We start from the raw sequence: 54,378 nt of genomic DNA, 5'->3' as shown, positions 1-54,378 counted from the left end.
CACGTCGGTGCTGGTCGCGGCGGCATCGTGCATGAACACGACCAGCGGGTAGGCCGTGCCGGCGTCGTAGTCCCGGGGGACGAACAGGTTGTACTGGAGCGTGTCCCCGGTCGTGGTGTCCTTGTACGCGAACTGGTTGAAGTCATCGACGATCGGGTTGATCACCTTGCTGGTGGCGACAGCCGTACCGGTCGGCGAATAGGTGGTGTCGTCCGTCGTCGTCACGGTCTCGGTCTGGGTCACCGACGCCTTCGCCGTCTTCACGCCGCCGGAGAGCCCCGAGGAATAGTGGAGCGAGGTGCCGGAGTCGTCGGGCGAGAGCGTGACGATCACGTATTTCCCGTTCCTGCCCTTCTGGGCCGTGGCCGCCGAGGTGTTGGCGCGCACCTCGACGACGGTCCGCCCCCTCACCGTGAAGGCCGATCTGGCCAGCTTCGTGTCGTCGATGTCCTTGTCGTACTCCACGGCCACGGCGACGATCCTCATGCCGTTCCCGAACACCTCGGTGATCGCGGTGGCGCTCTTGATGGGCCCGGCGCCGGTCGCCCCGCCGTACGTCGTGGTACCCCTGGGTATCGGGAAGCTGACCCAGCGGGAGCCGGTCGCTCCCGACCCGCAGGCCGCAGCGCCCAGCGCCAGCGCGGTCGCTCCGAAAGCCCTGGTCAAGAAGACGCGCCGAGAATGCATCCCACGCCCCCGTCCAACTCGCGGAACGCCTTTCCCCCTGAGATCATGATCACGCCTTCGACCTGGGCCATGACGGACTTTTTGCCGGATGCTTACCTGCGGAAAGGCCGGCCGCGGGCATTGCCCGCCCAAGGCGCCGAACCCTCTCGCGCACCCCTGCGTACCTTCCGGTGACCTGCCCGGGCGAAGAGCCGGAAGGAGAGCGGTGGCACGTGCGTGTTCGACAGCGTCCGATCGTCGTCATCACGGCTCTGAGTGGTTCCGTGCTTCTCGGCGGCTGCGTCGCCGCGGCGGGCGGCGAGACCGGCCCCGGCCCGCGCGCCCAGGCGGTCGCCGCCTCCACCGCGCCGACGCCGGCCGACCCGGGCCTCGTCGAGGCCAGGGGCGGTCCGCTCAGCGCGGCCGATCGTGACCTTCTGGTCAAGGTACGGCTGGCCGGACTGTGGGAGCTCCCGGTCGGGCGCCAGGCGGCCCAGCGCGCCGCCCGCGCCAGGACCCGGGAGAACCTCGGCCAGATCGCCCGCATGCACGTCGACCTGGATGCCGACGTCCGATCCGTCGCCGCCAAGCTCCGCGTGCCCCTGCCCGACGAGCCCAACGCCGACCAACAGGCCTGGATCGCCGAGATCTCCGGCAAACAGGGACTCGCCTACGACCGCACCGCCGTCATGCGCCTGCGCATGGCCCACGGCAAGGTCTTCCCCCTCATCGCCCAAGTCCGCGCCAGCACCCAGAACACCCTCATCCGCGACTTCGCCGAACGCTCCGCCAAATTCGTCAACACCCACATGGACATGCTGGAGGCCACCGGCTTCGCCGACGCCGCCGCGCTGCCGCCGCCCCCGGAGGTCACCGGTCCCGTCCCCGTGCCGCCCGACGAGGACCTTCCCCGGGAACCCGCCGCCGCGTCGCTGCCCACCCCGGACGGGCTGGCCGTCGAGGACGTCCCCGAGTCGAGCGAGGAACCGGCCCCCACCGAGTGGGGCCCGCTCAGCGGCGCCGACCGTGACCTCCTGGTGAAGGTACGGCAGGCGGGGCTGTGGGAGATCCCCGTCGGACGGCAAGCCGCCCAGCGCGCCAGCCGCGCGAAGACCCGGGAGAACCTGGGCGAGATCGCCCGCATGCACGTCGACCTGGACGCCGACGTCCGATCCGTCGCCGCCAAGCTGCGCGTGCCGCTTCCCGACCTGCCGAGCGATGTCCAGCAGGGCTGGATGGCGGAGATCTCCGGCCAGGACGGCCTGGCCTACGACCGCACCGCGGTGGCGCGGCTGCGCATGGCCCACGGCAAGGTCTTCCCCGCCATCGCCCAAGTGCGGGCCAGCACCCAGAACACCCTCATCCGGGACTTCGCCGAACGCTCCGCCAAATTCGTCAACGCCCACATGGACATGCTGGAGGCCACCGGCCTCGTCGACGCCGCCGCGCTGCCGCCGCCCCCGGAGGTCGCCGCCGCCAAGCCGGCCGGTTCCGGGCAGACCTCCCCGGACGGGGTGGTCCCGACCGAGTGGGGTCCGCTCAGCCCGGCCGATCGTGACCTTCTGGTCAAGGTACGGCTGGCCGGACTGTGGGAGATCCCGGTCGGGCGCCAGGCGGCCCAGCGCGCCGCCCGCGCCAGGACCCGGGAGAACCTCGGCCAGATCGCCCGCATGCACGTCGAGCTGGACGCCGACGTCCGATCCGTCGCCGCCAAGCTCCGCGTGCCCCTGCCCGATGAGCCCAACGCCGACCAGCGGGCCTGGATCGCCGAGATCTCCGGCAAACAGGGACTCGCCTACGACCGCACCGCCGTCATGCGCCTGCGCATGGCCCACGGCAAGGTCTTCCCCCTCATCGCCCAAGTCCGCGCCAGCACCCAGAACACGCTGATCCGGGACTTCGCCGAACGCTCCGCCAAGTTCGTCAACGCCCACATGGACATGCTGGAGGCCACCGGCCTGGTCGGCCCGAACGCGCTGCCGCCTCCGCCCGACGCCGACGACGCTCCCGACCCGGTGCCCTTCGGCGAACCCGCACCCACCGAGCCGCCCGCCACGGCCCTGCCCCGGCCCACCGGCCCGTGACCGGCGCTCCTCTCACGGGCTACCTCAAGGCCGCGGCCCCGAACGAGACGCTGAACCGCTTGCACCAGATCGTCACGCTCGTCAGCGTGTCGAGATCGGCGTTGGCCGGAATGGGGTAGTTGGCGTTGCCCTTGTTGCCCTTCAGATGCCCGAGCTCCAGGTAGCGCCCGTCGTCGAAGTTGAACCAGCTCTTGGTGACCGGCTGGTCGCTCAGCCAGACCCGCAGGTCGGGGCCGTCGGAGGTCTTCAGGTTCTCCAGGCGCAGCACGCGCGACCCGTCGGGCAGCCTCAGCACTCTCGCGGTGCCGGTGGTCGTGTGCTCGTGCGTGACGAGCCTGCCCGAGGCGATCTCCTCGATCTTCCTCGGGGACTCGCTCGCCGGCTGCTGCGCCGGGGTGTCTGAGGCCGCGGCAGCCGTACGGTCGCCCGCAGCGGACGGGACCGTGGGCAACGCCTCGTTCACCTCGACGGTCGTGAACAGGCGCCACGGCTGGAACAGGTACATCGCGACGGCGAACGCCACGGCGCCCACGCCGAGGAGCGCCAAGGTCACCGGATGCCTGATGAACTTCATGGGTCAAGGCCACCACGAAAAGCGCTGGTCAGCCCTTACATGTCGGTTACGGCGCGCTACCCGACCGCGGGGCAGTACGTCATGGTTTTCTGGCTTGACAGGGTTCACGTCGCGGGACGGGCCCACACCGACGCGCCCTGCCAGTCGATGGCGACGACCGGCTCGTCGCCCACCACCCAGGCGTCGTGCCCCGGCGGCAGGGAGGTGATCTCGCCGGGCCCCGCCTCCGTCTCGGTGCCGTCCTCCATCACCACATGGATGCGCCCGGAGATGTGGTACTGCTGATGCGGCGCCATGCACAGGTCGGTCCCGGCCACCGGCTTGACGTGCTCCGTCCACCGCCAGCCGGGCTGCACGGTGATCCTGCCGACCTGGGCGCCGCCCGCGAGATTGACCAGCTCCAGCCGCCAGTTCTCCCCCTCGCGGACCTCGTCAGGGTTGTCGAATGACACGTGCTCGAACGGCTGCGTCGTCATGGTGATCCCCCCGAACCATTGAGACGTCATTCACGCTATGCCCGGCGACTCAGGCGTCAAGCGTGCGCGCATCGCCGAGCGGCATCAGCACGGCAGCCCGCCATCCGTCGGCCTTGACCGCCGCCTCGTAGAAGGCGATGTAGTCCTTCCGGGCGCCGGGGAATTCATAGAACCTCCCCGCGTAGGGGAACGGATCATCCTGGAAGCATCCGCTGTAGTCGTCCCGGGCGAGGGCGCCGCGCGGGTGGACGGCGAGGATCTTCTGCGCTTTCAGCACTGGGATCAGGTCTTCCTCCGCAGCGGTGCATTCCGAACCGGTGACGCTCGTCAGGGCCGCGTACGCGAGCCCGCTCGACAGGAGAGCCGTTACCGCCAATCCAATGAAGATCTTCACAGGCCCGGAGCGGACTGTCATGGTCGGAGCGTACCGGACCAGGTCAACCGGCCCAAGGAAGCCCCCGTTTTGAAGGTTCTACCCGGTAAATCCTGGCAATATCGCGGAAAAGTTTCACCAGGAGGTTCAACGATACGGTTAAAGGCATGGATACCGACATCAAGGACACCGTCCATGCCGTCGAGGCCGCCACCGTCATGCGCCTGCTCCCGGCCCGCCCGCGGGTGCTTGCCCTGGGCGAGCCCACCCACGGCGAGGACACGCTGCTCGACCTGCGCAACGAGCTCTTCCGGCAGCTCGTGGAGCGGGAGGGCTACCGGACGATCGCCATCGAGAGCGACTGCCTGAGGGGCCTGGTCGTGGACGACTACGTCACCTCGGGCACGGGCACCCTCGACGAGGTCATGGAGCGCGGCTTCAGCCACGGGTGGGGCGAGTCCGCGGCCAACCGCGAGCTCGTGCGCTGGATGCGCGCCTACAACGAGGGCCGTCCCGCGTCCGAGCACCTGCGCTTCGCCGGCTTCGACGGCCCGCTGGAGATCAGCGAGGCCGCGAGCCCCCGGCAGGCCCTCACCGCGCTGCACGGCTACCTCGCGAACCTGGTGGACGCGGACCTGCTCCCCTGCGACGCGGAAACGCTCGACCGCCTGCTCGGCGCCGACGACCGGTGGGCCAATCCCGCCGCGATGCTGGACCCCTCCCAGTCGGTGGGGCGGTCGGCCGAGGCCGGGCAGCTGCGGCTGCTCGCCGACGATCTGGTGGCGCTGCTCGACGCGCAGACGCCGCACCTGATCGCGGCGTCCTCGCGGGAGGACTGGGACCGGGCGCGCCTGTACGGGCGCACCGCCACCGGCCTGCTGCGCTACCACTACTGGATGGCCGAGGCCGCATCGAGCCGCCTGGCGCGGCTGTGCGCGCTGCGGGATTCGATGATGGCCGCCAACCTGCTCGCCCTGGCCGAGCGGGGCCCGACGCTGGTCCACGCCCACAACAGCCATCTCCAGCGGGACAAGAGCTCGATGCGCATGGGCGGCCAGCCGCTGGAGTGGTGGAGTGCCGGCGCGATCGTGAACGCCCACCTGGACGAGGAGTACGCCTTCCTGGCCACGGCCCTCGGCACGATCCGGCACCAGGGCGTGGACGCCCCGCCCCCGGACACCGTCGAAGGGCTCCTGTACGCGCTCCCGGAGGAGCGCTGCCTCGTCAACGCCCGCCGGCTGGCCGCCATCCTCGCCGACGCGACGCCCGCTCCCCGCGTGTCCCCCTGGTTCGGCTATGCCCCGCTGGACCCGGCCCACCTGGCCGAGTACGACGGGCTCGTGTTCGTCAAGGACGTCTCACGCACCCAGGCTCCCCCGGCCTTCAGCGCGGCGACATGAGCCGGGGCGGCCGGCTGGGCTTGCGCGCGGCGAGCCGTTCCACGATGCCCAGCTTGAACCGGTCGTGGCGTTCGACGGTGAGGCCGTGCTCGCCGAGATGCTCGATCGGGCGCCGCAGGAAGTGCTCCCCGCCCATGGGTACGGTCACCAGCTCCAGCAGGCGTTGCACGAGGCGCGCCGGCCACGCCGAGGCCGCGACGTGGTCGGCGAGCAGCAGCAGCCCGCCCGGGCGCAGCACTCGCACCATCTCGCCGACGGCGCGCCGCTCGTCGGGGATGGCGCACAGCGAGAACGTGCAGACGACCGTGTCGAACGCGCCGTCGGGGAAGTCGAGCGCCTGGGCGTCCCCCTCCCGCAGGTCGGCCTCCCTGCCGAGCTCGGCCGCCCGCCGCCGGGCGATCTTGAGCATCTCGGGGCTCCACTCGATCCCGGTCAGCCGTACGCCGTCGGGATAGTGGACCAGGTTGAGCCCGGTGCCGACCGCCACCTCCAGCACGTCGCCGGCGGCCTCTGAGCAGATCCACGCGCGGGTGTCGCCGAACAGGCGCCGGTCGAAGAAGCCCATCTGCCTGTCGTAGGAGCCCGCGTTCCTGTCCCAGTACCGGCGCAGGCGCTCGGCGCGAGTCTCGGGAGCCATGCCCCACCATCCTTCCGGCTTCCGGCGGCGTCACCGCGACAGCCGACTCCCAGTCTGCGCGGTCGCGCGTCAGGGTGCGGGGAGCGGCTACTGCTTGGTGACGTGCTCGGGGCGCACCACGATGACCACCCGGCGCTCGGCGTCCCCGACCGGCGGCTGGTACGGCAGGCCGTACCGCCTGGCCAGGACGTCGAAGAACTCGCCGGACGGATCCGGATCGACGCGCTCCACCCGGCCGCGGATCTCCAGATAGCGGTACGGCTGGCCGGGGTCCATGATCGACAGCGCGACATGCGGCCTGGCGGCGGCGTTCCTGCCCTTCTGCCGGTCGCTGGTGGTGGTGAAGCGGAGGAGCTCGCCGTCCCAGATCGTCCACACCGGGGTCACCTGGGGGGTGCCGTCGGGCATGAGAGTGGCGAGGTGCGCGAACAACGGGCGGGTCAGCAGGTCGGCGTGGCTGTCCGGAATGAGGGTCATGTCCGGCAAGCTATCAAAGCTTTGATGGTAATCAAAACCTGTATAGTGCTTCCTGTGACACTGCCCGCCGAGGAGCGTCTCGGGCTCGACCTGAAGCGCACGGAGCAAGTGCTGATGGCCGCCAAGCACGCGGCGGTCAGGACCGCCGGCCTGACCGTGCCGCAGTACGCCGCGCTCTTCGTGCTCGCCGAACATCCGGGGATCTCCAACGCCGCGCTGGCGCGGGCCTGCCTGGTGACGCCGCAGGCCTCCAACGTCGTGCTGAAGAACCTGCTGGAGCGAGGGCTCGTGGAGCGCACCCCGCACCCCTGGCACGGCTCCGTCCTGGAGACGCGCCTGACCGACGCCGGCCATGCGGCCCTTCGCGCCGCCGACGAGGCGGCCGTGGTGATCGAGCAGCGGATCAACGCGGCGTTCACCCCGGAGGAGCGGGCGACCCTCAAGGACCTGCTCCACCGCTTCCGCGAGGCCGTCGGCGAGGAATGACTCCTCCTGAAACGCCTCCAGCTCAGCGAGACCCCTGACTCGGTACGGACGGCGTCCATGCCGGCGGCTTGCCCTCCACGGGAGTAGAACAGCCGGTCGTTGGAGAGGAGTGCCCCATGGGATACATCACCGTCGGTAACGAAAACAGCACCACCATCGAGCTGTACTACGAGGACCAGGGATCCGGTCAGCCGGTCGTCCTCATCCACGGCTACCCCTTGAACGGGCACAGCTGGGAGCTCCAGACCCGCGAGCTGCTCGCCGCCGGCTACCGGGTCGTCACCTACGACCGCCGCGGCTTCGGCCAGTCCAGCAAGGTCGGCAGCGGCTACGACTACGACACCTTCGCCGCCGACCTCAACACCCTCCTGGAGACGCTGGACCTGCGCGACGTCATCCTCGTCGGGTTCTCCATGGGCACCGGCGAACTCGCCCGCTACGTGAGAACCTACGGCCACGAGCGAGTCGCCAAGCTGGCGTTCCTGGCGTCGCTGGAGCCGTTCCTGGTGGCGGCCGACGACAACCCCTCCGGAGTGCCGCGGTCGGTGTTCGACGGCATCGCCGAGGCCGCCCGGACCGACCGTTATGCCTGGTTCACCCAGTTCTACAAGGACTTCTACAACCTGGACGAGAACCTGGGCAGCAGGATCAGCCAGGAGGTCGTCACCGCCAGCTGGAACACCGCCACCACCTCCGCCCCGGTCGCCGCCTACGCGGTGGTGCCCGCCTGGATCGAGGACTTCCGGGAGGACGTGGCCGCGGTCCGCGCCGCCGGCAAGCCGTCACTGATCCTGCACGGCACCAAGGACAACATCCTCCCGATCGACTCCACCGGACGCCCGTTCCATGAAGCGTTCCCGGAGGCGGACTACGTCGAGATCGAGGGCGCGCCGCACGGCCTGCTGTGGACGCACGCCGCCGAGGTCAACCAGGCATTGCTGGCCTTCGTCGGCAAGTGACCCGGCGGTGCCCCGTCACCCCTGCCCCGGCGTGTAGCGCCACAGCCGGATACCGCTGCGCGTGGCGGTGCCGGCTTCCGAGTATTCAGCACAGGCGAACGCACCGGCCACAGGCGCGGTTCTGAAGCGAAAGGCGGCGGGCCGGCGGGACCTCCGGGCACCACCAGGCGGTGAGGTCGTCGTCACCGCACAGCGGTGACGCTACTTGTCCTCGGCGGTCTCCTTGGCCTCAGGGTGATCCAGCACAAGGTCGTACGTCGTGGGGAACAGCTGCCGGAACGCGGTGTCCTGTCCCTTACTGGGGAAGGCCTCGATCACGATCTTTCCCTCGCGGGTTACGTCTCTGACGTGGTCCACGGTGTACTGATGCACCTCGTCCGCGCCGCGAGGCGTCGGCTGTCCACTGTCCGGCTGCTCCGACACCCGTACCTCCGAGATCAAAGGGCTTCACCACTGATTCTGCCCGACGACCCGGCACCGCACGCGCTCGCGTCCGACCACGTCGTCCAGTGCGGCGGATGGGAGTCGGCGACGAACCAGCCGGGCGGCGGCGGGCCGACGTCCGGCGGGACGACGAGCGTGCAGACGCCGGGGGGCGGATGGCCGCTCGCCGCGTCGAACAGCTCCACCTCCGTCCACCAGACCCGGTGGACGAGCTGCACCCGGATCCCCCAGTGCACGCGCCTGTCCACGGCCACCCGGCCATGGGAGATCGCGGGCAGCCAGTCGCGGCCGGCGCGCGGCGCGGACTTGGGGGCGATGTCGGCGAGGAAGGCGATGTTCGCCGCGGCCAGGACGGCCGCCAGCGCGTGCAGGCGATGGCGGCGCACGAGGGACGCGGCCGCCGTGATCGCCGCGAGCAGCGCCAGAGCCGCGAGCGAGGCCGGGAGCATGCGCAACGAGTCACGCGAGCCGCTGAGGAAGGCGACCTCCGGGAAGTCGAAGAGGATGAACGAGTAGCGGCTCAGCCGGTCGCCGGCGTAGAACGCCGCGACGCCGCCCGAGACCGCGAGCAGCACGACCGCCCAGAACGCCGGCCGTACCGGAACCCGCCGCCCGGCGCGGACCAGCACCACCAGCCCGGCCAGCGTCCAGGCCACGGCGACGCAGGCGAGGTAGCGGCCGTAGGCGTAGTTGCCGACCCGGTGCTCGTCGGGCAGCGCGGCCGAGGAGGCGTAGGCGATGCCCAGCGTGACGACCAGCAGCGCGGACGCGGTCAGCCGGTGGGGGCTGCCGCGCCGTACCGCCGCGGAGACGCCGGCGGCGAGGCCCAGCCCGGCCAGTCCCCACGTGGCGACGATGAGGTACCACAGCTGGCCGAGCGCGCCCGACACCGCCCACGCCTGGCCGTCGAGGCTGGTGATGCGGCTGAGCAGCAGGCCGGCGAGGTCGCGGACGCCGCCGGGGTAGAGCGCGGCGGACAGGGCCCGGTTCAGCAGCCAGCCCGCGGCCGCCACCGCGCCCGCCACGGCGAGCGGCACGAACCTGCGGGCGCGCACCGTCACCAGGACGAACACCGCGAGGACGACGGTGCCGCGCATGTGCGCGGTCATCGCGAAGCCGGACAGGACCCCGCCGACGACGCCCGCCCTGGTCGATCCGGTGCGAAGGAGGTCGTGTACGGCGAGCAGCCAGCCCAGCAGCACCGTGGGCAGGACCGCGTCGACCAGCGCCAGGCCGGAGAAGACCAGCAGGGAGGGGCCCAGGCTCGCGACGAAGGCCAGGACGAGGGCGGGCTTGCCGGAGACGTCCAGCCTGCGCAGGACGTGGTAGCTCAGCGGGAACGCGCCGGCCGCGGCCGCCGAGCCGACGAGGACGACGATGCGGTAGACCGTCTCGGGATCGCTGGTCAGCCAATAGGCCGGGACGAGGAGCAGGGCGTAGCCGGCCTGGTAGAAGGTGCTGCCCGAGTAGTCGGCGTCGGCGCCGCCCGCCAGCCAGCGCGCGGCCACCAGATAGCCGACCTCGTCGGGGTTGGCCACGGGCCCGGTGTGATGGCGGTACAGCCACAGCCGCACCAGCAGGTGGATGATCCATCCCCCGATCAGCGCCCACCGCAACCGGGCCTGCACGGCGGCGGGTGCCTCTTGAATGATCACCCGGCAAAGTCCAGCGAACGCCCGCTAACCACCGCGTAACCGACAGCGGTTATCCAGGCGTTATCCCGTACGGCTGCCGCCGCGGATCAGGCGGGACGCCCGGGACGCGCCCACCATGGCCTCCGGCGCCGACATCGCGACCGTCAGCGTCAGCGATGCGGTCGGCTCCTGGCCGCGCGGACTGGTCCTGCGCGCCGGGCTTGGGCTCGTCCGGCCACGCTGTCAGGCTCTCCGGTCGGCCGGCCTTATCTGCGCGAGGAAACGCCTGATCGAGGCCACCGACACCTCGTAATTGCGACTCCGCAGACGGTCGCGGATGCCGTACTCCCGGAGCGTCGGGTCCTTGGTGACCAGCTCGACGATGAGCCGGCGGATCTCCTCGGACGGCAGCGGCGCGTCCTCGTCGTTCTCCACCCGGTCGTCGGTGTGGATGATCTGGATTTCAGGCTTGTCGGTGTCGTCGTCGTAAACCATCGAGCCTCCCAGCCTCGTGCCCCGACGGTAAAGACGGCATCGGGTGCAGGTCCACGACAGAAGGTGGCGCGAACCTGACGACTGCCCGCAGGAGTCCGCCGGGCCACCGCGCCGATCCGCGCCGCTCGATGGATCTCGATACCTAGGCTGGTGCCCGTTCACGCTCGGCTGTCAGCGTGCCGGCCATCGGCGCCGCCGTACCGACCTGAGAAGGGACCATGGTCACCGGTGACCGTCCATGTCGCGGTAGTGGATCCTCTGCCCATGTTCCGGCAGGGAGTGGCCGTCGTGCTGTCTGAGGCGGGTTACGCGGTCGAGGCGCCGGAGGACGTGCTGGCATGGCTGCGTCCCGGGCGGCGGAGCCTCGTGCTGCTGACGCTGGAGCGTGAGCAGGACTGGGATGTGCTCGCGAAGTTACGGGACGCGGAGGCGACGGATGCCGTGATCGCGCTGGTGGGGAAGGACGTGGCGGTGCTGGGAGTGAAGGCGGTGCGGACCGGCGCCCGATCGGTGCTCCCGCGTGAGGTGTCGGCGGGGACGCTGCGGCGCACGGTGGAGGCGACCGTCGACGGTCAGGCAGTGCTGCCGGCGGCCGTCGCCGCGGCGCTCGCCCGGGACATGCCCGCGGGCGCCACAACCTCGCGGTCGCCGACCCCGGAGCAGCTGGCGTGGCTGCGCCAGCTGGCGGCCGGCGCGACGGTGGCGCAGCTCGCTGACCGGGCCGGGTATTCGGAGCGGGCGATGTTCAGGCTGCTGCAGTCGTTGTACAAGGAGATGGGCGTCCGCACCCGCATCCAGGCGATCATCCGGGCGCAGGAGTTGGGCTGGCTCCACGTCGAGGCCGGCCGTCCGGGTTAGGGGCCCCGGTTCAGGCGCCGCCGGGATGGTGGAGCATGCCGGAGACCGCCTCGATCACCGGACGCAGCCGGTTCGGCCGCCGACCGGTCCTGTCCAGCCGCCGAAGCAGAGTGATCATGCGCTGGGTCAGGCCGGGCGCGGCGACGAGCGGACGCCCCGCCTTCTCGAACGCCCTGATCGCCGCGGAGAGGTCGGCCTGGCCGTCGTCCAGATGGATGCCGCAAATGGCGAAGCCCTTGAACTCCCATGCGGCGAAGTCCCGCCCGTCGCGCTCGATCCGTTCCGTCGCCTCCTTGCGCAGTTGCCGGAAGAGCTCGGCCGCCTTGCCGGGATTCGACTGGTGCCGGGCGACCAGCGCGTGCAGGGCGAGCACGAGGAGGGAGCGGCCTTCCTGCCTGAACCGGGCGGCTCCCTCGATGGCGCGTGCGGCCTCGCCGTACATCTCCCTTCTCAGGTGGGCGAGGCAGAGAGTCGTCCGCGACTGGAGCAGGACGACAGGGTCGTGCACCCGCAGGGCCTGCTCCTCGGCCCTGCACGCCTGCCGGATCGCCCCCGCGATGTCATCCTCGTCGAGCAGCCAGTCGGCGTACGCGTCCAGGTAGGCGGCCCGCAACCGGTCGCCCTCGCGAGCGGGCAGCTCCTCCTTGGCGACGTCGAGAAGGCGCTCCGCGTCGGACATCTTCCCCAGCTCGGCATGCCATCGGGCCAGCTTCAACGCGATCTTGACGGTTCGGGTCGCGGCGTCGGCCTGAGCCCGCTGTCCCGACGGATACTCCGGCAGCCGCGGCAGGGCGAGCGCCTGGCGGGCGTACTCGACGGCCCGGTCGTACTCGCCCCAGCGCCGGTGGCAGTCGGCCAGCCCTTCGAGCGGGCCCATCTGGAGTTGCAGGTTGCCCGCTTGCTTCGCCTCCGCCAGGGCGACGGCGTACTCCTCGCAGGCCTCCTTGATCCGGTTCTGCTGCCAGTACATCGTCGCGAGGTTGAAGCGGATCTTCGTGCGGCTGGTGGGGTCGTTGCGGGCCTCCGAGTAGTCCAGCGCCCTCCGGTACGCCTCCGCCGCCTCGCGGAACCGTCCGCGCGACGCGTAGAGGTCGCCGAGCACGGTCTCGTTCGCCATCTCCCAGTGGGAGTCCTCCATCCTGCCCCTGATGGTTTCGCGCTGGTCGAGCAGCATGAACGCGCAGTTCCAGTCGCGGAGCACCCCATCAATGTGCTGGATCCATTCATAGGCCGATTCGTAAAGCCCGGCTCGCAGCAGCGCGTCCAGCGCGGCGAAGTGAAGGTGCAGGTCGTCGATGCCGCGAGGGTGGCCTTCCTTACGCCGCCACAGCGCATCCGCGGCCGCGAGCAACAGATTCCTCCATTGTTCGCTGTCCTCGGGCAGCCAGCCCGCGTCCGACGGCGTCAGGTAGTAGCGGTCGCCGTCGGCGATACGGACGACACGCCGGTTCAGCAGCACCTGGAGCGCGCCGGCGACCTCCTTCTGCGGCCACTCCCCGGCGAGGAGCTCCGCCACCGCGTCGACGCGGACCGGCGTCGCGAAGGCGGCGAGGACCTCCAGTACCCGGCGCTGGAGCGGGTTGAGGCTCTCGATCACACGGTAGGTGAGGGCCTGCGGCACGTCCTTGTTCTGGATTCCGGACAGTTCGTCGGCGAGGTCCCGCGCGATCATCCCCCTGTCGGTCAGGACCGCGTAGGCCAGCTCGGCGAGACGGAGGTTGCCCTGGAGTTTCGCGTAGAACGTGTCCAGCACACCGGGGTCCCGGTCCAGGCCGAGTTCGCGGTTCCTGTCGAGTTCGCCGAAGAAGGCGGCGAACTCCTCGGGCGGCAGGCCGGAGACGGTAATGGTGTACGCCACCTGGGGCCAGGTGCTCTCCCGGGAATCGGGGGAGAGCTGCGTGACGAGCACGACCGTCACGCGGTGTCCCCGGGTGGTGGCGAGGATCTCGAACGCCTCGTCCAGATCGAAGTCGACGAGGTGCTTACTGTTGCGGTCGATCAGGTGTTCGGCGCAGTCGATGACGATCACCACGGGAGTGGTGCCGAGCGCCTCCAGGGCCGCCCGGAACCGGGTGAGCGATAACTCACCGGGCTTGATGCCAGCCGCCGGCCCGGTGCCGTCTCCCTCGAGGACGTCGATCAGCGTCTTGACGTCCACCCGCCTGCCCGGGACCGCGTCGTGCCAGCATATCCGTGGCCGGTCCTCACCCTGGGCCTCCTTTTGGAGGCCGTCCACCACCGCGCGGACGAGCTTCGACTTTCCCACGCCCTGCCGTCCGCGCACGACGATGACGCCCCATGAACCGTCGAGCAGCTTCGACCGAAGCTCCTCGCTCTCCTTTCCGCGATCCAGGAGATCCGGGTATCGGCCGGCCGGCTGCGGTGTCGCACCGTCGCCAGCGGGCTGAGGAGAAGGAGCGAGCGTGCTCTCCTCACCGCCAGGGACGCCGATCGCCGTTCTGCGGCTGAGCCGTAACGACTGCCAGCTGATGACGCCGCCCGCGATGCCGGCCATCCAGCTGATGCGCTCCAGCCACTCCCAGCCAGGGGCCTTCTCCCCCTCCGGCGCCTCCCACCAGCCCGCCCGTATCCCTACGGAAACGATCGCCGCCAGGACGAAGACGGTCAACCCGCCATAAGCCGCACGCTGCCAGCCCTTTGTCCCCACTCCTCTTGATTACGCCTAAACGCATGCCGGGAAAAGCCACATTCATACCGCCGGCCCCGCCGCCGCTCATGTCACCGAAAAACGACCGTTGCCAACCGGGAACCGTATACGTAGCCTTATACGTATACGGGATGAGGATGGATGATGATGCCCAACAAAACGATCTACGTCTCGGACGAGGACCTGCCGCTGTTCCAGCGGGCGCAGGAGCTCGCCGGGGGCAAGCTGTCGACGGCGATCAGCGTGGCGCTGCGGCGCTACGTCGAGATTGAGGAGGGCCGCCAGGAGGGCTACGACGAGGTCGTCGTCCAGGTCGGCCCGGGTGCCGGCCGCAAGCTGCGTTTCTCGGGAGTACTGCTCGGCGAGTGGGGGCGCACGACCGGCAGCCGGGTCGAGACCTTCCGGGTGTACCGCTCGCGTAAGGGCAAGTACGTCCTGCACGTGAACCGCTCGCCCGACTGGACGGACAACTCGGAAGGGGAGAACTGGCTGGAGAGCCTGTTCTCCCGCGGCACGTGGCGCACCTACCTCGGCCTGAGCGACTCCAGCTGGGGCTTCGTCCAGGGCGACGCCACGCTCGAGGTCGTCGACACCGTCGAGGAGCTGCGCGGCAAGGTGCCGGACGAGTTCTACGACATGATCGCCCAGCTCGTCGAGCGTCCCGTCGTGGAGGACCTCGACATCTAACTCCATCGGTCATCGCACCGGACGGTCGACAGGCGACCGCCCGCCATCCCGTCATGCCAGAAAAATCCTGAAAACCACGTCGTCCCCTGAGAAACCCGTCGTCCCCTGAGAAACCCGTCGTCCCCTGAAACTCCCCGGAAACCTGAGCGAAGGAGAAACCCTCATGTCCCCCGCCATCCTGGCCGAAGGGCTGGTCAAGAAGTACGGCGACGTGGTCGCCCTCGACGGGGTGGACCTGGCGGTCCCCGAGGGCACCGTGTTCGCCCTGCTCGGCCCCAACGGCGCTGGCAAGACCACGACCGTGCGGATCCTCACCACCCTGCTGCGGCCGGACGCCGGCCGTGCCACGGTCGCCGGCTTCGACGTCGTGGCCGAGGCGGACCGGCTGCGCGCCCGCATCGGCGCCTCCGGCCAGTACGCCGCCGTCGACGACCACCTCACCGGCGCCGAGAACCTGGAGATGGTCGGCCGCCTCTACCACCTCGGCGTCAGACGCAGCAAGCAGCGCGCCCGCGAGCTGCTGGAACGCTTCGACCTCACCGAGGCGGCCGACCGCCCCGTGCGCGGCTACTCCGGCGGCATGCGACGCCGCCTGGACCTGGCGGGCGCGCTGGTCGCCGACCCGCCGGTGCTGTTCCTCGACGAGCCCACCACCGGGCTGGACCCCCGGGCCCGCGCGAGCCTGTGGGACGTCGTCGCCGAGCTCGTCGCGGGCGGCACCACGGTGCTGCTCACCACCCAGTACCTGGAGGAGGCCGACCGGCTCGCCCAGACGATCGCCGTGGTCGACCACGGCCGCGTGATCGCCCTCGGCACCGCCGACGAGCTCAAGGGCCAGGTCGGCGGAGACCGGGTCGAGCTGACGCTGAGCCGCCCTGAGGACGTCGACGTCGCACGGCGCGCCCTGGCGCCCGTGGCGGCCGGGGAGACGCGGGCCGACGCCGCCACGCTGCGGCTGACGATCCCGGTCAGCACCGGCACGGCCGCGCTCACCTCGGCCCTGGGCCTGCTGGCGGCCGAGCGCGTCGCCGTACGCGACGCCGTCCTGCGGCGGCCGACGCTGGACGAGGTCTTCCTCACCCTCACCGGACACCAGGCCGGAGAACCTGCCAAGAGCGCCAAGAGCAAGGAGTACAGCCGATGACCGCCCTTCAGACGGCCCTCGCCGACGGCGTGACGATCACCAAGCGCAACATCCTCAAGATCCGGCGGGCGCCGGACCTGCTGGGCGGCGCGATCACGTTCCCGATCGTGTTCGTGCTGCTGTTCGCGTACGTCTTCGGCAGCATGATCGAGCTGCCGGGCATGTCGTACCGGGAGTACATGCTCCCGGGGATCTTCGTCCAGACGATCGTGATGAGCGCGCAGATCACGGGCTACACGCTCACCCTGGATCTGCAGAAGGGCATCTTCGACCGGTTCCGCACGCTGCCCATGGCGCCCTCGGCCGTGCTGATCGGCCAGACCCTCGGCGACGTGCTCATGAACGTCGCCAGCCTGGTCTCCATGGCCCTGGTCGGGCTGGTCGTCGGCTGGCGCATCCACTCGGCGCCGCACGAGGCCGTGCTGGGCTTCCTGGTGCTGCTGCTGTTCGCGTACGCCTTCTCGTGGGTGACCGCGACGGTCGCGCTGTCCCTGCGCACGCCCGAGGTGTTCAACAACATCGCCACGATCGTGTCGATGCCGCTGGTCTTCCTGTCCAACGCCTTCGTCGACAGCACCCGCCTGCCCGGGCCGCTACAGGTGGCCGCCGAGTGGAACCCCGTCTCGGCCGTCATCCAGGCGATCCGCGAGCTGTTCGGCAACACCAGCGCGGCCATGCCGGTGCCCGACGCCTGGCCGCTCCGTCATCCGGTGACGGCGACGTTGCTGTGGTCCGCGCTGCTTCTGATCGTCTTCGTGCCCCTGGCCACCCGGCTCTACAAGAGGGCGGTCAGCCGGTGATCCCGCTCGACCCGCCCGGGGAGGCGTCGGCGCGCATGGAACCACGGACACTCGTCTCCGACGAGGAACGCGGCAACGCCCTCCAGCGGCTCCAGCAGGCGTTCGCCGACGGCCGCCTGGAGCTCGGCGAGATGGAGGAACGGCTGGAGCGGGTGCTCACGGCCAGGACGCTCGGCGACCTGCTGCCGGCGGTCGCCGACCTGCCGGAGGAGGAGGCGGTCGAGCTGGCCTCCACGGGCGGGCACATCCGGCGGACGGGCGCCTGGCGGGTCCCGCGCCGGCTGCGCGTCCGCTCCGAGTTCGGCAAGGTGCGGCTCGACCTGTCCCGCGCCCTCATCCGGCATCCGGTGATCGCCATCGAGCTCCGGCTCACGTACGGCTCCGCCACCGTCGTCCTGCCGCCCGGCGCGACCGTGAACGCCGACAGGGTGCGCACCGTGTGGGGCAGCGTGACCTGCAAGGCGGACGGACCCGCGCAGCCGGGCCGGCCGTACGTCGAGATCAGCGGCGAGCTCGAGTACGGCAGCCTGCGCGTCCGCACCGCGCGCAAGTGATCCGGCACCGGGCGCGTGACCACCGCGTCCGGCCGTCCGTACGGTCAGAAAAGGTCCGTACGCTCAGAAAAGGGTCAGCGGCTCGACCGGGGCGGGCTCGGGCAGCGGCTCCAGCTCGGGCACCCGGGCCCGCACCTCGTCGTGGAAACGCCGGGCGAGCATGAGCGCGTCGGCGTTGTCCGGCGTGTGGACGAACACGGTCGGCGTGCGGCCCTCGCGGAGCCATCCGGCGACCGTCCCGATCCACGGCTGCCAGCCCCGGACCGTGTGCTCGGCGGAGTCCCGGCCGATGTAGCGCACGATCGGGCGGCCGGTGAGCGCCCTGTCCCGGCGTGGCACGCGCGGCTTCTTGGTCCAGGCGTCGCGTTCGGCGTCACTGGCGGGCGGGCTCTCGAAGAGCGTGACGGTGTCGAACGGGATCCATTCGGCGTCCGCGCCCGCCAGGACCCTCTCGAGCAGCTGCTCCGCACGCGGGTCCGCGAAGAAGGCCGGATGCCGGACCTCGACGGCGTACCTGTGGGACCGCGGCAGCCCGCGGAGGAACCCCGCCAGGGCGCCGACGTCGCCTGGGCCGAACGACTTGGGCAGCTGGATCCACAGGGCGTGCGCCCGCGGCCCGAGCGGTTCGATCGCGTCCAGGAAGGCCCGCAGCTCCTCCTCGCCGCCGGTGAGGCGGCGCTCGTGCGTGATGGCCTTGGGGAGCTTGACCACGAAGCGGAAGTCCGGAGCGGTCTGCCGCGCCCACAGCTCCACGGTGGCCCTGGCCGGGGTCGCGTAGAAGGTCGTGTTGCCCTCGACCGCGTTGCACCAGGTCGCGTAGGCCCGCAGCCGCTCGGCGGCCGGGAGGGGATGGGGCAGGTAGCGCCCCTGCCACGGGGCGTGAGTCCACATCGCGCATCCCACATGAAGCCGCATGCCTCGACGCTATCCGAGGCGGGAGGCGGGCGAAAATGAGAGGCGGGCGCGCGGCGCCCGGCGCTACCGTCCGTGCATGGCACGTGATGAACGCGGTGTGACTCCCCAGAGCGAGGACTTCTCATCCTGGTACAACGAGCTGGTCGTCAAGGCGCAGCTGGTGGACCGGGGACCGGTGAGGGGCACCATGGTCATCCGGCCGTACGGCTATCGCCTCTGGGAGCTCCTCCAGGCGGAGCTGGACCGGCGCATCAAGGACACCGGCCACGAGAACGCCTACTTCCCCCTGCTGATCCCCGAAAGCTACCTCCGCCGCGAGGCCGAGCACGTCGAGGGCTTCTCCCCCGAGCTCGCGGTCGTCACGCACGCCGGCGGCAAGGAGCTGGAGGAGCCGCTGGTGGTGCGGCCCACCTCCGAGACGATCGTCGGCGAGATGATGGCCAGGTGGATCTCCTCCCACCGGGACCTGCCCCTCCTGCTCAACCAGTGGGCCAACGTCGTCCGCTGGGAGCTGCGGCCCCGGACGTTCCTGCGCACCACCGAGTTCCTCTGGCAGGAGGGCCACACCGCGCACGCCGACGAGGCGGACGCGATGCGGGAGACGATGCTGGCGCTCGGCCTCTACACCGAGGTCGCGCGGGACGTCGCGGCGATCCCGGTGGTGCCCGGCGAGAAGACCCCGGGGGAGCGGTTCGCCGGCGCGCTGCGCACGTTCACCGTCGAGGGCATGATGCGCGACGGCAAGGCGCTCCAGGCCGGCACCTCCCACTACATGGGCACGAACTTCGCCAGGGCCTTCGGCATCCGCTACACCTCCGCCGCCGGCCGGCTCGACCTGTGCCACACCACGTCGTGGGGCATGACGACCCGCATGATCGGCGCGGCGATCATGACGCACGGCGACGACAGGGGCCTGGTCCTGCCGCCCAGGCTCGCGCCGTACCAGGTCGTGATCGTGCCCATCGGCCGCGGCGGGCCGACGTCCGACGCCGCCCGCGACCTGGCCGCGCGGCTCAGGGCGGCCGGCGTCCGCGTGCACGTCGACGACCGCGCGCAGCTGTCGCCGGGGTTCCGGTTCCACGACTGGGAACTGCGCGGCGTGCCGGTACGGCTGGAGCTGGGCCCGCGCGACCTGGAGTCCGGGACCGTCGTCATGGCCAGGCGGCTCGGGGACGAGGGCAAGCAGACGGTCGCGCTGGACGCGGTGCCCGGCGTCATGCCGGGGGTGCTGGAGGACTTCCAGGGCTTCCTCCTGCGGCGCGCCACCGAGTTCCGCGACGCGCACACGCGCGAGGCCGAGACGTGGGACGCCTTCGCCGAGGCCGTCGCCACGGGGTGGGCCGTGGCGCTGCACTGTGGGGATCCGGCGTGCGAGGAGGCCGTCAAGGCCGAGACCGCCGCGACGCCCCGATGCGTGCCGCTGGACGGCGCCCCGGAGACAGGGCCGTGCGTCCGGTGCGGCAGTCCTTCGGCGTACGGCAAGCGCGTCGTCTTCGGCCGGGCCTACTGACGGCGGCCGTGCCCGCCGTGCCCGATGCCGTAGGGCAACGCACGGCCAGGGAACGGCGCGCGCGTCGCCTGGGCCGCTATGCGTCCTGGAGCCGGACCGGGTCCTCGCCGGTGGTCAGGGCGGCGTGCAGCCGTTCGTACGTCGGGGCCAGCCGGCGCAGGCCGGCCGCGAGCGCCGCGTCGTCGCCCGACACCAGCGGGCCCTGCAGGCCGCCGACGACGCGGGCCTGCTCCGTGGCGACGGCCGCGCCCGCGTCGAGGCCGAGGGAGGCCAGGCAGACCGCCAGGTCGTTGAGGCGGCGGGCGCCCACCCGCACCGCGAACGCCTGCCACAACGCCCTGATCTCGGGATCCAGCCCTTCCTCCACCAGCCGGGCCGTGCGTTCGGCGGCCTCGGCCTGCCCCAGCGTGCCGGGCGAGACCTCCACGTCCGTCCGGCCGGCCAGCCAGGCCAGCCCGGCGGGCAGGGAACGCCGCAGCGCCTCCTCCGGGCCGACGCGCTCCCGCCGGGCGAAGCCGTACCGCATCCGGAACGGCCGCTCCAGATAGGAGATCAGCTCCCCGCGCCACGCCTCGGCGAAGGCGTCGACCGGCAGCGTGGCGTACGGGTAGCCCTGCGGGTCGTGCACGAGCACGGCGTCCTCGCCCGCCTCCAGCACCACCACGTAGTGGTCGGCGCCGACCGCCCTGCCCGATCCAGGCTGGTACGACAGCAGGCCGAGCTCAAGCGGCCCGGCCAGCACCGGGCCGTCCTGGCAGGCCCGGCGCAGCCGGTCGAGCGCCTCGGCGGCGGTCCCACCGTCCACGCGCTCGCACTCCCAGCCGAGCAGGCCGATCGCAGCGTCGAGCCCGATCTCGGGGTCCCAGCCGAAGGGGTCGAACAACGGCAGGCGCCCGCCGATCAGCTGCATGCCGTACGGGGAGCCCGTCAGGACCTCGATCACCGCCGGGGACGGCGCCTGGCCGCCGAGGACCATCGCGAGGGAGTTGGCGTAGCAGTACGGCCCGGAGCCGACATAGGGGACAGACATGCCTGACACCGTGCCGCGTGACACGGTGTCAGGGTCAAGTCCGCGACCCGATGGACAACCGTCCGGCCACCGGAGCCGGTCCTACGGGGACGGGGAATCCGCGACCGGGACCGGATAGTCCACGACGTACACCGGCGCGCCGACCCTGGTCGTGTCGGCCGCGTCCCCCACGCCGTTGACGACGTGGTCGATCGTTCCGGCGCTGAGGTTGACGGTCATGATGTGATGCAGCCTGACGCCCGGGGTCTCGGGGACCTCGAAGCCGTTCTCGGTGTGGATCTGCGGGTTGTTCTGGTTGAAGACGTACACCCCGCCGCCGTAGAGCCTGTGCGTCCTGACGTGGTCGCCGACCTTGTAGCCGGCCCAGCCCTCGACGTCGCCGTTCATCCAGTCGGCCTGGGTCGGCGGGTCGTACGGCAGCTCGTTCTGGTACAGGATCGTCGTGCCGGCTTCGCCGTTCCAGACGGTGTTGTACTGCTGGAAGTGCTCGACGAACAGGCCGGTCGCGGTCACGTGGTCGCCGTTGACGACCGCGCCGTTGCGGCCGATGTTGGTGTTCCAGCGCTCGGTGTCGGTGAAGCCCTCGACGCCGTGGTCGGCGCGCCACACCCAGGCGTGGTCGATGAGCACGTTGTCGCTGTTGACCTCGAGCGCGATGTCGGTCTTGCCGACGTGCGGCCCGCCGACCCGGAAGTACACGTCGGACAGGGTCGTCGGGTTGTCCGGCGAGCTCGGGCGGTTCCCGTGGCTCTTGCCGACCCTCTTGCCGACCCTCAGCAGGACCGGCGACTTCTCCAGGCCCGCGTCGACGGTCACGCCCGCGACGATCACGCCGGGGACGTCGGCGACGACGAGCGGGGTCGAGCCGTCGACGGCGGTGAGCGTGGCGTGCCCGAGCCCGAGGACGACCGTGTTCGGGCGCTTGACCTCGATGCTCCGCGCGATGCCGTACACGCCGGGCGTGAGCAGCAGGTGCTTGCCGCGCGCGAGCTGGTTGTTGATGACCTGCACCGAATCCGACGGCTTGGCGATGAAGAAGTCGGTGATGGGCAGCGTACGGCCCGGGGTCATGCCGCCGGCCCACGAGATGCCGCGCGTGTCCCTCCGGGCGGCGGGCACGCGGACCTGGTACCTGCCTCGCGCGTCGACGTACAGGAAGGGCTTCTCCCGGCTGACGGGGGTGGCGTCGAGGGTCGTGTAGGGCGGGTTCGGGAACCCGGCCTCGCCCGGTGCGCCGGCCACGCCCGAGAAGACCTGGTTCCACACGCCGTTCGACCAGCCGGCGATCTCGCTGTTGCGGGTCAGCCACTGCTGCTGCGATCCGTTCGTGACGGACGGCAGCCTGGAGTCGGCGATGAAGCCTCCGCTGGCGTACTGCGGGCCGGCGGTGCAGTAGTCCATCAGCGACAGGGTGCCGCCGCTGATGTCGAGACGGCGCAGGGAGACCGCCTGGGAGACGGCCCAGAAGTTCGCCGACGCCCTGCAGCCGTCCTGGCCGGCCGCGTTGACGTCGATCGACAGGTTGGACAGGGTGCGCCAGAAGTTGACGAGCGCGAGGCAGTTGCCGGTCCCGCCGTCGGCCAGGCAGCGGTTGTAGACCTCGACCTTGCCGTTGATGACGACGTCGGTGGGCGAGGCGCCCAGGCCGGCGATCTCGGTGTAGTAGCCGACCTTGATCTGGAGCGGGTGTTCCGCGGTGCCGTACGTGCCGGGTTTGAAGAGGTAGGCGTGGCGCGTGGTGCCCATCTCGTTGTCGACCTGAGCGGCGTGTGCCGCGTCGAGGGTCGCCTGGATGTGGCTGACCGGCATGCTCGGGTCGAAGACGGTGACGTTCGGCCCGAGATCGGGGGCGCCGGGGGTCGGTGATGCGGCGGCTGTTCCTGTCGTCATGACGGCGGTCGCCAGCACGAGACCGATCGTTAATGCGCGGGCGAGGCGGAACCTCACGAGGCTCCCGTTTCCGGGAGGCTGGGTCGTCATACGGTTCGTCCTTTCCGCTGCGTGTGCAGCGCTCCGTGGACAGCGGACAGGGGTCTTTCGTCGGGGCAGCGGGGTCGGCGGGCTGCGAGAGCGCTCTCTCTTTGTCCGAGGCTTATATCAAGTCCTGAGAAAAGGGGTTGGACGTTTCTACCGCGCGGACCGGCCGGATCACAAGTGCACGGACTGCTTTGGGTTGCAAGCCGATCGGACCTGGCGGGCTCGACCGCCTCCCTCGTACTGGGCACGCCGCTTCACGTCGTCGCCGGGATACCCGACCATGCGAGCACCGCCATCACGAAGGCCGCCGGCGGGCATCTCGTGAAGGGCGGCAAGTATGACGCGGCGGAAACGGCCATCACGGGTGCTCTCCTGCCCTGTGAAGTGGTGATACGGGTCGATGCCATGGGATCCCGCGAGGCGGTGTCGCTGTACGGCGCTGCCGTACAGCACTCCTTCACAAGACGTCGGGCGTTGCTCCCGTAAGGGGTGAACGTCGCGATGAGCGTGTCGGTCGTGGTCACCGGTCTCGGCACAGCCGCTCATGCTCAAGCGGTCCCCACCGGCCCGGCCGACGCGCTCAGGCGTCAACTGGTCGAGAACCGTGGCGTGACCATGTCAGAGACCACCACGTCGAGGGAAGCCGGGGAGACGACGAGCTACCGGAAGAAGACCCGCGCCGAGTTCGGCAAGGGCACCGTAACGGCCACCGACGTCAGAGACATCGCCGGTCCCGACGTCCCCCAACCCGCGCCACGGTTCCTCACGTTCAAGGGCCGGACGTACTGCCAGGGCTGGCTCTGCCCCGTTCCCGAAGGGAAGACCTGGGTCCTCCTCGCCGAGGATCAGGAGATCCGCCCCTTCCTGCACTCCGGTGGGATCGATCTCGCCGATCCAGCCGCGCTGAAGGCGGTGTTGGCCACGACCAGGACCAAGCATCCCGGAGGCGCCTACGACAACACTCGCACCACCATCCACCAGGGGACGCTCACCTTCGGCGAGCTCTACAAGGTGTCTCCCGCGTTCCGCGATCAACACGGCGGGAAGCCGCCCACCGGGAGGTATGCGAGGACAGAGCTCTCGTGGCAGCTCTGGCTCGGAGAGGACCAGTTGGTACGCAGGGTTCGGACCTCGTGGACCGAACAGCTCGGCAAGCGCTTGATCTCCAAAGTCGTCGACGCCCGCCTTACCGGCTGGGGCGCCAAGACCGACATAGCGGCCCCCTCCGCCGACGAGACGGCGGGACCGGACGACTGGAAGGATTCTCCGTCCTGAGGTTCGCCACCCAGCGGTGAGGGGCCACTTATGCGGCTGGCGCCTCCTGGCTTCCTGCCATTGCCGCCGATCACATTGGAGTGTCAGGTGATCGGGAAGGGGAAGCCTCATCGGCCCTGCCGAGAGTCGCTGAGGCAGGGCCGTACATTCATGGATGGTCTGGAGGCGGACCGCGGGCAGCCCGCTCAGGTGGCAGAGCGCGCATGCATGGCCCCGGTCTACTGGGCGAGTCGTTGCAGGTTGTGCCGGACCGCTTACAGCCGGACCGCTTACAGTGGACAGAGAGAACGGTTGACCGCCTTAGGCCGCATCGGCCCGCCCGTCCCGCCGGGTCGGGAGCCGCTCACTACCTTCGTTCCACCTCATCCACAGGACCGGACATGACCGATGTCCTTGTCATCGGCGCCGGACCGGCCGGCGCCTTCGCTGCCCATCGCGCCGCGGACCTGGGCGCTCGTACCGCTCTGGTGGCCCGCGAAGACTTCGGTGGCATAGCGGCCAACGACGGCCCTGTGCCGGTCCGCACCCTGGCACACGCGGCTCGGTTGTTGCGGGAGGCCCGCCAGCTCGACCGGTACGGCATCGCCGTGGATGGGTTCCGTCTGGACTACTCGCGGCTCCTCGAGCGGGTGGATGAGGTCGTCCGCGACATTCGGACGCATTCGGCTCTGCGCAGTCAGATCGACGGTCTGGGGGTAAAGGTCCACGAGCATGCCGGCACGGCTCACTTTGTCGATCCGCACACGGTCGAGACCAGCCGCGGGCTGCGGCTCCACGGCGACAAGATCATACTCTGCACGGGCGGCGTCAGCCGGAGACTCACCGTTCCCGGCGCTGAGCTGACCCATACTCACAGCGATGCCTGGGCGCTGCGGGAGGTCCCTCCGTCCATGCTGGTGATCGGCGCCGGCGCGACCGGTGTGCAGGTGGCTTCCATCTTCACGGCCTTCGGTTCGCGCGTTCAGCTGTTCCAGACCGGGCCTCGTATCCTTCCGTCGGAAGACGAGGACGTCTCCGCGGTCGTGGCCGAGGCCTTCCGCGAACGCGGCATGGTGGTGCGTGAGAACCTCGACGCCATCGGGTCCTTCGACAGGACGCCCAATGGCGTGCGCATGCACTTCTTTCAGGACGGCGTACCCGACAGCGTCGAAGCGGCGCTGGTCATCGTCGCCGTGGGCTGGACCGCGGACACCGCGAGGCTCGATCTCCCGGCGGCGGGTGTCGAGACCGACGAACGCGGCTTCGTGGCGGTTGACGCCTACCAGCGGACCTCCGTCCCACACATCTTCGCCGCGGGCGACGTCACCGGCCGGCTCATGCTGGTTCCGCAGGCAGCACAGTCCGGGTTCGTAGCGGCGACGAATGCCGTACGGGGTCCGAGTCTCCCTCTGTGGGACCAGATCAGTCCCATCGGCAGCTTCACTGACCCCGAGTACGCCCAAGTGGGGCTGACCGAGACGAACGCCCGCCGGAAGCACGACGTGATCGTGGCAACCGTCCGCCTCGATGCCGCCGCACGGCCCGTCATCGACGGCCGAACCACCGGATTCTGCAAGCTCATCGTCGACCGGACCACCCACCAGATCCTCGGCTGCCATGTCGTGGGCGAGCGCGCCGTGGAGACCAGCCAGGTGGCCGCCGTCGCGATGACGGCGCACCTGCCGGTCCAGGATCTCGCCCGGATTCCGCTCTCCTTTCCCACCTATGCCGCCATCGTGGGTCGCGCTGCCTATATCGCTGCCCGCCGGCTGGGCCTGGACGCGGGCGGTTCTCAGTACGAGCCGCCCGCCGAGGCTCCGTAAGCGCGGTCACGGGTGCCGGCGTTCGACAGCTGTCACCCGACAGTGCCTTATGGGACAATTGCCACAGTCAGGCCACTTCTGTCTCCCCCCAAAAGCAGGACGATAGAGGGGGACCGGCATGGAGATAAGGCCACAGGCGGTCGTCATCCCTAAGGAGACCGACCACCTCGAACAGGGGAAGTACGGTCCCGTCTACCCGCGGACTCCTGCGTGTTACGGGTTCACCGTCATCGCGAACGTCAAGCCCGGCCGGGCCGACGCCATCCGGGGCTACGGTCACACGCTCGCCAAGGCGCTGGAGGACGACCCGAACCTGCTCGCCCCTCTGAAGCTGCACTACCTGCGCTGGGTGCTCTTCGACGACGACACCCGCTTCATGTACCAGGGGATCTTCGACACCGACTTCGACAAGTACACCGAGGACGCCATCGCGCTGTTCACCAAGGCGGGGGTGAGTACGGTCTTCGAGAACCTCGAGGGCTTCCCCGAGGACTGGAGGACCAACCCCGAGGCGTTCATCAGATTCGTTCGCGAGCACCATTGCCCGAGCTTCATCGAGTACGGCGAGTATCCGTACTTCACCGCGGATGAGATCAAGAAAGCGCTGCGGGTGAAGAGCGCCCTGTCGGAGATGCTCGACCAGATGCAGTGACATCCGCCAGCGCCACCTGGAGACGAGATGAGCGAGTTCACTACGGCGCGCACCTACAACCAGAACCACGTGCCGCGCCAGTACACCCCCGATCGGCGGCGGTTGAGCATCTACGTCGCGTGGAGCTATCCCGCCGAGGCGGGCAGGGACGTGACCGAGCTGGACAACCGGTTCTCCACGATGACCGAGGTGCGCCGCGTGACGTGGCCTGCCTACGAGGACCCGAAATGGTCGGACCCGCTGCGATTCCAGCAGGGCATCGCGGGCGGGCTGGAGCTGTTCTTCTGGGGCTGGCTGCCCTTCCAGCAGTTCGTCGAGGAGGCCACCGGCCACCCCGTACCCGTGTACCAGCGCGTCGATCAGGCCGGATTCCACACCCCGCTGGACGAGCGGGTACTGGCCGACACCGACACCCTGTTCGTGTGGGGCCTGGACCACATGATCACCGGGCAGGACGCCACACCCGGCGAGATCGAGGCGGTGCGCGACTTCCTCACCCGCGAGGGCAGCTGCCTGGCCCTGGGACCGCATCACGATGTCGGGGCATCGGACGACATGGCGGTGCGCGACATGGAATACCACCATCACGGTGACGCGCTGGTGCCTCGCCGGCAACGCTTCGGCAGGTACACCCGATCGCTGATGGCGGGGCTGGGGATACCCGTCGAGAACCGCTACGGGCTCCGTCCCGCGGTGACGGACGAAAACAAGAGCGCCCCGCTGTCCATCGCCAGGGACCTGGACACCAAGGGGTGGCTGGAAGGGGTGTCCGGCTTCAACTTCCACATGCACCTGCCGCACTACGCCGTGACCACCGACGACCCGAACGTCATCCACGTGCTGGGCAGGCAGCCGATCGACATGTCCAGGCCGCCGCACCCGTTCACCGAGGCCGGGAACACCGAGTTCAACATGTTCCTGTGGATGCCACCCGCCGGTGACCGGGCCGGTGACGTGATCTTCGCCGACACCACGATCTTCAGCTCACTGTTCGGCGTCGACGAGAGCCTGCGCACCTTCTGGAACAACATCGTCTCGGCGAAGTAGCGCTACGAGGAGGCGGGTGCCGGTGAACGAGGACACCCACGTCAAGCTCGATCTCGACGACATCCAGCGCGGGGTTCTCAGTCCCCGGCCGACGCCGTACGCGGCGACGTACATCCTGTTCCGCATCGACGACCGCAGCCACGGGCGGGAGCTGATGCGGCGCGCGAGCGCCGTGGTGACCTCGGCCGCCGACATGATCAGCCCGCTGGGCGAGACCTGGGTCAGCGTTGCGCTCACCTACCACGGTCTCAAGGCGCTCGGTGTCCCTCAGGAGTGGCTGGACACCTTCGCCTGGGAGTTCCGGCAGGGCATGGCCGCCCGGGCCACAGTGCTGGGCGACGTGGGCGAGAGCAGCCCCGAGAACTGGGAGTCGCCGCTCGGCACGCCCGACGTCCACGTGGTGCTGGTGGCGCTCGCACCCGACAGCGCGCGACTGGAGGCCGCCGTCGACCGCGCCCGCCCTGCCTACCATGCCCTGCCCGGAGTGACGGCGATCTGGCGGCAGGACTGCCACGCGCTGCCCACCGAGACAGAACCCTTCGGCTACCGCGACGGCATCAGCCATCCCGCCGTCGAGGGCAGCGGCATAGCCGGCTCGAACCCGTTGGAGACGCCGCTCAAGGCGGGCGAGTTCGTGCTCGGATACCGCGACGAGCTCGGCGGTATCCAGACCCCGCAACCTGACGTCCTCGGACGCAACGGCACCTATGTGGTCTTCCGCAAACTCCACCAGCGCGTCGCCCTGTTCCGGCGCTACCTGAAGGACAACGCCACCGGCTCCGAAGATGAGGAACTGCTGGCCGCGAAGCTCATGGGCCGCTGGCGCAGCGGCGCTCCGCTGGCGCTCAGCCCGCAGCACGACGATCCCGGCCTCGGCGCCGACCGCATGCGCAACAACGCCTTCCTGTTCCAGCAGGATGATCCCGCCGGTTTCACGACTCCCGGCGGCTGCCACATCCGCCGCGGCAATCCTCGTGACGCGGCCGTGGCCGGAGTGCCGAGGCTGCACCGCATGATCAGACGCGGCACCGCGTACGGCCCGCCGCTGCCCGAGGGCGTCCTGGAAGACGACGGGGCCGATCGGGGGCTGATGTTCGCTTTCGTCGGAGCTCATCTCGGGCGGCAGTTCGAGTTCGTCCAGTCCGAGTGGGTGAACGACGGCGTCTTCTTCGGCGCGGGCGACGCGAGAGATCCCGTCGCCGGCTCCCACGACGGCTCCGGCGACTTCACCATCCCTCGGCGTCCCGTACGGCGACGCCTGCTCTCGTTGCCGCAATTCGTCGTCACGCGCGGCGGCGAATACTGCTTCATGCCCGGACTGACCGCACTGCGCTGGCTCGGTGACCTCTCGGACTGAGCACGGCGACGCCGTTCTGCCACGACGACCGGGGAATACTCATGAACACGCTGCAGCTGCTGTTCAATGCCGTCACGGTCGTCTTCATCGCGGCCACCATGTTCGCCGCCGGTCTCGGGGCGACACTGCAGGCCCTGCGCGCCGTCTTCGCGAACGTCCTGCTGCTCGTGCTGGTGCTTGTGGCCAATCTGGTCGCCATCCCGCTCCTGGGCTGGGGTGTCGCCGCCCTGTTCGGTCTGCCCGCGGCGGCGTACATCGCGCTGCTCCTGATCGCGTCCTCACCAGGCGGACCGTTCGGCGCGAAACTCGGCATGGTGCAGAACGGCGACGTGGTCGCGGGCGCGGCGATGCAGGTCCTGCTGGCCGCCATTGGCAGCATCACCTTCGGGCCGACCGTCAACCTCCTCCTCCAGGTGGCCAACGTGGACGGCGGAGTCGCACTCGACGTCCCGACACTGATGCTGACCGTGGTGGTCCTCCAGCTCGTGCCGTTCGCCGTCGGACTGATCGTCCGCCACTATGCGCCGGCCACAGCACTGTCATGGCATCCGGCGGCCGCCGGAACATCGAACGTGACATTCCTCATCGTGCTGGCGGGCATGCTCGTGGGCAACTGGCGGGACGTCGTCGCGCTGATCGGCTCGCTCAGCCTGCTTGCCGGCTTCGTCTTCTCCGCCCTCGCCTTCGCGCTGGGCACAGCCCTTGCCACCGGACCACCGGCACGCCGCACCACTATGGGCGCGGTCACGGCGGTGCGCAACGCGGGACCTGCGCTCGCCGCCGTCGGTCTCGGCTTCGGCAACGAGCCGGCCATCCTCGGAGCTCTCGCCGCCGTGCTGCTGAGCGGCCTGGCCGCAGCCGTCCCCATCGCGGCGATGCTGAGCCGTCGCCGGGCGGCACTCCTGCATGAAGGTACATAGCAGGTAAAGGCGCATCCCGGGGGGAGCCATCTGGGGCATCGGCCCTACGGCTCCTTCCGCTCCGTCTTTACCATCGAAAGTGACCGAACACACGCTGGACGTCCCGATCGCCCGTGCGCCAGCCGGTCACGCCGGCGGTCCACGCCCTCGCGGAAAGGCTCGTCCACCATGAACCAAGACCCAGCCGCATCCGGTGCCCGCTCCAGGGACGACGGCAGTGCGCACCGCCTCGACATATCGCCCGTCGTCAGGGACCGGCTCGCCGCCGCCGCCACTGTGGCCCGTGCCGAGCTGATAAGCGACAGTCAGCAAAGAGCAGGACTCCTGCTGTCCTGGGCGGGCGTCGCGTACGGAGTGGTCGTCACCCTCATCCTGACCGGCCCAGCCCGTTTCCCCGGTATAGGTCGTTTCGGCGTCATCGTGGCGCTGATCATGCTGTCCGCGGCGGTCATGCTGATCTTGGTCACCATCCGGCCGGTCTCAGCCAAACGCGGACCGAGAATCTTCTCCTACGCCGAAGCCTCCACACCCCAAGCGTTGATCGAGCGGCTGAACGCCGAGACGGCGAACTACGAGCTGCTCATGGCCACCGACGCTCTGCAACTCGTCCGGGTCGCCCGCACCAAGAACCGCAATCTGCGATGGGCCGTCGATCTGATCGTGACCGGCATCACGATCATGACCATCACGGTCTTCCTGGAGCGTCTCATCTGAAACCGCCAGGCCTCAGGGGCCCCAGGCGAGAGGACGATCGCGGCGGCAATCGCCATGAACGCCGGTTTGCCGAACCGACCGGGTGCACGTACCGGCGCGAAAGGCCCCTCCCCACCGTGGAGCTCCCCGCCCCTCCGATCTGCGAGCTCAGTGGTCGGACTCACATCCGAGCACGCTGGACTGTCGGCAACGCCCGAAGAAGACGTGGTCATGGGCACCAGGTGTCCGGTGCCCATGACCCAGCCGTGAACGTCGCCTCCGATGTCTCACGTCTTCTTTCTGCTGCTTCCCCTGGCTGTGGTGGTTGTCTTCGCAGCCTTCGAGTCACCGGCCTTGGCATTGGCGGTGTACTGCTCCAGAACCTTCATGATCTCGGGAGCGAGCGCCTCTGCCAGTGCGGGCGCCAGAGCATCGGCCAGAGCGTCGGCCAGGACCTGTGCCACCAGGAGCCTTTCGACCGTCGATGCCTTCAGCATCGCGCGCGGCGCCGATGTGATGGCGGTTTCGATCAGGGTGGCCATGGAGTCTCCACCGCGGGAAAGAGCCTTGGTGGACTGGCTGGCCTCGTTGAGGATGTCGCGAATGACGTCGTCGATCAGCGACTCCACCGGGTCATGCTCGCTCGGTTCGGCGGCTTCCCCTGACGCCATGAGTTGCTCCTCTGCGGTCGATGTGATCGGTCCCTGGCTGCCCGTTCGCGCGAGCTGAGGGACTCCTTTTCTGCCTGCGATCGGGAGTCCCACCTCTACCGGTTTGCGAGGGCGGCCAGCAGGAGCGGGTGCTCGATGCCGCCCTCCTCCTCACCTTCCCCGCGACGCCGCATCAGCGCAGCCAGCAGAAGCGGATGGCTGATCCCACCCTCCTCGCCTCCCCTGCGACGCCGCATCAGCGCAGCCAGCAGAAGCGGATGGTCGATGCCGCCCTCCTCCTCACCTTCCCCGCGACGCCGCATCAGCGCAGCCAGCAGAAGCGGATGGTCGATGCCGCCCTCCTCCTCACCGTCCCCGCGACGCCGCATCAGCGCAGCCAGCAGAAGCGGGTGCTCGATGCCGCCCTCCTCCTCACCTTCCCCGCGACGCCGCATCAGCGCAGCCAGCAGAAGCGGGTGCTCGATGCCACCCTCCTCCTCACCTTCCCCGCGACGCCGCATCAGCGCGGCCAGCAGGAGCGGGTGCTCGATGCCGCCCTCCTCGCCTTGTTCGCGGCGAGCCGCAAGCGCAGCGAGCAGCAAGGCTTCCAGGGATCGTCCTTCAGCCTCGGTCGTCTCGGTACGCTGGGCCTCTGCGGTAGCGGTCATGGGATTTTCCTTTCGAGTCGGGTTCGTGAGGGGGATGCATCGGTCTCGATACCCGAGGCCCATGAAATGTATTCACAAAGAAACGCCCAAGAAAACCAGACCTATCGGCCTTCTCGCCGACTGCCGGCGTGCCGGACCCGATACCTCCCAGCCCGGGCTCGCGAGGATCTCGATCTATACATCACAGCCGATCGACGGGAATTCGACCTCCTACCATCCCTGAGCTGCGACGATAAGCCGCAAGAGGCGCAATGATGACCGTTCCTTTCCGCCTTTGCGGGTCGACGTCATACACCCGACAGATTCTCGACAATCATCGGAACCGAGGCCGCATATTCGAATTTTATTCGATTCAACAAATGTTGCATCCGCATACTATGTGATCGAAAGATCCGGGGGAGTGATTCGAGATCAATGGCGGCTCGCTCGGCGTGCGCCGTTCCTTTTCCTCCGAGCGAATGGGCGAGCGCAAGCGAGTTCGGGCGGCGCTGGATCCGATCTGATCAAGCGGATGATGTCGTTCGGCACGTCGGAGTGGCTGTCGTAGGTGAGGTAGCCGCCGGTGATCGCCTTGCGGACGACCGCCGGCCACCACCGGCGCCACTGGCTGGGCGTATCCGGCGGCCGGTCGGCACCGAGCAGGTGCTCCCCGCAGAGCGGTCAACGCCCCTGTTGCCTGTCCGACAGGCGTACGGTGCGGCTGTCCAGCGGGGTTTGACTCGTCGCCGAGTCGTCCAGTATGCAGCCAGGGCCGGGTCATCGGTGAGTTGCGGCCTTGAACGATCAGGTGCCGAACGATCGGGGTCCAGGAGAACCGGGTCAGGTGGGGGCGGGAGGTCGACGACCCGCTCTACGCTACGTACGTCCTGGTGCTCTTGCTCGGCCTGCGGCGCGGGAAAAGCGTTCGCGTTGCCGCAGGACATCTCGAGCAGCGCGGGCTCCGACGCGGAGTGAACCAGGTCATCGACGAACACTTCCCCACGCTGGAGGGAACGCTTGGCACAGCCCGAGCGTGCGCGGTCCTCGGCAGATCCCGGGCCAGGTGTGGGCCGCCTTGCCGGACGAGGGCGTCTACCTGTGCTCGCAGACCACCATGTGCCGGCTGCTGCGTGAGCGCGGCACATCCACGCGACCACCTTGCTCATCGCGGGCGTCCCCCGTCCACGTTGCCGCGGCCCGACCCGGCCACGCCGATCCTTCGATCACTCTCCGGGCCTACGCCCACGTGATCCGAACGGCGGAAGCCTCGGCCGCCGACATCTTCGCCCAAGCCATAGGCGCATAGCGGTCGAATAGCCGTGACGTGTCGTACCGTCGACAGCCGTCACATCAGCCATAGACGCTGACAAGCCCCTGAGACGACATGACCGTCCAGGGCTTTGCGCTGAGGCGGGCACTTGTCAGCCGCCATGTCGATCGCGGATCGCGTAGCGGGTGTGGATCCCGTCCATCCACTCCCTGTCGATCTCCCTGCCTGTCATCCTGCCGACAAGCGCCAGAGCCGACGTGAGGCAGGTCGCCAGAGGCGGGCTGTACCCGTTGACCGCGAGTCCGATGAAGTCCTGCCATTCGTCGGGGATGTCCTCTTCCCCGTAGTCCTCGCCGCGCTCCATCCGGGCCTCCTCCCATGCCCGGTACTCCAGCCACCCCGGCGGCAGTTCGGGATCGCTCTCCCAGCTGGAGTCGCCCAAGTCGAAGCACAACCCCTCCGCGTAGGAGTCGAGCGCCCGAGGATCACGTCCCCAGCGCTTCCCGGGGACGGTGACGCCGAGCCCCGTGACGCACTCGCCGTTGACCGCGTATTCGAGATCACGCGGCCCGTTCAGATCCCAGCACACCAGCAGCGCCCGCCCGCCGTACGACAGCTCCCGCAACGCCCGCTCGCAGTCGAACCCCCGCACCTGTATGATCTGCGTCCAGTCTCCCGTCAACCGGCCGGCCCAGACGATCCCCGCCGCATCGTCATCGGAAGGCCGCCCGCGCAGGAGATCGGCCCAGGTGCACTCGACCGAGTCGTCCACGTCCGCGACCGACACCCCCAGACGCCGGGCGGCCTCCCACACCTCCAGGCCCTCCACCCATGCGGCCATGAACCACTCACCCATGCCGTAGGACCGGACGAGGTGCCACAAACGCTCCGACTGCCGCATTCCCGCTCCCTGCCCGTGTAGCGCCCGTTCCGGGACGACCCAAGCAGACATCCCCGACAGTTCCTTGATCGACGCCATGCGAGGTCCTCGCGACCATGTGCACGCAGAGAACGGCCGACCGGCTCCATCGTGGAGGAAGCCACCACAAGCAGGGCTGAAGCCACCAGTGTTGGCAAGATCCAGAGCTTGTTCCGACAAACGCAAAAGGCCCGCCCCGGGTTTCTCCTGGTGGCGGGCCTTCTCGCTGTGCGCGGCCGAGAGGACTCGAACCCCTAACCTTCTGATCCGTAGTCAGATGCTCTATCCATTGAGCTACGGCCGCTCGCTGCGTAAGCAAGCATAGCGGGTCTCAGGCGATGCCTCGAACCAGATATCGCATCAAACCTCAGACTCGACCTTGCGTGGCCAGATCGTGTAGCTGACGGGCCAGATCAGAGCGATCGCCGGGACCCTGGCCAGGCCGTACATGAACTCCCTGATCCCACGTGTGTCCGCGACGTCCGACACCAGCCACTCCATGCCGAAAAGGACGCCACACGCGATCGCGTAGGCGAGGACGATGCGCAGCCAGAACGCCCATTCGTAGCGGGCGCGGGCCATGCCGCCCTTGGGGGGTCGTGCGGGGGCGGGGCCGCCGGCGAAGCGGTGGCGGAACCTGGCGTCGGCCCACTTGATCGTACGGTGGCCGAACACGATGGAGTACGCCAGGTAGGCGGCCGCCAGGCCGTGGCGGAGGTCGAAGGGGGCGCCGGATCGCATGTCGAGGACGGCGGCCGTCAGCAGGACGAGGTCGAGGAGCGCCGTGCTGACGAGGAGGGCGGTGCTGAGCCTGCCCCAGTGCCAGAGGTACCGGCCGGCGAGGCCAAGGGCGAGGAGGATCCAGAAGCCGATCTCACAGGCGACGATGACCGCGAAAACCATGGTTCCAGTGTTCGGCCGTCAAAGGGGACTTTCCTCGTCATTGGAAAGGAGCCTGTGTACAACCTTCTGTGTATCCACAGGCGACACCTTCGTGGGAACGGCGGGGCCCGGCGAGATGGTGTGATGAGGCCATGAGACGGGAGATGCTGATCGCCGTCGGCGTCTTCGTCGTGGGCCTCGTCCTCATCGCCGGTGGCGGATTCGTCCATCGCGCCGGGGTGCCGAGCTGGGCGCTCGCGGGTCCGCTGGCGGTGACGTGCGCGGGCGTGGTGGTGCGCCGCCGCAAGCCGGTGGCGGCGCTGGCGCTGGGCGTCGTGGCGCTCGGGGCCGACGCCGCCTTCCTCGGGCCGTCGCTGGCGACGGCGCTGGTCTTCACGGACAACCTTTACGCGGCGGTGCTGTACGGCCCGGTCAGGCTGGCGCGCTGGATGCTCGTGACCACGTCGACGATCGCGGTGTTGGCCGGGGCGGTCGCCGGCGTCATCGCCCGCGATTGGGGCACTCTCGCCCTCGCCGCCGTCCAGGCCGGTCTGCTGCTCGTCACGCCGGTGACCACGGCGATCGTGCTGCGGCAGCAGCGGGACCAGGCCGAGGCGGAGCGGATCCGGGCCGAGCAGGTCGCGCACCTGGCGGAGCTGGACCGCCAGGCGGCCGTCAGCGCCGAGCGGACCCGGATGGCTCGCGAGCTGCACGACATGATCGCCAATCACTTCAGCGCGATCGCGATCCAGTCCACGGCCGCGCTGTCACGCAAGGACCTGGATCAGGGGACCGTCCAGAAGATCATGGAGTCCATCAGGGAGAACAGCGTCCGCGGCATGGAGGAGATGCGCGCCATGATCGGGCTGCTGCGCCAGGAGGGAGACGAGCCGGAGGAGATCACGCGGCCGCGGCTGGCGGAGGCGGAGGCGCTGGTGGAGCGGTCGAGGAAGGCCGGGATGGAGGCCGAGATCCTCGTCGAGGGCACGCCGCGTGAGATCCCCGCTTCGGTGGATCTGGCGGGATATCGCATCATCCAGGAGGCGCTGACGAATGCGCTCAAACATGGCGATCACCGCGTGAGCGTCAGGGTGGGCTACGAGCCGGGACAGGTGACGTTGACGATCGACAACCCGGTCAACGGGCGAAAGGCGGGCCTGCCGGGGGCGGGGGCCGGGCTGATCGGGATGCGGGAGCGGGTGTCGCTGGTCGGGGGCGAGTTCGATGCCGGGCCGTACGACGGCGGGTGGCGGGTGCGCGCGACACTGCCCACGGGGTCGGCGGCGTCCGGCGGGTGAAAGGGGCGGAGGTCGGGTGTGGGTACGGCAGGCGTACGGCTGTGGGTACGGCGGGCGCAAAGGCATGAGCACGACGGGCGCACGGGTGTGGGCGGTCTACGGGCGCAGGGAAGCGGTCCACGGGTGCGGGGAAGGCGGCACGATGAAGCGCAGGTCTCGGGAGGATCCATGAGTGAATCGCCCATTCGCGTGCTGGTCGCCGACGACCATGCGGCCGTGCGTGCCGGGATCGTGCTCATCCTCGGCGGCGCCGAGGACATCGAGGTGGTCGGCGAGGCCTCCGACGGGGAGGAGGCGGTCGCCATGGCCCGCGAGCTGACGCCCGACGTGGTGCTGATGGATGTGCGGATGCCCCGGCTCGACGGGATCTCGGCGACTCGCGAGCTGTCCGGCGTGAGCGATGTGCTGATCCTGACGACTTTCGACGTGGACGAGTACGTGTTCGGGGCGCTCCGGGCGGGGGCGGCCGGGTTCCTGCTGAAGAACACCGACGCGGCGTCGCTGGTGGAGGCGGTGCGCCTGGTGGCGCGAGGGGAGGGGCTCATCTCGCCGGCGGTCACGAGGAAGCTGATCGCCGCGTTCGCCCAGCAGCCGACGCGGCCGGCGCCGGAGGCGGTGAAGGCGCTGACCCCGCGAGAGCGGGAGGTGCTGTCGTGCATCGCGCGCGGGCTGTCGAACGCGGAGATCGCGAAGGAGCTGGACATGGCGGAGGCGACGACGAAGACGCATGTGAGCCGGGTGCTCAACAAGCTCGGTCTGAAGAGCCGGGTTCAGGCCGCGATCTACTATGCCGAGGCGGATACCGGACCATAGTCTGATCCCGGAAAAGGGGGGATTGATGAGTACGCCACCGCAGGAACCGGACGATCGGCGCGATCCTCCGGGAGAGTCGCGGCGGTCCGAGGACGGGCCGGAGGACCCTGCTTCCGGAGGCCGGGCAGGAGGCCAACCGCCGGCTTCGCCGTACCAGGGGCCCCAGCACCAAGGCGGGCCGTACCAGGGACCCCAGCAAGGCGGATCCCACCAAGAGTCCTCACAGCAGGAAGGACCCTACCAAGGCTCCCCATCACAGCAAGGCGGCCCGTACCAAGGGGCCCAACAGAGTGGGCCGTACCAAGGGCCCGCACAGCAAGGCGGCCCCCGTCAAGGACCCCCGCAGCAGGGAGGGCCCCACCACGGCCCTCCGCAAGGCGCACAGCCGCCGAGCCCGTGGGCGATGCCGCAAGGCGGCCACCACCAGGGTCCGCCTCCGCCGGGCGGCTACCCCAACGGGCCGCACGGCATGCCGTACCAACTCCCGCCCCAGCCCGAGGGCCACAGCAACACGGGAGTCGTCGTCGGCACGGCGTTCGCCGGGTTCGCCTTGTTCCTGATGCTCAACTTCATCGTCGGGCTGGCCGCGTTCACGATGGGCGGGGAGGCGTCGTCGTCCGCCCCGGTGGTCGCGGGCGCCGTCCTGCTGGCCCTCATCGGCATCGGCGGCGGCCTCGTCCTGCTGTTCCTGCGCAGGCCCTGGGCGAAAGGCCTGGGACTCGGCCTGATGATCGGATGGGCGTTCATGTCGATCGTGACGGCCGGGTTCTGCACCGGCCTGAACCCCAACCTGTACTCCTGACCCCATGCACGAGCTCTTCGTCGCCCTGGGAGTCGCAGTCGCCTCGGTCGTGTTCGTGCGCGAGGCGCGGCGGCGCGGGGCGCTCAACGAGCAGTCCCTGGTCACCGTGGCCGGAGCGCTGGTCGGCGGCGCCGTCGGCATGCGCCTGGCCGGGTTCGCCGAGACGCTCGACCTCGGCGAGCTGTGGCTGTACGGCTCGCGCAGCATCCTGGGCGGGCTCACCGGCGCCTACGTCGGCGTGCTCGTCGCCAAGAAGGCCATCAGATACCAGGGCAAGACGGGCGACCTGTTCGCCCCCGCGGTCGCCCTCGGCATGGCGGTGGGCCGGATCGGCTGCCACCTCACCGAGGCGCCGGGACGTCCCACGACCCTGCCGTGGGGCGTGCACGCGCCGCCCACGACCCCCGAATGCCCGGCGTGCCTGACCGGCCAGCCCATGCACCCCAGCTTCGTCTACGAGATCGTCTTCCATCTCGCGGCCTTCGCCCTGATCATGTGGGCGCGCGACCGCCTCACCCAGCCGGGCGAGCTGTTCACGCTGTACGTCGCCGGATACGCCTACTTCCGCTTCCTCGTGGAGTTCACCCGCGCGAACGAGACCGTCTGGCTCGACCTGACGAGGCCGCAGTGGTTCCTGGTCCCGGGCATGCTGCTGATCTCGATCAGGCTGTGGTACGGCTACCGCCGCGGCTTCTACGATCCCCTGCTGGCAAGGCGAAAGGTCCGCACATGAGCACCGGGATGGGTTTGCGGGGAGACCGCATCCTCCGCTACGTCAACGCATTCTGCCCCGAATGTCCCCACACGGACGTCAAGCAGGTCCAGCGGCTGAGCGGCTACCTGGCCGAGCGCGACGGCCGGGTGTGGCTGGAGCGCGGCTGCCCCACGCACGGGCGTATCACCACGCTCTACGACGAGGACCCCGAGATCCTCGCGTACCTCGAGGAATGGACCGCTCCCACCAAACAGCACATCCCCGACGTTTCCGGAAATTTCCTGCCCATCCCCAGCGCCTACCTCCACGGCCTGCCGGAGATGCAGACCCAGCACACCTGCATCCTCCTGGAGGACATCGCCGAGACCTGCAACCTGCGCTGCCCCACCTGTTTCGCCGACAGCTCCCCCGACCTGACCGGCCTGGTCCCGCTCCACGACGTCCTGGCCAACGTCGACCAGCGCCTGGCCAGGGAGAACGGCAAGCTCGACGTCCTGATGCTCAGCGGCGGCGAGCCCACGCTCCACCCCGACCTGCCCAAGCTGCTGGCCGAGCTCGTCGCCCGGCCGATCACGCGCATCCTGATCAACACCAACGGCCTGCTCATCGCCCAGAACCCCGCCCTGCTCGACCTCCTGACCGAGCATCGCGAGCGCGTCGAGGTCTACCTGCAGTACGACGGGGTGTCGGCGGAGGCCTCACGCCACCACCGGGGCGGCGACCTGACGCGGATCAAGGCGCAAGCCGTACGGAACCTCTCGGCGAACCAGATCTTCACCACGCTGGTGATGACCGCGGCGCTGGGCGCGAACGACGGGGAGATCGGCCAGGTCGTACGGCTGGCGCTGGACACGCCGTTCGTGGGCGGCGTGTCGATCCAGCCGCAGTTCGGGTCGGGGCGCAGCGGCCGGATCGACCCCCTGGAGCGCCTGACGCACACCGGCGTGCTCGGGCGCCTCGGCCCGCAGACCGACGGGCTGGTGACGTGGCGCGACCTGACCGCGTTGCCGTGCTCGCACCCTCACTGCTGCTCGGTCGGCTACATGATCCGGGACGACGCCGGCCGGTGGCGGTCGCTGACCGCGCTGATCGGGCACGACCGGCTGAAGGCGAACCTGGGGCTGGTGTCCAACCGGATCGCCGACACCGAGCTGCCCGGGCAGCTGCGGCTGGCGGTCCAGGAGTCGCTGCTGGGGCTGCTGTCGGAGCAGTCGTCGCTGTCGCACCCGAAGATCGGGGACCTGTGGCGCACCATCTGCGAGAACTGCGACCTCGGGGTGTCGACCCTGCTGGCGCTGGCGTCGTCGGCGCTGCCCGGCAGGCGGGCGAAGCTGCGCAGGATGCTGGGCGAGCGGGTGGTGCGGATCACGGTCAAGCCGTTCATGGATCTGCACACCATGATCGAGGAACGGCTGACGCAGTGCTGCGTGCACGTGGGCACGCGGGCCGAGCAGGACCAGTGCGCGCCGTTCTGCGCGGCGCAGGCGTGGCCGGAGCTGTCGAGGCAACGCCTGTCGGCTGTGGCGAAGGGAACGGCATGAGCCGTGGCAAGAGGAACGGCATGACATGAACCGCAGCTCGGAAGCACCCGCGAATCCGGCGAACGCCGGGACGGCCCAGCCGTACGACCCCCTGAGGCTGTGCGTCTACGCCACGGTCGCGCTGCTGGGCTGGCTGCTCGGGCCCTGGGCGGCGGCGGGCTTCGCCGTCCTCGGCTTCGCCGGCTACTGGAAGGCCCGGCGGGCCGGGCTGACCCGCAGCAAGTGCCTGCTCAGGGACACCCGGCTCGTGCTCGCCTACCTGGGGCTCATCGCCCTGGCCGCCGCTTACTCGATCATTCGCTAGACACGAACAGCAGCAGCGACTCCGCCGTGCACACCGGGCGGCGCTCGCCCTCCAGCTCGATGGACACCTTCAGGGTCGCCAGGTGCCCGGCCGGGCTGTTCTTGACGTCCACGAGCTCGCCGGTGGCGCGCAGGCGCGAGCCGACCGGCACCGGCTTGGGGAAGCGGACCTTGTTGAGCCCGAAGTTGACCATCATCGCGACGTTCTCGACGGTCAGCAGCTCCGGCAGGAACGACGGCAGCAGCGACAGGGTGAGGAAGCCGTGCGCGATCGTGGTGCCGAACGGCCCTTCCTTGGCCCTGTCCACATCGACGTGGATCCACTGGTGGTCGTCGGTGGCGTCGGCGAAGGTGTCGACCCTCTGCTGAGTGATCTCGCGCCACTCGGTCGGGCCGAACGTCTCGCCCACGGCCGCCTTGAGTTCCTGGACGTTGGCAAAGGTCCGCATGGTGGCACACGCTATTCGAGCGGGGGAACGGCCGCCAAGTTCACCACCCGGAGCGTGTCCCCGGCCGGGAGTGTGCCGATGCGGACCGTGCCGCCGGAGGTGACCACCAGGCTGTCGCGGAAGCGCAGCAGCTGGCCGGTCTCCAGATCGTGCAGCCCTCCGGCTGCTTCGAGGAACCGGTCGTGCAGGGGCGGGCGCGGGGCCTGGCCGGTCTGGCCGGTCTGGGCGGGCTGGCCGGTCTGGGCGGGCTGGCCGGTCTGGGCGGGCTGGCCGGTCTGATCGGGCTGATCGGTCTCGACCGTTCTGCGGACGGTCCCGTCGGTGCGCTGGCCGACCTGCCGGCCGCCTGCGGTTCCGCGGCACCAGCCCAGCCCGCAGCGCAGCCGCCGTACTCCCGGGGCCGCGGTGACCGGGATCGTGTAGCCCTCTGCGAGGTTGACGAGCCTTGTCTGGTTGGCGTCCTCCTGGAGAGGGACGTCCGCGGCCCACGGCCAGGTGAGCAGCTGGAGCCGGTCCGTGCCCGGCAGCCGCCGGGGCGTCCCGCCGGACAGCGGCACGCGCCAGATCCCCCGGGCGCGGACCGCGACGACGGCGTCCCCGCCGGCGACGTCGAGATCGGCCACCTCCTCCTCGCCGAACGGCAGCCGCCCGACCTTGCGCGGATCGCCGCCGGACAGGCTCGCCGTCCACAGCTCCGCCCGGCCGCCGTCGCCCTCGGCCCAGACGACGCGCCCGCCGTCGGCGGCGAAGGCCAGGGCGTCGCCGGGGAGAGGGGCGATCGGCTGGAACGTCCGCCGCGTGCTGTCGTAGAGCTCGACGGTCTTCGCGGTCAGCACCAGGATCCGCCTGGCGTCGACGGCCAGCAGAGGGCGGATCGGGCCGTTGACGCCGCGTGCGGGCAGCGTGAGAACGGCCTTCGGATAGATCTCCTCGATGGGCCTCGCGCCGGGGTCGTTCGTCGCCTTCTCGACGGGCGTGCCGCCGGAGCCTGGCGCCGCCTTCTCACCGGGCGTGCCGGGACCGGTCGCCGCCTGCCCGCCGGAACCCGCCACCGCCGCCTCCGTGGGCGCCGATCGGGAGCACGCGGCAGCCGTACCGCAGGCGAGGACGGCCACGGCCGCGGCCGCGGTCACCAGCCCGCGGGTACGGCGTCGCCACGACGCCGCCGCGCCGTCCATCGGAGAATCCCCGATATACACGGCCTCCCCACCCCACCACAAGATCTTTATGCGAATCTCTCGCGCAGGTGTTCGATCACGCGCTAGAGTTCTCGATAGTCACTCGAACAGAGGTTCGGCGAGCTCGGAGGGGGTGTGTCCGGTGGCGCTGCTCGCACCGCCCTGCCCGCGGACACGCCGTAGGGCTTTCTTCCCAAATATAAGACGCCCGCTATATCCGGCAATAAAGTCCGAGAGCGTGGACCCTGTGCGCAATCCCTACGCCCCCGGTGCCGGGCAGCGCCCGCCGGAGCTGGCCGGGCGGGATCGAGAGCTTCAGCAGTTCGAGGTCGTGCTGGAAAGGGTGGCCCGCGGCCGTCCGGAGCGCAGCATGGTCGTCACCGGCCTGCGCGGCGTCGGCAAGACCGTGCTGCTCAACACCTTCAAGTCCATGGCCATGCAGCGGCTGTGGGGCACCGGCAAGATCGAGGCCAGGCCCGACCAGTCCATCCGACGGCCGGTCGCCGCGGCCCTCCACATGGCCGTCAGGGAGCTGGCGCCCCGGCACCGCGCGCCCGAGCGCATCGAGGAGTTCCTCGGCGTGCTCAAGGCGTTCGCGATGCGCGACCCGAGCGCGGCCAAGGGCACCTCACACTGGTCGCCCGGCATCGACGTCCCGGCCAGCCGCGGCCGGGCCGACTCCGGCGACCTGGAGATCGACCTGACCGAGCTGTTCGTCGACGCGGCGAGCGTGGCCACCGACCTCGGCGTGGGCATCGCGCTGTTCATCGACGAGATGCAGGACGTCCAGCCGTCCGACATCTCGGCGCTGTGCGCGGCGTGCCACGAGCTGTCCCAGACAGGCGGTCCCCTGATCGTCGTGGGCGCCGGGCTCCCCCACCTGCCCAGCGTGCTGTCGGCCAGCAAGAGCTATTCCGAGCGGCTGTTCCGCTACGCCCGCATCGACAAGCTCGACCGGGAGGCGGCCGACCTGGCGCTGATCCTGCCCGCCCGCGAGGAGGGGGTGGAGTTCACGCCCGACGCGCTCGACGCGCTCTACGAGGCGGCCGACGGCTACCCCTACTTCGTGCAGGCCTACGGCAAGGTGGCCTGGGACATGGCGCCGCGCAGCCCGATCACCGCGGAAGACGTCAAGGTCTCGGCGCCGGAGGCCGAGGAGGAGCTGGCGGTGGGCTTCTTCGGCAGCCGCTACGAGCGGGCCACCCCGGCCGAGCGAGACTACATGCACGCCATGGCGACGCTGGGCGACGACCCGGTGGCCACCGCCGAGGTGGCGGAGGCGCTGGGCCGCAAGCCGTCCAGCCTGTCGCCGGCCCGTGACAGCCTCATCAAGAAGGGTCTCATCTACAGCGCCGAGCGCGGGTTGATCGCGTTCACGGTTCCCCACTTCGGGAGGTTCCTGCGTGCTCAACCCCTCTAGAGCTCTCTCTAGCCGAATCTAGAGGGGAAGCTAGATTCGGCTAGAGAGTCAAATCGTCATGCCCGTCGAGGGAAATCTAGGGCTGTCTAGCGTCAGACCGATACGGGCGTAGATTCCGGCATGGACTCCATGCTGACCACGGCGACCCGTACGGCGGGGCGCAGGCCGCTGAGGTAGACGGCGAAGACGACGTGCTGGTGGTCGCGGTTCTCGAAGGCGAAGAACCGCCAGCACAGCTCGCGCCAGCTGTCGCGCGGTTCCTGCGACACCAGCGTGCCGACGTGGTCGCGCCACGGCCCGCTGGCCTTCAGCTTGGCCAGGGCGACGGCCTCCGACGAGGGCCGCTGCTCGCACGGGGCGCGGTACCGCAGGCGATGGGCGGCCTCCTCCAGCTCGGGCGACAGGACGGCCAGCACCGCCAGCCCGGCGGCGAGCGGCCACGACGGCTCGATGAAGGGCACCCAGCCCGGCACCGGCGCGAAGATCGCCATCACCGCCATGCCGGTGAGCACGACCGTCCTGCCGATCGACCGCAGCCCCACGGGTGTGGAGCTGACCTCGCCGAAGCAGCCGCATCCGGCGTCGGGGCGGCGGCGCCTCAGTTCGAGCAGCACGTAGGTGGACAGCGCGAAGAACAGGGCGGTGCCGTACCGGAAGATCGGGAACGTGGTGAGCAGCAGTCCGCAGGCCAGCACCAGCTCGCCCACCGCGCAGGCCATCAGGGCGGGGGCGCGCCAGCGGCCCGGAACCAGGACGGCGGGGCCGAGCCTGGTCAGCGCGCCAGGTGTCGCGTCGGTCCGTACGGTGGCCAGCTTGGCTCCGGCGCCCATGACCAGCAGCACGATCAGGATCGGCAGCTGCGCTGCGAGCACGATGTCCCACCACACCGTTCTTCGTCACCCCAATCCGACTCGGGCGTTGAAACACCCTTTGGCCAGCTCCCCGCCCAGCTCCACGAAGGCCGCGGGCGACAACTCCGCTATCCGGCCGCGCGCGCCGGTGTCGCATTCCACGCACCGGTCGCAGAAGCGGCCGGCCACGCACCCGCACGCCACGATGGGGACGTTGCCCGAACGGTTGCCACACACATTGTGAACGGCCAGCAGCGACCCGATCGCGAGGTACGGCAGGCCGACGCACGAGACCTCGGCGTCGGGGCATCCGGCGTCGGAGCGCTCCACCATCGGGTAGGCGGCGCCGCGTTCGCCGGAGTCGAAGACGTCGGACCAGACCACCGTGCCGGAGATGCGTGACTGGACGCCTCCGTAGGCGGGCGGGGGCGGGGGCACGGACCGGGCGGGGTAGGGAGGCTGCGAGGTGGCCGGCAGCAGCGCCTTGGTGACGCCGTCCTCGCGCACGCCGATCGCGTCGAAGAGGAAGCCGGGTTCGAGGTAGGGGTGGCGGACGCGCAGCCGTCCGGTGGCGCGGTACGGGATCATCACGGTCCTGCGCCCGCGGTGCGGGCCGCAGTCGAGCTCGACGGTGAGGTCCTTGCGGCCCTCGACGCTCCTGATCACGCCGGTGGCGCGGGTGATGTCCGCCCACAGGTGCTCCACGACCCGGCCTTCGCGCCGCGTCCGCATCGTGACCCGGGAACCGACCGGCACGTCGGCGGGCGGCAGCTCGGTCCCGCGCCACGCCTTGGCCCAGGGCGCGATGACGAGGCGTTCCTCGGCGCCCTCCTCCGTGCCGACGGTGATCACGTGCGGGCTGACGTCGAGGATCTCCCCGATGACGGCGCGCAGCGGATCGCCCGAGGCGGGATCGGGCCCCGGCACGCTCGGCGGACGGCCGAACACCGCGGCTGCGAGCACTCTTCGCATGCCTCTAGCCTCACATGACCGCGCAGGTGGCTCATGCCGTACAGGCCGAAGTGGAGCAAAATCCGCATCCCCGGGTAGAACCGGTGCCAACCGCCCGAGGACATTCCTGCCACCGAACTTGACCGACCTTTAATAGCGGCGGGCCGAAACATGGATTCTGAGCTGGGATTCTGGCGTCGATGCAGAGCGCGAGGGAAGAAGAGGAGTTCCGCGAGTACGTGCTGACCCGCGGCCCTGCCCTGTTGCGTACGGCTCACCAGCTCACGGGCGATCCCGTCGACGCGGAGGACCTGCTGCAGAGCGCGCTCGCGAAGACCTACGCGGCCTGGGCGCGCATCCATGACCGTGACGGGTACGTGCGCCGGGCGATGGTGAACATCAACATCTCGCAGTGGCGGCGGCGGAAGCTGGAGGAGTACCCGGCCGAGGAGCTGCCGGAGGTGTGCGCGCCCGTCGAGCCGTCGGGCGAGGCGCACGAGCTGCTCGAACAGGCCATCCAGCGGCTGCCGGAGCGGATGCGGGCGGCGGTGCTGCTGCGGTACTACGAGGACCTGACCGAGCCGGAGATCGCCAAGCGGCTCGGGGTCAGCGTGGGGACCGTGAAGAGCACGATGTCGCGGGCGATGGCCAAGCTGCGGGACGCGCTGGCGGGGTCCTGACGGGGTGTCGGGTCTTCGCAGGTCAGAAGGTCAGTCGGCGTGTCGGGTCGGGGTGGTCGGCGCTCGCCGAGCCGGATCGGCCGGTCGGTGCTCGCCGGGTCAGCTTGTCGAGGCCGCCTCCCGCGGGTCGGGCGCCAGCTCTCCCTGGCGATCCGGCGCGCACGCCTTGGAGTGCGCGTGGTCGCGCGGCTCCACGCCGGCCGTGGCGCAGGGCCGTACGACATCCCTGATCACCCGCAGGGTGGCCAGGAACCTGTCCAGCTCCTCGGGGCCGAGCAGGCCGGTGAACCACTCCTCGATGTCGGCCACGTGCTGGGGCACCACGGCCTCGAGCCGCTCGCGGCCCTTGTCGGTCAACGTCGCGTAGGAGGCGCGCCGGTCGGTGGCGCAGGCGACCCTGCGCACCAGCCCCTCGCGCTCCAGCCGGTCGACCACCCGGGTCACGCCGCTCGTCGACAGGCCGGTCTGGGCGGCCAGGTCGCTCATGCGCAGGCTCTGCCGCGGCGAGCGGGCCAGTCTGATCAATGTTTCGAAGTCGACCTCTGACAGTCCCGCGGCGGCGAAGACCGGCGCCATCTTGGCGGTCAGGCCGACGAAGACCTCGGCGAGGAGGCCCATCGCGGTCAGCCGGGGGTCATCGAAGCGTTGCACGTTCATACTGTACCCCGACGATATTTGACGTGAGGAATATTCCTCGTGTAGACCTTTGTTTAAGCAACTGTCCACACAGCAAGCACTACATGAGGAGCCCGCGATGACCACTCGGACCTGGGAAGGCCTGGAGATCCCGGCCCCTGGCACCTACAACCTCGACCCCGCACACACGACCATCGGCTTCGTCGTCAAGCACATGATGGTCAGCAAGGTGCGTGGCAGCTTCCAGAAGTTCGAGGGCTCGGTGACCATCGCCGACAACCCGCTCGAGTCGTCCGCCCAGCTGACGATTTACACCGACAGCATCACCACGGGCGTGGCCGACCGCGACGGCCACCTGCGCAGCGACGACTTCCTGGCCGTCGAGAAGTACCCCGAGATCACCTTCCGCTCCAAGCGTGTCGTCGGCCACTCGGGCGACGAGTTCACGGTGCTGGGCGACCTCACCATCCGTGACGTGACCAAGGAGGTCGAGCTCACGGTCGAGTACGGCGGCGCCGGCACCAACCCGTGGGGCGTCCCGGTCTGGGGCTTCACGATCACCACGGAGCTCGACCGCGAGGAGTTCGGGCTGACCTGGAACCAGGCCCTGGAGACCGGCGGCGTGCTGGTCGGCAAGAAGGTCAAGATCGAGATCGAGGGCGAGGCGAACCCGGCTTGATGACGGTTGTCCACAGCTGTGGACGACGTTGTCCACAGCCAGTGGATAACCTTCCGTGACGGCGCACCCGACAACCGCTTTGCCGCCTCGCCAGAAGGCCGGTACTCTGTGCTGAGCCAGATGGCTACCAGGAGGCTTCGCCTAGTCAGGTCTATGGCGCCGCACTGCTAATGCGGTTTGGGTTTACCGCCCATCGAGGGTTCAAATCCCTCAGCCTCCGCACTTCGAAAGGCCCTTCCCGAGTCTCACGGGAAGGGCTTTTTTGATCTACGCAACCGGCCCGGGTTGCGGTTCGGGTTGCAATCAGCCCCAGAGGGCCTGCTCCATACGGTCGCCGGCGTCCTTCATCTGGAGGCTCGTGTAACGCTCGGTCGTCGTGACCCTCGCGTGGCCGAGGATCTCTTGGACGACGCGGATGTGCACGCCCTCCTCGATGAGGAGCGTCGCGGCGGTGTGGCGGGCGTCGTGAACCCCAGGCGTCCCGGGCACCCGCCTGCGTGAGGATCGACTTCCGCGTCCTCCAGTCCTCGGTTCGCTCGATCGGGCCGCCGTACCTTGTGGCGAAGACCAGGTCATGGTCTGTCCACGGGGTGGCCCGCGGCGCACCTCAGGCCATCCGAGTCCTGATCGCCGGCATGTCTGGCGCGATCTCGGCGAGGCCGTCGAACGCACCCATGTCCGCCAGTTCGCCGAGATGATGATGAACCGCCGCGGCCAGAAATCTGCAGGCATGGATCACCGCGGTGCTCCGCGACGACCTGCCTGGCCTGCACTTCTTCGTCGCCGGATTACGCCGCGACCAAGACGCCGTCACCGCCGGCCTCACCCCGCCCTACAGCTCCGGACCCGTCGAAGGGCACGGCAACCGGACCAAGATGATCAAACGGCGGATGCATGGCCGCGCCCACCCCCGATCTCCTGCGCAAACGCATCCTGATGGCTGACTGAACAGGACCCACTTCACGGAAAGTGGGCCTGATCCAGGAATTCGGCCGTCGTCGACAGGTCGAGACCTGCCGCCGCGGCGCTCTCCTTCGCCTCCGCCGACGAAGCGATGAGAGCCTTGTGGCTGGTCGGGTGCTGCTTGCCGATGTTGACGTGTCGTTGCTCAGCCACGGGTTCAGGCTAGGTCGCGTGAACTGCCGACCCTGCCGCACGGCAGCCGACCGCGCAGTTCGTCGCAGTGCGGTCCTTGGGGCGGCTTGACCGGCGGCGCCTGAGCAGCCCATTACCAAGGCTTGAATTCGCCCTTGGTAGGCTTCGAAATGTCAAGCGACTCCGCTCCGCCTGACCGAGACCCCACCCCGAGGCGAGCCGCTTCGGCTGTATCCGGTGGTACGGCGAGTCCGAGCAGCGAGCCCTTTGGGCGGGCGGAAGCCGGGACGCCCACGATCGTCCCCGCGCGCCTCAAGGTCCAAGCTGAATGGCGGAGCTTCATGATCCAAGTACGGTTTGCCTGTTGCTTTCTGACTGCTGGCATGGTGGCTGCGGGCCGCCGCATGCTCTCCCACAGCAGGCCGCGTGCTCTCCCATCAGCAGAGCGTGCGACCGGCAAGGTGCCAGTTGCTGCAACGGTTTCGCAGCCAGGCGAATCGTGGAGGGAGGCCCGGTGATGGCCCGTGTGTTGGCGCCACTGAAGAGCGCTGTGAAGACACCCGTGGAACGTGTGAGGACGCGCCATAAGCCGGTGGGACGACCGGCCAGGCCCCGCGTCGTGGTCGTGGGTGCGGGCTTCGCCGGGCTGAACGCGGTCCGAGAGCTCGCACGCGGCGGCGCGCTCGTCGCCCTTGTCGACCCCCGCCCGTACTCCACCTTTCAGCCGCTGATCTACCAGGTCGCCACGGCAGGCATCAACGCCGGGGACGTCGCCTACCCGCTGCGCGCCTTCGCCGGCAAGTACCCCAGCGTGCGCGTCCGTGTGGCCAGGCTGAGCAATCTGCACCTCGACGACAAGTGGGTGGAGCTTGCCGACGGCACCGCCATCGACTACGACTACCTCGTGCTCGCCACCGGCGTCACCACCAACTGGTTCGGCATCGAAGGCGCCCGGGAGCACGCCATGCCGATGTACTCCATCCGCGACGCGGTCACCCTGCGGGAGCGGATGATGCGCTGCCTGGAGGAGACCGCCGAGGCCAAGCGCCCCGGCACTCACGTCGTCGTCGTCGGCGGCGGACCCACCGGCGTCGAGACGGCCGGGGTCCTGGCCGAGCTACGCCGCCATACCATCCCGCTCACCCACTCGGAGATCAAGCCCGAGCAGACTAGCGTCACCCTGGTCGAGCGGTTGGACTACGTGCTCGCACCGTACAAGCCGCGCCTGCGCGACGCCGCCGCCGACGCGCTGCGCAAGCGCGGCGTCAACCTTAGGCTTGGCAGCACCGTCACCGCGGTCGAACCGGACGCTGTCATCCTCGACGACGGCACCCGGCTACACAGCGATGTCACCATCTGGGCGCCCGGCGTCATTGCGCCCAAGGAGGTCGCCGACTGCGGTCTGCCGCAGGGCAAGGGCGGCAGGGTCGTCGTCACCGAGGCGCTCAACCTGGAGGAGCATCCGGAGGTGTTCGTCGCCGGCGACCTCGCGCTGCCTCCCCAGCCGCTGCCGCAGGTCGCCCAGCCGGCCATCCAGATGGGCAAGCATGTGGGCCGGCAGATCCTCGCCGCCGCCCAGGGCCGCCCCGTCCAGCCGTTCTCCTACCGCGACCCCGGCATCATGGCGATCGTCGGCCGCGCTGAGGCGGTGATACAGCTGCCCAACGGCGCGACCATGCATGGCCTGCTCCCCTGGCTGGTGTGGATCTTCGTGCACATCGCGTACCTGCTGAGCGGGCGGAACCGGATCACCGTGCTCAACGACTTCTTCTGGCGTTACCTGGGGCCACGCCACAGCGCGGCCCCGGTCGCCGAGTGACAGCGGAAACCTCCCGAAGCCCATAGCAAGCACGAGCGGTTTCGTCGACGACCGGACGGGCCTGGGCGCCTCCTGAACGGAACCTGCGTAAGGTCTTCCCCGACCGCTGGTCGTTCCTGCTGGGCGAGATCGCGCTTTACTCGTTCATCATTCTGCTGCTGGGCGGCCCTGCTGTTCGTGGCCGGCATGATGTCGCACATGCTCCGCGTGTTCTTCACGGGCGCATACCGCAAGCCGCGCGAGCTCAACTGTCTGATCGGCCTGATGTTGCCGACGCTGGCGCTGCTGGAGGCCTGACCGGCTACTCGCTGCCCGACGACCTGTCGTCTGGCGCCGGTCTGCGGATCCAGGGTGTACTGCTCCCGCTGCCGTTCCCGGGCCTTCGCGGAGGAGGCCGACGTCCGAGCGGGCGGCGTGGAGTCCGGCGTCATCAGGCGGCTGTCCCACGGCGAGTACATCGAGGTCCACGTCCCGCCGAACAAAGCCCGAACACCGCACGGTGAGCTGACATCCGATCCGTTTGGCAAACGTGCCGCGTCACCAGCGCACCGGCGAACATCCGCAGCATCCGCGCGTGATCACCAAGGCCCATCCGGGCGAACACCAGCTCGAAGATGCCGCCGTTGACCTTGGCTCGGACCTGGGTGGTCAGGTCGTCGAGTTCGTCGCCCACGCCTCAAACGCGACGACTCAGTCAGCTGGGGCCGCCGTCGGCCGTCCAGGTCCGTGTCGTCGCCACCGGTGTGCCCGATCTCGTGGACCGGTCGGCAGAGGAGCGTGCCGGTGTGTCGAGAGCGGGAGCCCGACAGGCATAGTGGACAGTGCTCACCCGCTCGCCGCCGGGCTTGCACCACCGGCGTCCCCGGCCTGCTCGTCCACCATGTACTGCGCATACCAAGCCGGCCAGTCGGGATCGGGGTGCCCGATCTCCTGCTCATGCCGGCCATGCGCGGCCTCCGCACGGCGCAGGGCCTCGGCCAGGTCGGCCGCGGAGTTATAGGTCACTGGCATCTCGGTACTCCTCCTGCGAGGACAGCCGCCCGGCCGCCGCCGGCCCCGGGGTCACCGCCCCGGAAGGCGGGTGGTGACCTCCTGCAGCAGCCAGCCGTTGCCATCGGGGTCACTGAACGAGGCGAAAGAGAAGTAGCTCTTGCGGTCCGGAGCCGGGCCGGGCACCCGTCGTCCTTCGGTTCCGGCTTGGGGCAGTGCCTCGCCCGCGTCATGGAACACCTCGCTCACGTCGACCCCGCGGTCGATGAGCTCGGACCGTGCCGCGTCGATGTCGTTCACGACCAGGTACAGCCCCTGCGTCGAGCCCGGCGCGGCCGAGGTGACCCCGCTGCCGAAGATGACCGAGCACCCGGAGCCGGGTGGAGTCAGCTGCACCGCCCGGAAGCCGTCACCGGCGGCGATGTCGGTGTCCTCCCGCCACCCGAGCGCCTTGTAGAAGGTCTTGGACCGATCCACATCGGCGACCGGCAGCACCACGACCTCGAGCTTCATGTCCACGGTGTCGGCTCCTCCCCGTTCGATGCCGGTGGCCTGTGTATGCCACCGGGGCTGCTGTTGTGCCATGGGGGAGTCCTACCTTCCACACTCGCACCCCTCGCCGTCGAATTCCAGGAGAGGCGGCTTCAACTATCGGCAGGCGGTCATCCAGCTTTCGGAGAGGTGGGTCAGGGAACGGCCCGGATGAGCAAGACACGCCCGCGCACGCGGCCGCGGATCTTCGTGATGCTCACCACGGGAAACTCGGTGGGGCGGACGAAGGTGCGTGAGAGCGGGTCAGCGCGCACCTGGAAGCCGTCGGCGTGGGCGCCTGCTCGGTGCGGCCGACCGAGCAGGCCTGCGGGTCGGTGAACACCACCTGGGGCGCGCCCCGGCCGCCGGCTCCTTGACATCCATAGGAGCATCGGGATGATCAGGAAACGAGGCGTTCGCCGGCGCGGGTAAAGATCGAGAGGGGTTGCAGTTTAGGTTGCAGTTCCCCGCCGTACCACCCCGTTCCGGCGAGACCGCGCAGCCGCATCGGCCCACATGAAACGCCCTGGAACGATCAAGCTTCTAGCTGCCGATGCGGTTTGGGTTTACCGCCCATTGAGGGGTTCACGTCCCTCAGCCTCCGCACATGAGAGGCCCTTCCCAGCAACCGGGGAAGGGCCTTTCCGTTCTCCATGCCCGCCGCCGCGGCGTCGGGCGGCTCCTCTCTTCTTCTGGATGGCGGCATGCGCTTACCGGGACGGTCCGATCCTGTGCTCAAGAAGGCGGTCCGCCGGTACGTCCTGGCCGGGCGCGGGCCCGTACGCCGCTATCTGGAGCTCCTTCACGCCAACTTCATGATCAAGCCCGACGGCAAGAGGGCGAAGTTCATCCAGTCCCTCGCCAAGGACGCCCGGCGAATAACCGACACAGAGCTCGACGCGCTGCTCGACAGCGAGTGGCGCGCCGGGCTCACGGGCGCGTGGCTCATCGGGTTCGACCGGCGGGCCCAGTTCCGCGTACGGCTCGGCGACCTGCTCCTCCACGGCAACCCGACCTACGCCACCCAGGGCTACTGCTTCGCCCTCGCGCGCCTGGGCCAGCCGGCCGACGCCGCCCTTCTCCTCAGCTATCTCACCGTGCGCGACGACGATCCTTGGGGGATCGGCGCACTCCTCCACCTGGACGCTCAGCTCGGCACCCACCATGCCGCCCAGGTCGGAACACCGTCAGAGGACGGCCTCGCCGTACTCGCGAGGATCGGCCGAATATGTCACGAGGCCGACAAGGCGACATGACCCCTATGCCGCGAACTCGGAGGCGTGCGCCCGGGCCCACTCCTCGAAGGTGCGCGGCGGCCGCCCCGTCACGTCCTCCACCGTCGTGTACACCCTCGACTCGTCCAACGTCCCAGCGCTGTAGAAGCCGAAGAACGCCTCGATGTACTGCGGCGGCACGCCGTCGGCCGTCATCTGCGCCCGCGCCTCCTCATCGGACAGCGCCACGAAACGCAGGTCCCTGCCGAGCACGCGCCCGAGGACGGCCAGCCGTTCCGCGGGAAGCAACGCCTCCGGCCCGCTCAGCGGGTAGATCCTGCCCGAGTGGCCCGGTCGCAGGAGCGCCTCGGCCGCGACCGCCGCGATGTCGTACGGGTCGACGTTCGCCACCGGCACGCCGCCGAAGGCGTCGCGCACCACGTCGCCGTCCCGCAGCTGCGGCAGCCAGCGCAGCGTGTTGGACATGAACGCGCTCGGCCGCAGGAACGTCCACTCCAGCCCCGACTCCCGCACCGCCGTCTCCGAGCGGATCATGTACGCCGAGACGGCGTTGTCCGTGTCCTTGGCGACGGTCGACAGGCCGGACAGCAGCACCACGCGGGTGACCCCCGCCCGGCGCATCTGCTCCAGCTGCCCCGGCATGTCGTCGTAGCCCGGCAGCAGGAACACGCCCCGTACGCCCTCGAGCGCCGCCCCCAGCGTCTCCGGCCGGTTGAGGTCGCCGACCACCTGCTCCACCCCGTCAAGCAGGTCACGCGGCGCGCGGACCAGCGCCTTGACCGGCGCCCCGGCGCGCAGGAGGGCCCGCACCACCTCGCCGCCGACGTTCCCCGTCGCACCGGTGACCAAGATCGACTCGGTCGTGCCCTGATCCATGGCAAACCCCCTCAAGACGTACGGCTCCGCCCATCGTAGAAGCGAGGCCGGGCCGTACGGCATGCTCTCAGCGGAGCGCCTGCTCGAACACGGCGGTCAGCCGGTCCACGTCCGCCTCGGTGGGCACCTCGGGACCGAGCAGGCGGCGCATGGTGCCGATGCCGATGAAGACGGTCGTCACCAGCCGGGCGCGCGCCTGCGGGTCGGGGCCGGGCAGCAGGGCGGCGAGCGGTTCGATGACCGCGTTGCGCAGCCGGTCGCGCACGATCGCCTGGATCTCCGGATCGCCGGCCGAGCGTTCGAGGGATCGCAGGATGGGGCTTTCCGGGTCGCTGTGCATGCGCAGCGCCGCGTACTCCGCCAGGCGCCTGGGCAGTCCCGCCGGATCGCCCTCGAACACCTGCCGCACGCTCGGCTCATCCTTCAGCACCTCGGCGAACAGCCCTGCCTTGGACCCGAAGTAGCGGGCGACCAGGGCCAGGTTCGCGTCCGCCGCGGCGGCGATCATGCGCACGGTCACGCCTTCGTACCCGTGCTCGGCGAACAGCTCCCGG

59 protein-coding genes, 2 tRNA genes and 1 pseudogene (2 of these 62 only partly in view) are annotated in these 54,378 nt (G+C 69.7%); 33 read left to right on the top strand and 29 right to left on the bottom strand.

All coding sequences use genetic code 11. The annotated features are described in order from the left end of the window. Positions 1-666, bottom strand: partial view of a PHB depolymerase family esterase gene (locus BSB02_RS26075; protein ID WP_206184889.1) — the 5' portion only. Its footprint begins 648 nt before the window's first position; only the first 666 of its 1,314 coding nucleotides appear in the window; the start codon lies at positions 664-666; the stop codon falls past the left edge of the window. A 233-nt stretch (positions 667-899) separates the two neighbouring features. Here BSB02_RS26075 and BSB02_RS26070 point away from each other — a divergent pair, with 233 nt between their 5' ends. Then, complete coding sequence (locus BSB02_RS26070; protein ID WP_143591150.1) at positions 900-2,750, top strand: DUF4142 domain-containing protein; 1,851 nt, start codon at positions 900-902, stop codon at positions 2,748-2,750. 19 nt (positions 2,751-2,769) lie between these two features. Here the strand turns inward: BSB02_RS26070 and BSB02_RS26065 are convergent, their stop codons facing one another. From BSB02_RS26065 to BSB02_RS26055, 3 genes are all read right to left on the bottom strand, one after another. Then, positions 2,770-3,324, bottom strand: coding sequence for a DM13 domain-containing protein (locus BSB02_RS26065; protein WP_084962851.1), 555 nt, complete (start codon positions 3,322-3,324; stop codon positions 2,770-2,772). A 104-nt stretch (positions 3,325-3,428) separates the two neighbouring features. Beyond that, the gene (locus tag BSB02_RS26060; RefSeq protein WP_084962850.1) at positions 3,429-3,800 is read right to left on the bottom strand and encodes a cupin domain-containing protein; all 372 of its coding nucleotides are present in this window, start codon (positions 3,798-3,800) and stop codon (positions 3,429-3,431) included. A 49-nt stretch (positions 3,801-3,849) separates the two neighbouring features. Next, positions 3,850-4,215, bottom strand: a complete 366-nt coding sequence (locus BSB02_RS26055; RefSeq protein ID WP_143591148.1) for a hypothetical protein — start codon at positions 4,213-4,215, stop codon at positions 3,850-3,852. Positions 4,216-4,340: 125 nt separating this feature from the next. Between BSB02_RS26055 and BSB02_RS26050 the strand changes: the two genes are divergently transcribed. Next, positions 4,341-5,573 carry an erythromycin esterase family protein gene (locus BSB02_RS26050; protein WP_084962845.1) on the top strand — a complete coding sequence of 411 codons (1,233 nt, stop codon included), beginning with the start codon at positions 4,341-4,343 and terminating at the stop codon, positions 5,571-5,573. On the opposite strand, the gene BSB02_RS26045 is transcribed toward BSB02_RS26050, so the two are convergent. Beyond that, positions 5,557-6,210 (bottom strand): class I SAM-dependent methyltransferase, encoded by a 654-nt coding sequence (locus BSB02_RS26045; RefSeq protein ID WP_084962843.1) that lies wholly within the window; start codon positions 6,208-6,210, stop codon positions 5,557-5,559. The two genes, BSB02_RS26050 and BSB02_RS26045, sit on opposite strands and share 17 nt — an antisense overlap. Before the next feature lie 87 nt (positions 6,211-6,297). Next, positions 6,298-6,687, bottom strand: a complete 390-nt coding sequence (locus BSB02_RS26040) for a PPOX class F420-dependent oxidoreductase (protein WP_084962841.1) — start codon at positions 6,685-6,687, stop codon at positions 6,298-6,300. A gap of 54 nt (positions 6,688-6,741) precedes the next feature. Here BSB02_RS26040 and BSB02_RS26035 point away from each other — a divergent pair, with 54 nt between their 5' ends. Further along, positions 6,742-7,173, top strand: a complete 432-nt coding sequence (locus BSB02_RS26035) for a MarR family winged helix-turn-helix transcriptional regulator (protein WP_240506659.1) — start codon at positions 6,742-6,744, stop codon at positions 7,171-7,173. A 116-nt stretch (positions 7,174-7,289) separates the two neighbouring features. Beyond that, entirely contained in the window at positions 7,290-8,132 is an 843-nt protein-coding gene (locus BSB02_RS26030) for an alpha/beta fold hydrolase (RefSeq protein ID WP_084962839.1), read from the top strand. Positions 8,133-8,569: 437 nt separating this feature from the next. On the opposite strand, the gene BSB02_RS26020 is transcribed toward BSB02_RS26030, so the two are convergent. Together BSB02_RS26020 and BSB02_RS26015 are read right to left on the bottom strand one after the other, a co-directional pair. Next, positions 8,570-10,231, bottom strand: a complete 1,662-nt coding sequence (locus BSB02_RS26020) for a hypothetical protein (RefSeq protein ID WP_143591144.1) — start codon at positions 10,229-10,231, stop codon at positions 8,570-8,572. A 222-nt stretch (positions 10,232-10,453) separates the two neighbouring features. Next, positions 10,454-10,705, bottom strand: a complete 252-nt coding sequence (locus BSB02_RS26015) for a hypothetical protein (protein WP_084962834.1) — start codon at positions 10,703-10,705, stop codon at positions 10,454-10,456. A gap of 264 nt (positions 10,706-10,969) precedes the next feature. Here BSB02_RS26015 and BSB02_RS26010 point away from each other — a divergent pair, with 264 nt between their 5' ends. After that, a complete protein-coding gene (locus BSB02_RS26010) occupies positions 10,970-11,563 on the top strand; it encodes a helix-turn-helix transcriptional regulator (protein ID WP_206184887.1) in 594 nt (197 codons plus the stop codon). Positions 11,564-11,573: 10 nt separating this feature from the next. Here the strand turns inward: BSB02_RS26010 and BSB02_RS26005 are convergent, their stop codons facing one another. After that, complete coding sequence (locus BSB02_RS26005; RefSeq protein WP_084962830.1) at positions 11,574-14,192, bottom strand: tetratricopeptide repeat protein; 2,619 nt, start codon at positions 14,190-14,192, stop codon at positions 11,574-11,576. A gap of 183 nt (positions 14,193-14,375) precedes the next feature. Here BSB02_RS26005 and BSB02_RS26000 point away from each other — a divergent pair, with 183 nt between their 5' ends. The 4 genes from BSB02_RS26000 to BSB02_RS25985 all read left to right on the top strand — a co-directional run bounded on the left by BSB02_RS26000 (position 14,376) and on the right by BSB02_RS25985 (position 17,416). Further along, positions 14,376-14,918 carry an EXLDI protein gene (locus BSB02_RS26000; protein WP_206184886.1) on the top strand — a complete coding sequence of 181 codons (543 nt, stop codon included), beginning with the start codon at positions 14,376-14,378 and terminating at the stop codon, positions 14,916-14,918. A gap of 163 nt (positions 14,919-15,081) precedes the next feature. Continuing rightward, positions 15,082-16,062 carry an ATP-binding cassette domain-containing protein gene (locus BSB02_RS25995; protein ID WP_084962828.1) on the top strand — a complete coding sequence of 327 codons (981 nt, stop codon included), beginning with the start codon at positions 15,082-15,084 and terminating at the stop codon, positions 16,060-16,062. Then, positions 16,059-16,862, top strand: a complete 804-nt coding sequence (locus BSB02_RS25990) for an ABC transporter permease (RefSeq protein ID WP_084962826.1) — start codon at positions 16,059-16,061, stop codon at positions 16,860-16,862. Before BSB02_RS25995 ends, BSB02_RS25990 begins: the two co-directional genes overlap by 4 nt. Before the next feature lie 35 nt (positions 16,863-16,897). Further along, complete coding sequence (locus BSB02_RS25985; RefSeq protein ID WP_084962988.1) at positions 16,898-17,416, top strand: DUF1707 SHOCT-like domain-containing protein; 519 nt, start codon at positions 16,898-16,900, stop codon at positions 17,414-17,416. A 63-nt stretch (positions 17,417-17,479) separates the two neighbouring features. On the opposite strand, the gene BSB02_RS25980 is transcribed toward BSB02_RS25985, so the two are convergent. Further along, entirely contained in the window at positions 17,480-18,331 is an 852-nt protein-coding gene (locus tag BSB02_RS25980; protein WP_084962824.1) for a DUF72 domain-containing protein, read from the bottom strand. Between the two features lie 76 nt (positions 18,332-18,407). Between BSB02_RS25980 and proS the strand changes: the two genes are divergently transcribed. Continuing rightward, positions 18,408-19,841, top strand: coding sequence for a proline--tRNA ligase (gene proS, locus BSB02_RS25975; protein WP_084962822.1), 1,434 nt, complete (start codon positions 18,408-18,410; stop codon positions 19,839-19,841). 76 nt (positions 19,842-19,917) lie between these two features. On the opposite strand, the gene BSB02_RS25970 is transcribed toward proS, so the two are convergent. Together BSB02_RS25970 and BSB02_RS25965 are read right to left on the bottom strand one after the other, a co-directional pair. Further along, positions 19,918-20,871: a hypothetical protein gene (locus BSB02_RS25970; RefSeq protein WP_084962820.1), complete on the bottom strand. Its 954-nt coding sequence runs from the start codon at positions 20,869-20,871 to the stop codon at positions 19,918-19,920. Between the two features lie 81 nt (positions 20,872-20,952). Beyond that, positions 20,953-22,818, bottom strand: coding sequence for an adenylyl cyclase (locus BSB02_RS25965; RefSeq protein WP_240506658.1), 1,866 nt, complete (start codon positions 22,816-22,818; stop codon positions 20,953-20,955). 207 nt (positions 22,819-23,025) lie between these two features. Here BSB02_RS25965 and BSB02_RS25960 point away from each other — a divergent pair, with 207 nt between their 5' ends. The 8 genes from BSB02_RS25960 to BSB02_RS25925 all read left to right on the top strand — a co-directional run bounded on the left by BSB02_RS25960 (position 23,026) and on the right by BSB02_RS25925 (position 30,615). Beyond that, entirely contained in the window at positions 23,026-23,334 is a 309-nt protein-coding gene (locus BSB02_RS25960; protein WP_084962816.1) for a hypothetical protein, read from the top strand. 15 nt (positions 23,335-23,349) lie between these two features. Further along, a complete protein-coding gene (locus BSB02_RS25955; RefSeq protein WP_084962814.1) occupies positions 23,350-24,123 on the top strand; it encodes a hypothetical protein in 774 nt (257 codons plus the stop codon). A 380-nt stretch (positions 24,124-24,503) separates the two neighbouring features. Next, positions 24,504-25,925 carry a dihydrolipoyl dehydrogenase family protein gene (locus BSB02_RS25950; RefSeq protein WP_158088726.1) on the top strand — a complete coding sequence of 474 codons (1,422 nt, stop codon included), beginning with the start codon at positions 24,504-24,506 and terminating at the stop codon, positions 25,923-25,925. Positions 25,926-26,043: 118 nt separating this feature from the next. After that, a complete protein-coding gene (locus BSB02_RS25945) occupies positions 26,044-26,577 on the top strand; it encodes a hypothetical protein (protein ID WP_084962811.1) in 534 nt (177 codons plus the stop codon). Positions 26,578-26,604: 27 nt separating this feature from the next. After that, entirely contained in the window at positions 26,605-27,624 is a 1,020-nt protein-coding gene (locus tag BSB02_RS25940; RefSeq protein WP_206184885.1) for a hypothetical protein, read from the top strand. 22 nt (positions 27,625-27,646) lie between these two features. Then, positions 27,647-28,981 (top strand): Dyp-type peroxidase, encoded by a 1,335-nt coding sequence (locus tag BSB02_RS25935; protein ID WP_084962984.1) that lies wholly within the window; start codon positions 27,647-27,649, stop codon positions 28,979-28,981. 41 nt (positions 28,982-29,022) lie between these two features. Then, positions 29,023-29,901: a bile acid:sodium symporter family protein gene (locus tag BSB02_RS25930; RefSeq protein WP_084962809.1), complete on the top strand. Its 879-nt coding sequence runs from the start codon at positions 29,023-29,025 to the stop codon at positions 29,899-29,901. A gap of 168 nt (positions 29,902-30,069) precedes the next feature. After that, complete coding sequence (locus tag BSB02_RS25925) at positions 30,070-30,615, top strand: Pycsar system effector family protein (protein WP_084962807.1); 546 nt, start codon at positions 30,070-30,072, stop codon at positions 30,613-30,615. A 266-nt stretch (positions 30,616-30,881) separates the two neighbouring features. Here the strand turns inward: BSB02_RS25925 and BSB02_RS25920 are convergent, their stop codons facing one another. Beyond that, the gene (locus BSB02_RS25920) at positions 30,882-31,265 is read right to left on the bottom strand and encodes a hypothetical protein (RefSeq protein ID WP_084962805.1); all 384 of its coding nucleotides are present in this window, start codon (positions 31,263-31,265) and stop codon (positions 30,882-30,884) included. Between the two features lie 128 nt (positions 31,266-31,393). On the opposite strand from BSB02_RS25920, the gene BSB02_RS39915 reads away from it, so the two are divergent. Next, positions 31,394-32,167, top strand: a complete 774-nt coding sequence (locus BSB02_RS39915; protein WP_143591142.1) for a hypothetical protein — start codon at positions 31,394-31,396, stop codon at positions 32,165-32,167. A 1,145-nt stretch (positions 32,168-33,312) separates the two neighbouring features. Here BSB02_RS39915 and BSB02_RS40720 read toward each other — a convergent pair. From BSB02_RS40720 to BSB02_RS25900, 3 genes are all read right to left on the bottom strand, one after another. Beyond that, positions 33,313-34,062: a DUF6461 domain-containing protein gene (locus BSB02_RS40720; protein WP_158088725.1), complete on the bottom strand. Its 750-nt coding sequence runs from the start codon at positions 34,060-34,062 to the stop codon at positions 33,313-33,315. Positions 34,063-34,311: 249 nt separating this feature from the next. Beyond that, positions 34,312-34,384, bottom strand: a tRNA-Arg gene (locus BSB02_RS25905). 56 nt (positions 34,385-34,440) lie between these two features. Continuing rightward, positions 34,441-34,983, bottom strand: coding sequence for a hypothetical protein (locus tag BSB02_RS25900; RefSeq protein WP_084962798.1), 543 nt, complete (start codon positions 34,981-34,983; stop codon positions 34,441-34,443). Positions 34,984-35,114: 131 nt separating this feature from the next. Here BSB02_RS25900 and BSB02_RS43130 point away from each other — a divergent pair, with 131 nt between their 5' ends. The 6 genes from BSB02_RS43130 (at position 35,115) to BSB02_RS25870 (ending at position 40,435) form a co-directional block, all read left to right on the top strand. Next, a complete protein-coding gene (locus BSB02_RS43130; protein WP_084962796.1) occupies positions 35,115-36,260 on the top strand; it encodes a sensor histidine kinase in 1,146 nt (381 codons plus the stop codon). Positions 36,261-36,428: 168 nt separating this feature from the next. After that, positions 36,429-37,073 (top strand): response regulator, encoded by a 645-nt coding sequence (locus BSB02_RS25890; RefSeq protein WP_084962794.1) that lies wholly within the window; start codon positions 36,429-36,431, stop codon positions 37,071-37,073. A gap of 469 nt (positions 37,074-37,542) precedes the next feature. After that, positions 37,543-37,875, top strand: coding sequence for a hypothetical protein (locus BSB02_RS39905; protein ID WP_206184884.1), 333 nt, complete (start codon positions 37,543-37,545; stop codon positions 37,873-37,875). Positions 37,876-37,879: 4 nt separating this feature from the next. Then, the gene (locus BSB02_RS25880) at positions 37,880-38,608 is read left to right on the top strand and encodes a prolipoprotein diacylglyceryl transferase (RefSeq protein ID WP_084962791.1); all 729 of its coding nucleotides are present in this window, start codon (positions 37,880-37,882) and stop codon (positions 38,606-38,608) included. Continuing rightward, positions 38,605-40,131 (top strand): radical SAM protein, encoded by a 1,527-nt coding sequence (locus BSB02_RS25875; RefSeq protein ID WP_084962789.1) that lies wholly within the window; start codon positions 38,605-38,607, stop codon positions 40,129-40,131. Before BSB02_RS25880 ends, BSB02_RS25875 begins: the two co-directional genes overlap by 4 nt. Positions 40,132-40,156: 25 nt before the next feature. Further along, the gene (locus tag BSB02_RS25870; protein ID WP_084962787.1) at positions 40,157-40,435 is read left to right on the top strand and encodes a hypothetical protein; all 279 of its coding nucleotides are present in this window, start codon (positions 40,157-40,159) and stop codon (positions 40,433-40,435) included. On the opposite strand, the gene BSB02_RS25865 is transcribed toward BSB02_RS25870, so the two are convergent. Together BSB02_RS25865 and BSB02_RS25860 are read right to left on the bottom strand one after the other, a co-directional pair. Continuing rightward, positions 40,425-40,883, bottom strand: a complete 459-nt coding sequence (locus tag BSB02_RS25865) for a MaoC family dehydratase (RefSeq protein WP_084962785.1) — start codon at positions 40,881-40,883, stop codon at positions 40,425-40,427. The two genes, BSB02_RS25870 and BSB02_RS25865, sit on opposite strands and share 11 nt — an antisense overlap. An 11-nt stretch (positions 40,884-40,894) precedes the next feature. Continuing rightward, a complete protein-coding gene (locus tag BSB02_RS25860) occupies positions 40,895-42,061 on the bottom strand; it encodes a TolB family protein (RefSeq protein ID WP_084962783.1) in 1,167 nt (388 codons plus the stop codon). Between the two features lie 238 nt (positions 42,062-42,299). Between BSB02_RS25860 and BSB02_RS25855 the strand changes: the two genes are divergently transcribed. Further along, on the top strand, positions 42,300-43,481 hold the full coding sequence (locus BSB02_RS25855; RefSeq protein WP_084962781.1) for an ATP-binding protein: 1,182 nt from the start codon (positions 42,300-42,302) through the stop codon (positions 43,479-43,481). A gap of 92 nt (positions 43,482-43,573) precedes the next feature. Here the strand turns inward: BSB02_RS25855 and BSB02_RS25850 are convergent, their stop codons facing one another. Next, on the bottom strand, positions 43,574-44,353 hold the full coding sequence (locus tag BSB02_RS25850; protein WP_240506657.1) for a MauE/DoxX family redox-associated membrane protein: 780 nt from the start codon (positions 44,351-44,353) through the stop codon (positions 43,574-43,576). Positions 44,354-44,377: 24 nt separating this feature from the next. Then, a complete protein-coding gene (locus BSB02_RS25845) occupies positions 44,378-45,304 on the bottom strand; it encodes a hypothetical protein (RefSeq protein ID WP_084962779.1) in 927 nt (308 codons plus the stop codon). 179 nt (positions 45,305-45,483) lie between these two features. Between BSB02_RS25845 and BSB02_RS25840 the strand changes: the two genes are divergently transcribed. After that, positions 45,484-45,963 carry a SigE family RNA polymerase sigma factor gene (locus BSB02_RS25840; RefSeq protein WP_084962777.1) on the top strand — a complete coding sequence of 160 codons (480 nt, stop codon included), beginning with the start codon at positions 45,484-45,486 and terminating at the stop codon, positions 45,961-45,963. A gap of 99 nt (positions 45,964-46,062) precedes the next feature. Here BSB02_RS25840 and BSB02_RS25835 read toward each other — a convergent pair whose 3' ends face one another. Then, the gene (locus tag BSB02_RS25835) at positions 46,063-46,620 is read right to left on the bottom strand and encodes a MarR family winged helix-turn-helix transcriptional regulator (protein WP_084962775.1); all 558 of its coding nucleotides are present in this window, start codon (positions 46,618-46,620) and stop codon (positions 46,063-46,065) included. Between the two features lie 97 nt (positions 46,621-46,717). On the opposite strand from BSB02_RS25835, the gene BSB02_RS25830 reads away from it, so the two are divergent. Both BSB02_RS25830 and BSB02_RS25825 read left to right on the top strand, forming a co-directional pair. Continuing rightward, positions 46,718-47,278 carry a YceI family protein gene (locus tag BSB02_RS25830; protein ID WP_084962773.1) on the top strand — a complete coding sequence of 187 codons (561 nt, stop codon included), beginning with the start codon at positions 46,718-46,720 and terminating at the stop codon, positions 47,276-47,278. Between the two features lie 130 nt (positions 47,279-47,408). After that, positions 47,409-47,498, top strand: a tRNA-Ser gene (locus BSB02_RS25825). Between the two features lie 83 nt (positions 47,499-47,581). On the opposite strand, the gene BSB02_RS42485 is transcribed toward BSB02_RS25825, so the two are convergent. Further along, entirely contained in the window at positions 47,582-47,767 is a 186-nt protein-coding gene (locus tag BSB02_RS42485; protein ID WP_240506656.1) for a tyrosine-type recombinase/integrase, read from the bottom strand. A gap of 118 nt (positions 47,768-47,885) precedes the next feature. Then, complete coding sequence (locus BSB02_RS43125; RefSeq protein ID WP_276206355.1) at positions 47,886-48,017, bottom strand: hypothetical protein; 132 nt, start codon at positions 48,015-48,017, stop codon at positions 47,886-47,888. 4 nt (positions 48,018-48,021) lie between these two features. Here BSB02_RS43125 and BSB02_RS39900 point away from each other — a divergent pair, with 4 nt between their 5' ends. Next, positions 48,022-48,222, top strand: a complete 201-nt coding sequence (locus BSB02_RS39900; protein ID WP_158088724.1) for a hypothetical protein — start codon at positions 48,022-48,024, stop codon at positions 48,220-48,222. Between the two features lie 16 nt (positions 48,223-48,238). Here BSB02_RS39900 and BSB02_RS39895 read toward each other — a convergent pair whose 3' ends face one another. Beyond that, on the bottom strand, positions 48,239-48,394 hold the full coding sequence (locus BSB02_RS39895; RefSeq protein WP_206184883.1) for a hypothetical protein: 156 nt from the start codon (positions 48,392-48,394) through the stop codon (positions 48,239-48,241). A gap of 550 nt (positions 48,395-48,944) precedes the next feature. Between BSB02_RS39895 and BSB02_RS25815 the strand changes: the two genes are divergently transcribed. Next, positions 48,945-50,192, top strand: coding sequence for an NAD(P)/FAD-dependent oxidoreductase (locus BSB02_RS25815; RefSeq protein WP_158088723.1), 1,248 nt, complete (start codon positions 48,945-48,947; stop codon positions 50,190-50,192). Between the two features lie 22 nt (positions 50,193-50,214). Then, positions 50,215-50,572 (top strand): annotated as a pseudogene (locus BSB02_RS25810) (cytochrome b N-terminal domain-containing protein); the annotation flags it as partial. A 50-nt stretch (positions 50,573-50,622) separates the two neighbouring features. Here BSB02_RS25810 and BSB02_RS39890 read toward each other — a convergent pair. The 3 genes from BSB02_RS39890 to BSB02_RS25805 form a co-directional block, all read right to left on the bottom strand. Then, the gene (locus BSB02_RS39890) at positions 50,623-50,865 is read right to left on the bottom strand and encodes a hypothetical protein (RefSeq protein WP_143591137.1); all 243 of its coding nucleotides are present in this window, start codon (positions 50,863-50,865) and stop codon (positions 50,623-50,625) included. A 152-nt stretch (positions 50,866-51,017) separates the two neighbouring features. Then, a complete protein-coding gene (locus BSB02_RS41120) occupies positions 51,018-51,203 on the bottom strand; it encodes a hypothetical protein (protein WP_169729437.1) in 186 nt (61 codons plus the stop codon). 51 nt (positions 51,204-51,254) lie between these two features. Then, positions 51,255-51,695, bottom strand: a complete 441-nt coding sequence (locus tag BSB02_RS25805; protein ID WP_240506667.1) for a VOC family protein — start codon at positions 51,693-51,695, stop codon at positions 51,255-51,257. A 749-nt stretch (positions 51,696-52,444) separates the two neighbouring features. On the opposite strand from BSB02_RS25805, the gene BSB02_RS25800 reads away from it, so the two are divergent. Further along, the gene (locus tag BSB02_RS25800) at positions 52,445-52,969 is read left to right on the top strand and encodes a DUF6000 family protein (protein WP_084962768.1); all 525 of its coding nucleotides are present in this window, start codon (positions 52,445-52,447) and stop codon (positions 52,967-52,969) included. A gap of 3 nt (positions 52,970-52,972) precedes the next feature. Here the strand turns inward: BSB02_RS25800 and BSB02_RS25795 are convergent, their stop codons facing one another. Then, the gene (locus BSB02_RS25795; RefSeq protein WP_084962765.1) at positions 52,973-53,824 is read right to left on the bottom strand and encodes an NAD(P)H-binding protein; all 852 of its coding nucleotides are present in this window, start codon (positions 53,822-53,824) and stop codon (positions 52,973-52,975) included. A gap of 67 nt (positions 53,825-53,891) precedes the next feature. After that, positions 53,892-54,378: the 3' portion of a TetR/AcrR family transcriptional regulator gene (locus BSB02_RS25790; protein WP_084962763.1), read on the bottom strand. Its footprint extends 71 nt past the window's final position; only the last 487 of its 558 coding nucleotides appear in the window; its start codon lies beyond the right edge, outside the window; it ends in the stop codon at positions 53,892-53,894.

Source organism: Thermoactinospora rubra (assembly GCF_002093975.1).
Classification (GTDB): domain Bacteria; phylum Actinomycetota; class Actinomycetes; order Streptosporangiales; family Streptosporangiaceae; genus Nonomuraea; species Nonomuraea rubra_A.
This window is presented reverse-complemented; position numbering and strand designations above follow the sequence as displayed.

Excerpts from the sequence above, each read along its gene's own strand:
- BSB02_RS26065 (WP_084962851.1), bottom strand. The coding sequence starts at position 3,324 with ATGAAGTTCATCAGGCATCCGGTGACCTTGGCGCTCCTCGGCGTGGGC.
- BSB02_RS26060 (WP_084962850.1), bottom strand. The coding sequence starts at position 3,800 with ATGACGACGCAGCCGTTCGAGCACGTGTCATTCGACAACCCTGACGAG.
- BSB02_RS26055 (WP_143591148.1), bottom strand. The coding sequence starts at position 4,215 with ATGACAGTCCGCTCCGGGCCTGTGAAGATCTTCATTGGATTGGCGGTA.
- BSB02_RS26050 (WP_084962845.1), top strand. The coding sequence starts at position 4,341 with ATGGATACCGACATCAAGGACACCGTCCATGCCGTCGAGGCCGCCACC.
- BSB02_RS26045 (WP_084962843.1), bottom strand. The coding sequence starts at position 6,210 with ATGGCTCCCGAGACTCGCGCCGAGCGCCTGCGCCGGTACTGGGACAGG.
- BSB02_RS26040 (WP_084962841.1), bottom strand. The coding sequence starts at position 6,687 with ATGACCCTCATTCCGGACAGCCACGCCGACCTGCTGACCCGCCCGTTG.
- BSB02_RS26030 (WP_084962839.1), top strand. The coding sequence starts at position 7,290 with ATGGGATACATCACCGTCGGTAACGAAAACAGCACCACCATCGAGCTG.
- BSB02_RS26015 (WP_084962834.1), bottom strand. The coding sequence starts at position 10,705 with ATGGTTTACGACGACGACACCGACAAGCCTGAAATCCAGATCATCCAC.
- BSB02_RS26010 (WP_206184887.1), top strand. The coding sequence starts at position 10,970 with ATGTTCCGGCAGGGAGTGGCCGTCGTGCTGTCTGAGGCGGGTTACGCG.
- BSB02_RS26000 (WP_206184886.1), top strand. The coding sequence starts at position 14,376 with ATGATGCCCAACAAAACGATCTACGTCTCGGACGAGGACCTGCCGCTG.
- BSB02_RS25995 (WP_084962828.1), top strand. The coding sequence starts at position 15,082 with ATGTCCCCCGCCATCCTGGCCGAAGGGCTGGTCAAGAAGTACGGCGAC.
- BSB02_RS25990 (WP_084962826.1), top strand. The coding sequence starts at position 16,059 with ATGACCGCCCTTCAGACGGCCCTCGCCGACGGCGTGACGATCACCAAG.
- BSB02_RS25985 (WP_084962988.1), top strand. The coding sequence starts at position 16,898 with ATGGAACCACGGACACTCGTCTCCGACGAGGAACGCGGCAACGCCCTC.
- BSB02_RS25980 (WP_084962824.1), bottom strand. The coding sequence starts at position 18,331 with ATGCGGCTTCATGTGGGATGCGCGATGTGGACTCACGCCCCGTGGCAG.
- proS (WP_084962822.1), top strand. The coding sequence starts at position 18,408 with ATGGCACGTGATGAACGCGGTGTGACTCCCCAGAGCGAGGACTTCTCA.
- BSB02_RS25970 (WP_084962820.1), bottom strand. The coding sequence starts at position 20,871 with ATGTCTGTCCCCTATGTCGGCTCCGGGCCGTACTGCTACGCCAACTCC.
- BSB02_RS25955 (WP_084962814.1), top strand. The coding sequence starts at position 23,350 with ATGAGCGTGTCGGTCGTGGTCACCGGTCTCGGCACAGCCGCTCATGCT.
- BSB02_RS25950 (WP_158088726.1), top strand. The coding sequence starts at position 24,504 with ATGACCGATGTCCTTGTCATCGGCGCCGGACCGGCCGGCGCCTTCGCT.
- BSB02_RS25945 (WP_084962811.1), top strand. The coding sequence starts at position 26,044 with ATGGAGATAAGGCCACAGGCGGTCGTCATCCCTAAGGAGACCGACCAC.
- BSB02_RS25940 (WP_206184885.1), top strand. The coding sequence starts at position 26,605 with ATGAGCGAGTTCACTACGGCGCGCACCTACAACCAGAACCACGTGCCG.
- BSB02_RS25930 (WP_084962809.1), top strand. The coding sequence starts at position 29,023 with ATGAACACGCTGCAGCTGCTGTTCAATGCCGTCACGGTCGTCTTCATC.
- BSB02_RS25925 (WP_084962807.1), top strand. The coding sequence starts at position 30,070 with ATGAACCAAGACCCAGCCGCATCCGGTGCCCGCTCCAGGGACGACGGC.
- BSB02_RS25920 (WP_084962805.1), bottom strand. The coding sequence starts at position 31,265 with ATGGCGTCAGGGGAAGCCGCCGAACCGAGCGAGCATGACCCGGTGGAG.
- BSB02_RS40720 (WP_158088725.1), bottom strand. The coding sequence starts at position 34,062 with ATGCGGCAGTCGGAGCGTTTGTGGCACCTCGTCCGGTCCTACGGCATG.
- BSB02_RS25900 (WP_084962798.1), bottom strand. The coding sequence starts at position 34,983 with ATGGTTTTCGCGGTCATCGTCGCCTGTGAGATCGGCTTCTGGATCCTC.
- BSB02_RS43130 (WP_084962796.1), top strand. The coding sequence starts at position 35,115 with ATGAGACGGGAGATGCTGATCGCCGTCGGCGTCTTCGTCGTGGGCCTC.
- BSB02_RS25890 (WP_084962794.1), top strand. The coding sequence starts at position 36,429 with ATGAGTGAATCGCCCATTCGCGTGCTGGTCGCCGACGACCATGCGGCC.
- BSB02_RS39905 (WP_206184884.1), top strand. The coding sequence starts at position 37,543 with ATGCCGTACCAACTCCCGCCCCAGCCCGAGGGCCACAGCAACACGGGA.
- BSB02_RS25880 (WP_084962791.1), top strand. The coding sequence starts at position 37,880 with ATGCACGAGCTCTTCGTCGCCCTGGGAGTCGCAGTCGCCTCGGTCGTG.
- BSB02_RS25875 (WP_084962789.1), top strand. The coding sequence starts at position 38,605 with ATGAGCACCGGGATGGGTTTGCGGGGAGACCGCATCCTCCGCTACGTC.
- BSB02_RS25870 (WP_084962787.1), top strand. The coding sequence starts at position 40,157 with ATGAACCGCAGCTCGGAAGCACCCGCGAATCCGGCGAACGCCGGGACG.
- BSB02_RS25865 (WP_084962785.1), bottom strand. The coding sequence starts at position 40,883 with ATGCGGACCTTTGCCAACGTCCAGGAACTCAAGGCGGCCGTGGGCGAG.
- BSB02_RS25860 (WP_084962783.1), bottom strand. The coding sequence starts at position 42,061 with ATGGACGGCGCGGCGGCGTCGTGGCGACGCCGTACCCGCGGGCTGGTG.
- BSB02_RS25845 (WP_084962779.1), bottom strand. The coding sequence starts at position 45,304 with ATGCGAAGAGTGCTCGCAGCCGCGGTGTTCGGCCGTCCGCCGAGCGTG.
- BSB02_RS25840 (WP_084962777.1), top strand. The coding sequence starts at position 45,484 with ATGCAGAGCGCGAGGGAAGAAGAGGAGTTCCGCGAGTACGTGCTGACC.
- BSB02_RS25835 (WP_084962775.1), bottom strand. The coding sequence starts at position 46,620 with ATGAACGTGCAACGCTTCGATGACCCCCGGCTGACCGCGATGGGCCTC.
- BSB02_RS25830 (WP_084962773.1), top strand. The coding sequence starts at position 46,718 with ATGACCACTCGGACCTGGGAAGGCCTGGAGATCCCGGCCCCTGGCACC.
- BSB02_RS41120 (WP_169729437.1), bottom strand. The coding sequence starts at position 51,203 with ATGCCAGTGACCTATAACTCCGCGGCCGACCTGGCCGAGGCCCTGCGC.
- BSB02_RS25805 (WP_240506667.1), bottom strand. The coding sequence starts at position 51,695 with ATGAAGCTCGAGGTCGTGGTGCTGCCGGTCGCCGATGTGGATCGGTCC.
- BSB02_RS25795 (WP_084962765.1), bottom strand. The coding sequence starts at position 53,824 with ATGGATCAGGGCACGACCGAGTCGATCTTGGTCACCGGTGCGACGGGG.